The organism is Magnetovibrio sp. PR-2 (genome assembly GCF_036689815.1).
In the GTDB taxonomy this organism is placed as follows: domain Bacteria; phylum Pseudomonadota; class Alphaproteobacteria; order Rhodospirillales; family Magnetovibrionaceae; genus Magnetovibrio.
On record NZ_JBAHUR010000017.1, the window covers coordinates 1 to 57671 of the forward strand.

At 53.7% G+C, this 57671-nt stretch carries 49 protein-coding genes, 1 other RNA gene and 1 pseudogene (1 of these 51 running past the window's edge); 23 read left to right on the forward strand and 28 right to left on the reverse strand.

Features of this window, described 5'->3' with window-relative positions; translation table 11 throughout:
• Positions 1–66 precede the first annotated feature (66 nt).
• The 4 genes from ilvC to miaA all read right to left on the reverse strand — a co-directional run bounded on the left by ilvC (position 67) and on the right by miaA (position 4647).
• Positions 67–1086 (reverse strand): ketol-acid reductoisomerase, encoded by a 1020-nt coding sequence (ilvC, locus tag V5T82_RS16060; RefSeq protein ID WP_332896686.1) that lies wholly within the window; start codon positions 1084–1086, stop codon positions 67–69.
• Positions 1087–1137: 51 nt separating this feature from the next.
• Positions 1138–1689, reverse strand: coding sequence for an acetolactate synthase small subunit (ilvN, locus tag V5T82_RS16065; protein ID WP_332896687.1), 552 nt, complete (start codon positions 1687–1689; stop codon positions 1138–1140).
• Positions 1690–1713: 24 nt separating this feature from the next.
• Positions 1714–3477 (reverse strand): acetolactate synthase 3 large subunit, encoded by a 1764-nt coding sequence (locus V5T82_RS16070; protein ID WP_332896688.1) that lies wholly within the window; start codon positions 3475–3477, stop codon positions 1714–1716.
• A gap of 183 nt (positions 3478–3660) precedes the next feature.
• Positions 3661–4647: a tRNA (adenosine(37)-N6)-dimethylallyltransferase MiaA gene (gene miaA, locus V5T82_RS16075; protein ID WP_332896689.1), complete on the reverse strand. Its 987-nt coding sequence runs from the start codon at positions 4645–4647 to the stop codon at positions 3661–3663.
• Between miaA and serB the strand changes: the two genes are divergently transcribed.
• Complete coding sequence (serB, locus tag V5T82_RS16080; protein WP_332896690.1) at positions 4646–5542, forward strand: phosphoserine phosphatase SerB; 897 nt, start codon at positions 4646–4648, stop codon at positions 5540–5542. The two genes, miaA and serB, sit on opposite strands and share 2 nt — an antisense overlap.
• On the opposite strand, the gene acuI is transcribed toward serB, so the two are convergent.
• From acuI to acuR, 3 genes are read right to left on the reverse strand one after another with little or no spacing between them, the layout of a single operon-like run.
• Complete coding sequence (gene acuI / locus V5T82_RS16085; protein ID WP_332896691.1) at positions 5539–6522, reverse strand: acrylyl-CoA reductase (NADPH); 984 nt, start codon at positions 6520–6522, stop codon at positions 5539–5541. The two genes, serB and acuI, sit on opposite strands and share 4 nt — an antisense overlap.
• A 28-nt stretch (positions 6523–6550) precedes the next feature.
• Positions 6551–7120, reverse strand: a complete 570-nt coding sequence (locus V5T82_RS16090; RefSeq protein WP_332896692.1) for a peroxidase-related enzyme — start codon at positions 7118–7120, stop codon at positions 6551–6553.
• Positions 7117–7773 carry an acrylate utilization transcriptional regulator AcuR gene (gene acuR, locus V5T82_RS16095; protein WP_332896693.1) on the reverse strand — a complete coding sequence of 219 codons (657 nt, stop codon included), beginning with the start codon at positions 7771–7773 and terminating at the stop codon, positions 7117–7119. Before acuR ends, V5T82_RS16090 begins: the two co-directional genes overlap by 4 nt.
• Before the next feature lie 106 nt (positions 7774–7879).
• On the opposite strand from acuR, the gene V5T82_RS16100 reads away from it, so the two are divergent.
• Entirely contained in the window at positions 7880–8932 is a 1053-nt protein-coding gene (locus tag V5T82_RS16100; RefSeq protein ID WP_332896694.1) for a hypothetical protein, read from the forward strand.
• Between the two features lie 48 nt (positions 8933–8980).
• On the opposite strand, the gene V5T82_RS16105 is transcribed toward V5T82_RS16100, so the two are convergent.
• Positions 8981–10345 (reverse strand): TrpB-like pyridoxal phosphate-dependent enzyme, encoded by a 1365-nt coding sequence (locus tag V5T82_RS16105; protein WP_332896695.1) that lies wholly within the window; start codon positions 10343–10345, stop codon positions 8981–8983.
• 231 nt (positions 10346–10576) lie between these two features.
• Between V5T82_RS16105 and V5T82_RS16110 the strand changes: the two genes are divergently transcribed.
• Complete coding sequence (locus V5T82_RS16110; protein ID WP_332896696.1) at positions 10577–11992, forward strand: diguanylate cyclase domain-containing protein; 1416 nt, start codon at positions 10577–10579, stop codon at positions 11990–11992.
• A 73-nt stretch (positions 11993–12065) separates the two neighbouring features.
• Here V5T82_RS16110 and V5T82_RS16115 read toward each other — a convergent pair whose 3' ends face one another.
• The 4 genes from V5T82_RS16115 to hflK form a co-directional block, all read right to left on the reverse strand.
• A complete protein-coding gene (locus tag V5T82_RS16115; RefSeq protein ID WP_332896697.1) occupies positions 12066–13550 on the reverse strand; it encodes a Do family serine endopeptidase in 1485 nt (494 codons plus the stop codon).
• A 141-nt stretch (positions 13551–13691) separates the two neighbouring features.
• Positions 13692–13877: a DUF2065 domain-containing protein gene (locus V5T82_RS16120; RefSeq protein ID WP_332896698.1), complete on the reverse strand. Its 186-nt coding sequence runs from the start codon at positions 13875–13877 to the stop codon at positions 13692–13694.
• A 75-nt stretch (positions 13878–13952) separates the two neighbouring features.
• The gene (hflC, locus tag V5T82_RS16125; RefSeq protein WP_332896699.1) at positions 13953–14825 is read right to left on the reverse strand and encodes a protease modulator HflC; all 873 of its coding nucleotides are present in this window, start codon (positions 14823–14825) and stop codon (positions 13953–13955) included.
• Entirely contained in the window at positions 14825–15967 is a 1143-nt protein-coding gene (gene hflK, locus V5T82_RS16130) for an FtsH protease activity modulator HflK (RefSeq protein WP_332896700.1), read from the reverse strand. Before hflK ends, hflC begins: the two co-directional genes overlap by 1 nt.
• Positions 15968–16198: 231 nt before the next feature.
• Here hflK and apbC point away from each other — a divergent pair, with 231 nt between their 5' ends.
• On the forward strand, positions 16199–17320 hold the full coding sequence (gene apbC, locus V5T82_RS16135) for an iron-sulfur cluster carrier protein ApbC (protein WP_332896701.1): 1122 nt from the start codon (positions 16199–16201) through the stop codon (positions 17318–17320).
• A 102-nt stretch (positions 17321–17422) separates the two neighbouring features.
• Positions 17423–18559, forward strand: a complete 1137-nt coding sequence (locus V5T82_RS16140; protein WP_332896702.1) for an OmpA family protein — start codon at positions 17423–17425, stop codon at positions 18557–18559.
• Between the two features lie 72 nt (positions 18560–18631).
• On the opposite strand, the gene V5T82_RS16145 is transcribed toward V5T82_RS16140, so the two are convergent.
• Entirely contained in the window at positions 18632–19360 is a 729-nt protein-coding gene (locus V5T82_RS16145; protein WP_332896703.1) for a protein phosphatase CheZ, read from the reverse strand.
• Positions 19361–19504: 144 nt separating this feature from the next.
• Positions 19505–20824, reverse strand: a complete 1320-nt coding sequence (locus V5T82_RS16150; protein ID WP_332896704.1) for an FAD-dependent thymidylate synthase — start codon at positions 20822–20824, stop codon at positions 19505–19507.
• Between the two features lie 289 nt (positions 20825–21113).
• On the opposite strand from V5T82_RS16150, the gene V5T82_RS16155 reads away from it, so the two are divergent.
• Genes V5T82_RS16155 through V5T82_RS16165 form a run of 3 tightly spaced genes read left to right on the forward strand, consistent with a single transcriptional unit; the run spans position 21114 to position 22879 of the window.
• Positions 21114–21809, forward strand: coding sequence for a dual OB domain-containing protein (locus V5T82_RS16155; protein ID WP_332896705.1), 696 nt, complete (start codon positions 21114–21116; stop codon positions 21807–21809).
• An 18-nt stretch (positions 21810–21827) separates the two neighbouring features.
• The gene (locus V5T82_RS16160) at positions 21828–22451 is read left to right on the forward strand and encodes a DUF488 domain-containing protein (RefSeq protein WP_332896706.1); all 624 of its coding nucleotides are present in this window, start codon (positions 21828–21830) and stop codon (positions 22449–22451) included.
• A complete protein-coding gene (locus V5T82_RS16165; protein WP_332896707.1) occupies positions 22448–22879 on the forward strand; it encodes a DUF488 domain-containing protein in 432 nt (143 codons plus the stop codon). The genes V5T82_RS16160 and V5T82_RS16165 overlap by 4 nt, the downstream gene beginning before the upstream one ends.
• A 513-nt stretch (positions 22880–23392) precedes the next feature.
• Here V5T82_RS16165 and V5T82_RS16170 read toward each other — a convergent pair.
• Positions 23393–24136, reverse strand: a complete 744-nt coding sequence (locus V5T82_RS16170) for a DUF4197 domain-containing protein (protein WP_332896708.1) — start codon at positions 24134–24136, stop codon at positions 23393–23395.
• 410 nt (positions 24137–24546) lie between these two features.
• Entirely contained in the window at positions 24547–24921 is a 375-nt protein-coding gene (locus V5T82_RS16175) for a hypothetical protein (RefSeq protein ID WP_332896709.1), read from the reverse strand.
• Between the two features lie 142 nt (positions 24922–25063).
• Here V5T82_RS16175 and ssrA point away from each other — a divergent pair.
• The 6 genes from ssrA to V5T82_RS16205 all read left to right on the forward strand — a co-directional run bounded on the left by ssrA (position 25064) and on the right by V5T82_RS16205 (position 29629).
• Positions 25064–25406: a transfer-messenger RNA gene (gene ssrA, locus V5T82_RS16180) on the forward strand.
• A 305-nt stretch (positions 25407–25711) separates the two neighbouring features.
• Positions 25712–26266 (forward strand): SspB family protein, encoded by a 555-nt coding sequence (locus tag V5T82_RS16185; protein ID WP_332896710.1) that lies wholly within the window; start codon positions 25712–25714, stop codon positions 26264–26266.
• A 146-nt stretch (positions 26267–26412) separates the two neighbouring features.
• Positions 26413–28044: a fumarate hydratase gene (locus V5T82_RS16190; protein ID WP_332896711.1), complete on the forward strand. Its 1632-nt coding sequence runs from the start codon at positions 26413–26415 to the stop codon at positions 28042–28044.
• A 23-nt stretch (positions 28045–28067) separates the two neighbouring features.
• Positions 28068–28721 carry an alpha/beta hydrolase family protein gene (locus V5T82_RS16195; RefSeq protein WP_332896712.1) on the forward strand — a complete coding sequence of 218 codons (654 nt, stop codon included), beginning with the start codon at positions 28068–28070 and terminating at the stop codon, positions 28719–28721.
• Between the two features lie 36 nt (positions 28722–28757).
• The gene (locus V5T82_RS16200; protein ID WP_332896713.1) at positions 28758–29399 is read left to right on the forward strand and encodes a LysE family translocator; all 642 of its coding nucleotides are present in this window, start codon (positions 28758–28760) and stop codon (positions 29397–29399) included.
• Positions 29396–29629: a ribbon-helix-helix domain-containing protein gene (locus tag V5T82_RS16205; RefSeq protein ID WP_332896714.1), complete on the forward strand. Its 234-nt coding sequence runs from the start codon at positions 29396–29398 to the stop codon at positions 29627–29629. Before V5T82_RS16200 ends, V5T82_RS16205 begins: the two co-directional genes overlap by 4 nt.
• Positions 29630–29694: 65 nt before the next feature.
• Here the strand turns inward: V5T82_RS16205 and V5T82_RS16210 are convergent, their stop codons facing one another.
• The 5 genes from V5T82_RS16210 to V5T82_RS16230 form a co-directional block, all read right to left on the reverse strand.
• Complete coding sequence (locus V5T82_RS16210; RefSeq protein WP_442917872.1) at positions 29695–33306, reverse strand: AsmA family protein; 3612 nt, start codon at positions 33304–33306, stop codon at positions 29695–29697.
• A gap of 230 nt (positions 33307–33536) precedes the next feature.
• Positions 33537–33662, reverse strand: a complete 126-nt coding sequence (gene ykgO, locus V5T82_RS16215; protein ID WP_332896716.1) for a type B 50S ribosomal protein L36 — start codon at positions 33660–33662, stop codon at positions 33537–33539.
• A gap of 181 nt (positions 33663–33843) precedes the next feature.
• A complete protein-coding gene (locus V5T82_RS16220; protein ID WP_332896717.1) occupies positions 33844–34353 on the reverse strand; it encodes a winged helix DNA-binding protein in 510 nt (169 codons plus the stop codon).
• Positions 34354–34356: 3 nt separating this feature from the next.
• Entirely contained in the window at positions 34357–37971 is a 3615-nt protein-coding gene (locus V5T82_RS16225; protein WP_332896718.1) for a hydantoinase B/oxoprolinase family protein, read from the reverse strand.
• Positions 37972–38130: 159 nt separating this feature from the next.
• On the reverse strand, positions 38131–39156 hold the full coding sequence (locus tag V5T82_RS16230) for a transporter substrate-binding domain-containing protein (RefSeq protein WP_332896719.1): 1026 nt from the start codon (positions 39154–39156) through the stop codon (positions 38131–38133).
• Positions 39157–39309: 153 nt separating this feature from the next.
• Between V5T82_RS16230 and V5T82_RS16235 the strand changes: the two genes are divergently transcribed.
• The gene (locus tag V5T82_RS16235) at positions 39310–41658 is read left to right on the forward strand and encodes an ATP-binding protein (RefSeq protein ID WP_332896720.1); all 2349 of its coding nucleotides are present in this window, start codon (positions 39310–39312) and stop codon (positions 41656–41658) included.
• 1 nt (position 41659) lies between these two features.
• Here V5T82_RS16235 and V5T82_RS16240 read toward each other — a convergent pair whose 3' ends face one another.
• Entirely contained in the window at positions 41660–42304 is a 645-nt protein-coding gene (locus V5T82_RS16240; protein ID WP_332896721.1) for a response regulator transcription factor, read from the reverse strand.
• Between the two features lie 424 nt (positions 42305–42728).
• Between V5T82_RS16240 and V5T82_RS16245 the strand changes: the two genes are divergently transcribed.
• Positions 42729–45260 carry a PAS domain S-box protein gene (locus V5T82_RS16245; RefSeq protein WP_332896722.1) on the forward strand — a complete coding sequence of 844 codons (2532 nt, stop codon included), beginning with the start codon at positions 42729–42731 and terminating at the stop codon, positions 45258–45260.
• A 69-nt stretch (positions 45261–45329) separates the two neighbouring features.
• Here the strand turns inward: V5T82_RS16245 and V5T82_RS16250 are convergent, their stop codons facing one another.
• Positions 45330–45698 carry an HU family DNA-binding protein gene (locus V5T82_RS16250; protein WP_332896723.1) on the reverse strand — a complete coding sequence of 123 codons (369 nt, stop codon included), beginning with the start codon at positions 45696–45698 and terminating at the stop codon, positions 45330–45332.
• Positions 45699–46225: 527 nt separating this feature from the next.
• Between V5T82_RS16250 and V5T82_RS16255 the strand changes: the two genes are divergently transcribed.
• The 4 genes and pseudogenes from V5T82_RS16255 to V5T82_RS16270 all read left to right on the forward strand — a co-directional run.
• Entirely contained in the window at positions 46226–46954 is a 729-nt protein-coding gene (locus V5T82_RS16255) for an enoyl-CoA hydratase-related protein (protein ID WP_332896724.1), read from the forward strand.
• Positions 46955–46956: 2 nt separating this feature from the next.
• Positions 46957–49104 carry an acetate--CoA ligase family protein gene (locus V5T82_RS16260; protein ID WP_332896725.1) on the forward strand — a complete coding sequence of 716 codons (2148 nt, stop codon included), beginning with the start codon at positions 46957–46959 and terminating at the stop codon, positions 49102–49104.
• A complete protein-coding gene (locus tag V5T82_RS16265; RefSeq protein ID WP_332896726.1) occupies positions 49101–49916 on the forward strand; it encodes an enoyl-CoA hydratase-related protein in 816 nt (271 codons plus the stop codon). The genes V5T82_RS16260 and V5T82_RS16265 overlap by 4 nt, the downstream gene beginning before the upstream one ends.
• Before the next feature lie 227 nt (positions 49917–50143).
• Positions 50144–50392 (forward strand): annotated as a pseudogene (locus V5T82_RS16270) (transposase); the annotation flags it as partial.
• A gap of 327 nt (positions 50393–50719) precedes the next feature.
• Here V5T82_RS16270 and V5T82_RS16275 read toward each other — a convergent pair.
• A complete protein-coding gene (locus V5T82_RS16275) occupies positions 50720–51397 on the reverse strand; it encodes a bacteriohemerythrin (RefSeq protein WP_332896750.1) in 678 nt (225 codons plus the stop codon).
• 427 nt (positions 51398–51824) lie between these two features.
• A complete protein-coding gene (ftsY, locus tag V5T82_RS18300; RefSeq protein WP_442917878.1) occupies positions 51825–53759 on the reverse strand; it encodes a signal recognition particle-docking protein FtsY in 1935 nt (644 codons plus the stop codon).
• 362 nt (positions 53760–54121) lie between these two features.
• Between ftsY and V5T82_RS16290 the strand changes: the two genes are divergently transcribed.
• Positions 54122–54334, forward strand: a complete 213-nt coding sequence (locus V5T82_RS16290; protein ID WP_332896727.1) for a hypothetical protein — start codon at positions 54122–54124, stop codon at positions 54332–54334.
• Positions 54335–54384: 50 nt separating this feature from the next.
• Here V5T82_RS16290 and V5T82_RS16295 read toward each other — a convergent pair whose 3' ends face one another.
• The gene (locus V5T82_RS16295; RefSeq protein ID WP_332896728.1) at positions 54385–54927 is read right to left on the reverse strand and encodes a hypothetical protein; all 543 of its coding nucleotides are present in this window, start codon (positions 54925–54927) and stop codon (positions 54385–54387) included.
• A gap of 182 nt (positions 54928–55109) precedes the next feature.
• Here V5T82_RS16295 and V5T82_RS16300 point away from each other — a divergent pair, with 182 nt between their 5' ends.
• On the forward strand, positions 55110–55238 hold the full coding sequence (locus V5T82_RS16300) for a hypothetical protein (protein WP_332896729.1): 129 nt from the start codon (positions 55110–55112) through the stop codon (positions 55236–55238).
• A gap of 12 nt (positions 55239–55250) precedes the next feature.
• Here V5T82_RS16300 and V5T82_RS16305 read toward each other — a convergent pair whose 3' ends face one another.
• Positions 55251–56384, reverse strand: a complete 1134-nt coding sequence (locus V5T82_RS16305; RefSeq protein ID WP_332896730.1) for an SO_0444 family Cu/Zn efflux transporter — start codon at positions 56382–56384, stop codon at positions 55251–55253.
• Positions 56385–56532: 148 nt separating this feature from the next.
• Between V5T82_RS16305 and V5T82_RS16310 the strand changes: the two genes are divergently transcribed.
• A complete protein-coding gene (locus V5T82_RS16310) occupies positions 56533–56979 on the forward strand; it encodes a MerR family transcriptional regulator (protein WP_332896731.1) in 447 nt (148 codons plus the stop codon).
• Here V5T82_RS16310 and mamZ read toward each other — a convergent pair.
• On the reverse strand, positions 56976–57671 hold the 3' end of the coding sequence (gene mamZ / locus V5T82_RS16315; protein WP_332896732.1) for a magnetosome biogenesis transporter MamZ. 1200 nt of this gene lie beyond the right edge of the window; only the last 696 of its 1896 coding nucleotides appear in the window; its start codon lies beyond the right edge, outside the window; its stop codon occupies positions 56976–56978. The two genes, V5T82_RS16310 and mamZ, sit on opposite strands and share 4 nt — an antisense overlap.

The window sequence follows — 57671 nt, forward strand, 5'->3', positions numbered from 1 at the left end:
AAAGTGCACAAAAAAGGCGGAGCCCAAAAGCTCCGCCTTTTAATCTTCGGATCGAAGAGAAAGAACTTAGTTCTTTTCTTTGTCGACCAATTTGTTCGCACCGATCCACGGCATCATGCCGCGCAGGCGTTCGCCCACTTCTTCGATGGCATGTTCAGCGTTGCGACGGCGGGTTGCCTTAAAGGACGGTTGGCCGGCTTTGCATTCCAGCATCCAATCGCGGGTGAAACGACCGGATTGAATGTCGTCAAGCACACGCTTCATTTCGGCTTTGGTTTCGGACGTCACGATGCGCGGACCCGTAACGTAGTCGCCGTATTCCGCCGTGTTGGAGATGGAGTAGCGCATGTTTGCCATGCCACCTTCGTACATCAAGTCGACGATCAGTTTCACTTCGTGCAAGCATTCGAAGTATGCCATTTCCGGAGCGTAACCGGCTTCGGTCAAGGTTTCGAAACCGTTTTTGATCAGCTCGGTCAAGCCGCCGCACAGAACCACTTGCTCGCCGAACAGATCGGTTTCGCATTCTTCTTTAAAGGTGGTTTCAATGATGCCAGAACGACCGCCACCGATGGCAGAAGCGTAGGACAATGCAACGTCCAAAGCGTTACCCGTTGCGTCTTGTTCAACAGCAACCAAGCACGGCACGCCGCCGCCTTTGAGATATTCGCCGCGCACCGTGTGGCCGGGGCCTTTCGGTGCGACCATGAACACGTCGAGATCAGCACGCGGTTCGATCAGGTTGAAGTGAACGTTCAAACCGTGAGCGAAGACCAGTGCGGAGCCTTCTTTCATGTTTTCGGCCATGTCGGCGTAGTAGATTTCGGCTTGCAGTTCGTCCGGGGTCAACATCATCATGACGTCGGCCCAAGCGGCGGCTTCGGCGACGGTCATGCATTTGACGCCTTCAGCTTCAGCTTTCGCACGGGTTGAGGAGCCTTCACGCAGAGCCACAACAACGTCGGTGACGCCGCTGTCACGCATGTTCAAAACGTGGGCGTGGCCTTGGGAGCCATAACCAACAACGGCAACTTTTTTGCCTTTGATCAAGTTGACGTCAGCGTCACGATCATAATAAACGCGCATTTTCTTTTTTCCTTCAGTTCCAAATCTGGAATTTCTTAAAACTCAAAATGGTTAGTCTTGCCCAGCCATGCTTTCCGGCCCGCGGGCAATAGCCACCACACCTGTGCGGGAAAGATCCACAAGGCCCAGCGGCTTCATCAGTTCAATAAATGCGTTGAGCTTTTCGGTGTCCCCGACAATCTCAAACACAAAACTTTCCGTGGTGGCGTCCACCGGACGGGCACGGAAGATGTCGGCGATGCGCAGCGCTTCAACGCGCTTATCGCCGACACCGTCAACTTTAACCAGCGCCAATTCACGCTCCACCGACGGACCTTCTATGGTCAAGTCCGACACGCTGTGAATGGGAACCAAACGGCCCAACTGCGCCTTGATCTGTTCGATGATCATGGCCGTGCCGGACGTCACGATGGTGATGCGCGACAAACCTTGGCGGTGACGGGTTTCAGCCACCGTCAAGCTTTCGATGTTGTAGCCGCGCCCCGAAAACAAACCGATGACGCGCGCAAGCACGCCCGGTTCGTTGTCCACCAAGACGGAAATGGTGTGGGTGCGAACTTCTTCGTTTAGAGTATTTTCGCCGTAGATGCTGGTCGTCGCCATGTTATTCACTCCTCAATTCCGTCTTTACACCAGCACCATACCTTCTTCGCCGATGGCGTTTTCGGTATCGACATCTGCGCCGAAGATCATTTCGTTGTGCGCTGCGCCCGACGGAATCATCGGGAAGCAGTTTTCTTCCGGCGCAACGGCGATTTCGCAAATCACCGTATCGTCGGTTTCGATCATTTTGGTCAGCACGTCGTCCAGCTCTTCGGGCTTGGTGGCACGAAGACCCGTAGCGCCGAAGCTTTCGGCCAGTTTGACGAAGTCCGGCAACGCTTCCATATAGCTTTCGGAATAACGCGAGCCATGCAGCAGTTCTTGCCACTGACGCACCATGCCCATGTACTGGTTGTTGAGGATCAAGATTTTAACCGGCAGCTTGTACTGCACCATGGTCGAAATTTCTTGAATGTTCATCATGGTCGAAGCTTCGCCCGCAATGTCCACCACCAGCGCATCCGGATGTGCCACCTGCACACCCATGGCGGCCGGCAGGCCGTAGCCCATGGTGCCCAGTCCACCGGACGTCATCCAGTGCTTTGGCTTTTCGAACGTAAAGTGCTGCGCCGCCCACATTTGGTGTTGGCCCACCTCGGTGGTGATGTACACGTCTTTGCGGGTTTTGGTCAGCTCATACAAACGCTGAATAGCTTCTTGCGGCTTGATGACTTTTTTGTCTTTTTGGTACGCCAAGCAATCCTTCGCGCGCCAATCTTCGATTTGCTTCCACCAAGACTTTAGTGCCTTTTGATCGACCTTGGCTTGGCTCGCGCGCCAGACCTTGATCATGTCTTCCAGCACATGGGCCACATCGCCGATGATGGGCAAATCGACCGCAACACTTTTGTTGATGGAGCTGGGGTCGATGTCGATGTGGATTTTTTTGGAGTTTGGACTAAACGCATCCAGGCGCCCCGTAATCCGGTCGTCGAAACGCGCACCGATACAAATCATCACGTCGCAATCGTGCATCGACATATTGGCTTCGTACGTGCCATGCATGCCCAGCATGCCCAGGAACTGTTTGTCGGAACCGGGATAAGCCCCCAGCCCCATCAACGTCAAGGTGATGGGAAAGCCTGTCAGTTGCGTGAACTGGGTCAGCAATTGCGTTGCACCCGTGCCAGAGTTCACCACACCTCCACCGGCGTAGATGATCGGCTTTTTGGCTTTGGCCATCATCTTGACGGCTTCTTTGATGGCCGCCGTGTCGCCTTTGATTTGCGGGTTGTAGCTCTTGTGTTTGACCTTGGTGGGCGGCGTGTACGCACCCAAATCCATCAGCACGTCCTTGGGCAGGTCAATAACGACCGGACCCGGACGACCGGTCTGGGCCACATAAAACGCTTCATGCATGATGCGCGGCAAGTCGGCAATGTCTTTGACCAAGTAATTGTGCTTGGTGCACGGACGCGTGATGCCCGTGGTGTCGGCTTCTTGGAAAGCATCGTTGCCGATCAGGTGCGTCGGCACTTGGCCGCACAAGCACACCAATGGCACGGAATCCAACATAGCATCCAACAAGCCGGTCACCGCATTGGTCGCACCGGGGCCGGACGTCACCAAGACGCAGCCCACTTTACCGGTGGAGCGCGCATAGCCTTCGGCTGCGTGCACGGCACCGCCTTCTTGACGCACCAAAATGTGGCGTAGCTTGTTCTGTTTGAAAATCTCGTCATAGATGGGTAGGACAGCGCCACCGGGATATCCAAATACGAATTCAACGCCTTGGTCTTGCAAGGCTTTGATTACGATCTCCGATCCGGTCATTTCGTCTTTTGACATAGCGTCCTCTTTGATTTCACCCGTGGCTTTTGTGAGAGGCCACTTGGGGTCTGTTCTACTCATCTTCAATGTTGTTGGGGCGGCCCACACAAACGTGAAGAATGCTTGTGTGGGCCCAGCCCGAACGCAGATGGGCCGCCCCAAAAGGGCGGGCCCACGTGCAAGAGAAGGGAAACTAGACGTTCACGTCTGTTCGGTCAACAAAAACTGATGAACAAATGAAAAGATTTCTTCGCGAAAGCTTTCCGAATATTGCGCAGAGATCACATGGGCTTCGGGGATTTGCGAACGCAGCCATGTGAGCTGGCGTTTGGCGTAGTTTCTGGACACCTGTTTGGCCTTGGAAACTGCGGCTTCCAGCTCCATTTCGCTGCGGAGATAAGCGGCCAATTCAGGCACGCCTAAGGCCTTCATCAAGGGCTTGTCCGGATCAATATTCAGGGGCAAAAGGGCGCGCACCTCATCCAGGCCGCCATGGTCCACCATCCAATCGAAGCGTTTTTCGATTCCGTCATAGAGTTTTTGACGATCCGGGATCAGCGCAATGTGCGCAAATCGCACGTTTTGTAAGAGCGCAATGCGCGGCTCATCTTGCCAGTCCGAAAACGCGCGCTCGGTGGCAGTGCTGACTTCCCACGCGCGGATTAAACGCTGGGTGTCGCCTGCGGGTAGTTTTTCTGCACTTGCGGGGTCAAGCTTGGCGACTTCATGGCGAAACGCCTCCCCGCCCAAGTGTTCATGCAAAGCGCGGGCGTGTTCGCGGATTTCATCGGGCACTTCGGGGATGGGCGACAGACCCTCCACCAAGCTTTTGAGGTACATCCCCGTTCCGCCTGCGAGAATCGGCAAGCGGTTTTGGGCAAAACAGGCTTCAATTTGGGCCACGGCCATGTCGCACCACCGCCCGGCGGAGCACACTTCATGGCCCGACAACACCCCAAAAAGCCTGTGCGGGACGCGGTTTTCGTCCTCAATCGAAGGGCGCGCGGAGATTATCCGCAATTCCTTGTAGACCTGTTGGGAATCAGCGTTTATCACGGTCCCCGTAAAACGTTCGGCGACATCCATCGCCAGCGCCGATTTGCCACTGGCGGTCGGCCCGGCGACAATCAAGACCGGACGCCTCCCCTGCCCACTGTTGGGCGCTGAATTGGTGTCGTGTGCCGACATGGACAACGTACTCACCCTGATCACGCATCCTGACGACAGGACACTCAGCTCTGCAGACGTTGACCTGGCCCGCAAAGCGTTAAACGAATTGGGCACGGAAACTTCCGGCCCGGATTGGCTGGCAGACCATGAAGCCTGCGACATCGCGTTTGAAAACGTATCACACGCCGAAGCCGAAGCCACCGTGCGCCAAGCCTTGGACAACCTGCCCATTGATGTGATCGCGCAAACGACGCTCCGGCGCAAGAAAAAGCTGATCATTGCCGATATGGACAGTACCATCGTCAATGGCGAGACTTTGGACGATTTGGCTGAATTTGCCGGCGTCAAAGACAAAATCTCTGCCATCACAGCCCGCGCCATGGAAGGTGAGCTGGACTTTTTTGAAGCGCTGAAAGCCCGCGTCGCCATGCTGGAAGGTTTGTCCGAACAGTTCCTGATTGAGACCATGGACGCGGTTCAGCTCAACCCCGGCGCCAAAGAATTGATCCGCACCATGAAAGCGGGCGGTGCATTCACGGCGCTGATTTCAGGTGGCTTTTCGTTCTTCACCGACCGCGTGCGCCAAGACATCGGCTTTGATATGTCCTTGGGCAACCGATTGAACATCCAAAAAGGTGTGCTCACGGGCAAGGTCGTGCCGCCCGTGGTGACCAAGGACACCAAGCTCGAAATGCTTATAGACATGGCCGCTCAGCAAGAGCTGGGCATGAAAGACACGCTGGCCATCGGCGACGGGGCCAACGATGTGCCCATGTTGAGAGACGCAGGCATGGGCATTGCTTACCACGGCCACAAGGTCGCACGCGAAAACGCAAACGCCCGCCTGGACCACGGTGTCCTGACGGGCGCGCTGTTTATTCAAGGCTATCGCCGCGACGAATTTGTCGCTTAGTCGTTCACATCCACAACCACACGACCGCGAATGTTTCCGGCCATTTGGTCTTTGGCGTAATCGATAGCGTCGGCCAAGGCGATTTCGCTCATGATCTCTTCTAAGTGCACCGGGTCCAAATCGCGGGCCAAGTTGCTCCAGGCCTGTAGGCGTTTTTCTTTGGGTGCATAGACGCTGTCCACACCCGCCAAAGTCACGCCGCGCAAAATGAACGGCATCACGGTTGCGGGCAGATCGAAGCCCTGTGCCAGACCGCACGCAGCGACCGTGCCGCCGTACTGGGTCGTTGCGCATGCGTTCGCCAAGGTGTGAGAGCCCACGGCGTCCACCACACCGGACCAACGTTCTTTGCCCAAAGGCTTGCCTTTTTCCGACAGCTCTTTGCGATCCATCACGTCCGCAGCGCCCAAGCCTTTCAAATAGTCAGCCTGTTCGTCCGGGCGGCCCGTGGAGGCCACGACCTTAAAGCCGCGTTCCGCCAGCAACGTGATGGCGACGGAGCCCACACCGCCTGCAGCACCTGTGACCAAGATTTCACCTTGGTCCGGGGCAACGCCGTGCGCTTCCAAGGCCATGACACACAGTTCTGCGGTGTAGCCTGCCGTGCCGATGGCCATGGCTTGCTTGGCGTTAAACGCATCCGGCAACGGCACCAACCAGTCGCCTTTGACGGATGCTTTTTCCGCCAAGCCACCCCAATGCCCTTCACCAACACCCCAGCCGTTCAAGACGACCTTGTCGCCCGGTTTGTAATCGGGGTGAGAGCTTTCTTCGACCGAGCCCGCAAAGTCGATGCCCGGCACCATGGGGAATTTGCGAACCACTGGAGATGCCCCTGTGATCGCCAGGCTGTCTTTGTAGTTCATGGTGGAATAGTCCACTTTGACCAAGACATCACCTTCGGGGAGGTCTGCTTCTTTTACGTCAGCCACATTGGCGGCGTAGGTGTCGTTTTCGTTGGTGATTAAAATTGCTTTCATGGTGGAGGTCCTTGTTCAACGTGGCGCGTTAGCTGCGCCCCAATGTGTAAAATTCATCGTTCGGGCGCATGGAGGTAAAGTTCGCCATGCGGTTCGAAAGTCCAAAGAATGCGGTGATGCCCGCGATGTCCCAAATGTCTTCGTCGCTGAAACCGTGATTGCGAAGACCCTCAAAATCTTCGTCGCCAATAGACGGAGCATCCAGTGAAACTTTCAGGGCAAAATCCAACATGGCGCGTTGGCGCGCCGTGATATCGGCCTTGCGATAGTTCACCGCGACTTGGTCAGCGATCAAGGGATCCTTTGCGCGCACCCGCAAGATCGCACCGTGCGCTACGACACAATACTGGCAGTTGTTTGCACCAGATGTCGCCGTGACAATCATTTCCATCTCCGCCTTCGTCAGACCACTGTCCTTTTCCATCAAAGCATCGTGGTAAGCGAAGAACGCCCGGAATTCATCGGGACGGTGGGCCAGCACCAAAAAGACATTGGGGATAAATCCAGCCTTGTCCTGAACGGCCAAAATACGTTCTTTGATGTCGTCCGCCAGTGCGTTGATGTCAGGCACCGGGTAACGGCTGATGGGTTTGTTCATGTCATACGCCCCTTTGACAATTGTGCAAAAAATGCATTTGCGAAAACATCCAGTGGGGCGTTGGAGCGCACCAACTTGGCGCGCAAAATCGCACCCTCCCAACCGATCCAGAAAAATGCGGCGAGCTCAGTGCAGTTCGCGTCCCGGGACAATTCACCCGCGTCGCGCGCCAGGACCAAGCACGCTTTGATGCGCGCCTGCCAATCCTTGAACACCGCTTCCAATTGCGCGCGAAACACGTCGTGCGTGCCGCCCAGCTCTTGGCCCAAATTGCCGATCAAGCACCCCCGGCGAAAATCGTGGCGCGACATGCCGTCTTTGGCATCGTCGATAAAATTCTGCAACCGCTGCAAGGGCGTGAATTGATCATTCAGCAATGACTTATCCAGCTTGTCAGAGAAGTAATTGGCGTAACCCTCAATCACGGCTAGGCCAAAATCGTCTTTGCTCTTGAAATAGTGATAGAACGACCCCTTGGGCACGCCGACAGCCTTCAAGGTTTTGTCCAACCCCGTACTGGCATAGCCGTGCTCGGTCAAAAGCTCGATCCCTTTTCGCACCAAACGTTCACGCGTCACGGCTTGCCCACCAGCCTTTGGCGGGCGTCCGCGTTTGCGTTTTTTGGGGGCCGATTGGAGCGTTTCTAAGGTCATGTTGGTATTATTAGACCAATCGTCTATTAAATGTCAATATTGATCTTTACCCCAGGAGTTCGTTAGTCTTATTGGACACACACGCCAGACGACCAAATGGATAATCATGACCGACGCGCCCACGCCCCCCGATGATGCTCCCGACGCGGGAGAAGCCCCTTCATCGCCTCAGGACGACAACAAGATTCCTGAGGTGATTGAGTTTAATCACCCCTTCTTTAGGTCCATTGAAAAGACCGGCTTCAAGGTTTTGGAAGACACAAACGAAACCGTCATGACCATGATTTTGGATGACGGGGAAGTGACCCTGAAATTGGGCGGCATTAAGACCGAGCTTAAACTGAGTGACGACGACCCGGATGCCAAAATGCTCGACTACATCGCCAAAGGCTTGGAATTCGTTCGCGAACTGCACATTGGCGACAAGATGCCAACAGAGCTCACCACGGGGCGCGCCTCGTGGGAGATCACCGAACTTCACAAAGCCGTTGCCCACAACCGGGTTACCATGCAGCTGGTGTCTTGGGTGTCTGGTGATGAGCATCTCATCACGGACCCGACCGAATTGGAGCAAGTCGTCAACGACCCGACGACCAAAACCAAAATCAACGAAGCCTTTTCCAAAGCCGCCAAGGCGCTCAAAATTGGCGAAGACCGCCGCGAAGACGTGATCGCATTGATTTCCAACTTGGCTGAAGAATTGGCTTACATCGAAGCCTTGCGCGATGCCTACCACGATGTCGAACACATCATCACGAGCGTTCTCAGACTGGAACAAAAGTACAAATCCGAACAAAGCGTGATGGATACGATCCAGCCGATCAAACGCTTGCTCAAAATTGCCAACGACAGTTTCCAAATGAACTTCTTGGAACTGGATGCACAAACGGGTGAAATCTTATCCGCACTCAGCAACATCGCCCAGGTCACCCGCTTTATCCGCGAACACCGTGACGATTTGCATCGCCGCCTGTGGGCTTGGGAAGAGATCGCGGGCGATTGGCGTGACCACGATGTGAAGCGTTCGCGCAAATCGGAACAGTTGTTGGAAGAGCTCTATCACTTCCTCGCCCAACGCTTCTTACCCCGCAAAGAATGGGAGCTCTATTCCAAGGCGTTGGAAAACACCAAGAAGCGCGCGACGGAAGTCATTTGGTAACAAAAAAGGCCGATCCAAAGACCGGCCTTTTGTTTTTCCGGACGGAGCTTACTCTGCCACGTCCGGCAACATGCTCAGGGATTTTTCCAAGCTGGCTTCGTCGTAGGGCTCATCCGTCAACTTGCCGTCGAAATAATCTGTGTAGGCCTGCATGTCGAAATAGCCATGGCCGGACAGGTTGAACAGGATGGTTTTGCTCTCACCCGACGCTTTGCACTTCAAAGCTTCGTCAATGGCACCTTGCACAGCGTGGGTGCTTTCGGGTGCGGGCACGATGCCTTCGGCTTTGGCGAAGGTGACGCCAGCCTTGAAACAATCCAACTGACCGTACGCACGGGCTTCCATCAGCCCTTGGTCATAGACGTGGCTCACCAACGGCCCCATACCGTGGTAGCGCAAGCCACCCGCATGGATGGGCGACGGCACAAACTGAGAGCCCAGCGTATGCATCTTCACCAAAGGCGTCAGGCTGGCCGTATCGCCAAAGTCATACGCAAACTTGCCTTTCGTCAATGTTGGACACGATGCCGGTTCAACGGCAACGATCTTGGTGTTTTTCCCTTCACGCAAGTTGCGTCCAATGTAAGGGAACGACAAACCAGCAAGGTTCGAGCCCCCGCCCGCACAGCCGATCACGATGTCGGGATCATCGCCCGCCATGTCCATCTGTTCCATAGCCTCCAGACCAATAACCGATTGGTGCAACAACACATGGTTCAGCACACTGCCCAGGGCATACTTGGTATCGTCGCGCCCTGCGGCCAGCTCGACCGCTTCGGAAATGGCAATGCCCAGAGATCCGGTACTGTCCGGATGTTCGGCTAGAATGGCCCGCCCTGAGTTGGTTTCTTCGGACGGGCTGGGCACACAGCGTGCGCCGAAGGTTTGCATCAAGGCCCGGCGGTAAGGCTTTTGCTGATAGCTCACCTTCACCATGTAAACGTCAACTTCCAAGCCGAAGTACTGACCTGCGTATGCAATGGAAGAGCCCCACTGCCCGGCCCCCGTTTCCGTAGTCAGGCGCTTGGTGCCTTCTTCTTTGTTGTAGAACGCTTGTGGAACCGCCGTGTTCGGCTTGTGCGACCCGGTGGGGCTGACACCTTCGTACTTGTAATAAATCTTTGCCGGGGTATCCAAAGCCTTTTCCAGCTTGCGCGCGCGGAACAACGGCGACGGACGCCATTGCGCCAAGACATCGCGCACCGGCTCGGGAATTTCAACGTCACGCTCTTGGGTAACTTCTTGACCGATCAGCGCCATGGGAAATAGCGGTGCCAGGTCGTCTGGTCCAACGGGATTTCCCGTGCCCGGATGAAGAACGGCGGGCGGCGGCTCAGGCAAATCCGCCATCAAATTGTACCAAGCTTTCGGAAGCCGATCTTCAGTGAGTAAGTATTTAATACGATCAGGCATTAACCTTGTCCCCTCTCCCATTCATAAGATCAATTGTCTTCTGCACATCTGAAGCAAGCATTATCCCTCTGTGATTGAAAAAATGCCACCTTCGAATGACAGCAGAACGCTTGTTTCAGCTTTGTTATGGGAGTACAAATATATGAATGCACTTTCGTTCAGCTGCGGGCAGACAGACACCGATCACGGGCCAAGAGCTGCGGTTTTGTGCGACTTGGGGAATGGGCGATTATGGATACCTTGCAAACCACATCACCGTCTTCCACTGACGGCGAACATTCAGAACGATCGGTGGACACACCTGTCCTCGACCGTCTATCTGCAGAAACGCTCGGGACCCTTTTTGACGAACTCTCCGACCTGGTGGTGGTGTGTATTGATGGCGAAATTCGCCACGTCAACAAAATGGGCGCTGCCCTGTTGGATGCCGGCAGCGCCGACGCACTTCTGGGCAAGCGTTTCCAAGATTTCATTTGCGACGATTTTGCCGACAGTATCCAAGACATCATTTCTGTAATGGCTGGCGAAACCGACGCGACGCCATTGCGTGTGCAAACCTTGAAGGGCAAGATGATCAGCCTCAACATCAAGGTTCAGTTCTTGTCGGACCTTGGCACATGCGCGCACGTGGTTTTGGGCGAAAATCTGACTGCGCAAACCATGATGGCTGAAGCCATGCACAAAAGCGAACAGAGATTTCGCAAGCTGGTGAACAATGCTTTGGATTTGATCTGCGTGGTCGACGGTGGCAAGGTCAACTACATCAACAAGGCCGGCTTGAGCTTGCTTAAACTGAACAACAAAAACGATATCATTGGAAAATCGCTGGATGATTTCCTGCATGAAAACTACCAAGGCCTTTTAGACGGTGATGTCACAGAGTTTGCCGATGAAGAAATGCTGATGCCCATGCGCTTTATGGATCAGCAAGGCAACATCTTGGACGCCGAAGTCAGTCTAACGATGTTGGACCGGGCCACCGGCTCCAACTACATGATCGAAGCCCGTGACATCACCGCACACAACCGCGCGGTGACGGCACTGCGGGCCTCCATTGAAAATTTGGAACAGCGCGTGCGCGAACGCACCCAAGAACTTCAAGACGAGGTCATGGAGCGCCGTCGCGCCGAAGAAAAACTGCGTCACGTCGCCACCCACGACGGGCTCACAGACTTGCCCAACCGCTCACTTTTGATGGACCGTTTGAAAACCTCCATCGCGCGCGCCAACCGCAGCAAAGAAAAATGCGCCGTCGTGTTCATTGATTTGGACGGGTTCAAACCCATCAACGACACCTTGGGCCACGACAAGGGCGATTTGGTGTTGCAAGAAACGGCCAAGCGCCTCAATGCCTGCGTTCGCCAAACCGACACGGCGGCCCGGTTCGGTGGTGATGAGTTCGTGCTTGTGTTGAGCGACATCAGCCACGCTGACGATGCCATTCCCGTGGCAGAGAAAATTTTGGAAATCTTAGCCGAACCGATTGTGTGCGGTGATGCTGAAGCCCGCATTGGCGCCAGCATCGGCATTGCCATGTACCCCGACCACGGCGAAGATGCCGAAGCCGTCATCAAATGTGCGGACAACGCCATGTACGACATCAAGGCCAGCGGCAAAAACAATTTCGGTTTTGCGCCTCTGCCCTAATCGCTCACGTGTTCCTGACAAACAAAAAGCCCCGCCGCAATGGACGGGGCTTTCGTGTTGGGCAGGAGCCCGCTTATTGCAGCTTCACAGCGACAAAGCGGAAACCGGTTTGGCCTTGGACCAGCAACAGGACGGAACGTTTGCCCGCCTTCTTCGCAGCCTTGACCAAGCGCTTCGCGTCTGCGGGTGACTTGACCTTTTCTTGGCTGATTTCACCGATCACGTCACCTGGGCGCACGCCTTCTTCATAAGCCGTGCTTTCCACATCAACGTCGGTGACAATCAAACCTTTGACGTCTTCGGGCAGATCAAATTCTTCGATCAAGCGATCGGTGGGGCTCGCCACTTTGATGCCAAGCTCAACCAAAGAGACCTGAGAAGATTTTTTCGGTCCGCGTTCCGGGGCTTGAGCAACTTGCTCGGTGTCGTCCAAGCGGCCAATTTGTACGGACAAGGATTTCATCTTGCCGTCACGCCAGACTTTGACTTTGACTTTCTTTTCAACGTCCGTGTTTGCCACGATGCGCGGCAGTTTGCGCATTTCATCGACACGTTGGCCGTCGAATTCCAAAATCACGTCACGGGCTTTGATGCCGGCTTGGGCTGCTGGGCCGTCTTCAATCACACTTGCCACCAACGCACCTTCGGCTTTGTCCAGCCCCAGCGTTTCGGCAATGGATTCGGTGACCACTTGGATGTGAACACCCAACCAACCGCGAGAGACCTTGCCGTCTTTGATCAACTGTTTGATCACAGGTTTGGCGGCGCTGGACGGAATGGAGAAACCGATGCCGACGGAACCGCCGGACGGGGAATAGATTGCCGTATTCACGCCAATGACTTCGCCGTCCATGTTGAACATAGGTCCACCCGAGTTGCCGCGGTTGATGGACGCATCCGTTTGAATGAAGTCGTCATAGGGCCCGGCGTTGATGTCGCGTCCGCGTGCGGAAATGATGCCAGCCGTCACGCTGCCACCCAGACCGAAGGGATTGCCAATAGCCACAACCCAATCGCCCACGCGCGATTTGTCGGAATTGCCGAACGGCACGGTGGGAAGCTTGGCTTTCGATTTAACCTTCAACACAGCCAAATCGGATTTTGCGTCGCGCCCAACCATCTCAGCGCTGAGACGCGTATCGTCTTGCAAGATGACCGAGATTTCGTCGGCACCTTCGATGACGTGGTTGTTGGTCACCACATAGGCTTCACCGTTGGATTTGTGTTCAATGATAAAACCGGACCCCAACGAGGTCGCTTTGCGTTTGCGCGGGCGATCTCCGTTGCCGTTGCCATTGCCATTGGGCTGACCGCGATCAAAAAAATCTTTGAAAAAATCTTCAAACGGCGAGCCCGGAGGGAACTGCGGCATTTCTTGAGAGCCCGAGCGCCCTTCCACCACTTGGCTGGTGGAAATATTCACCACCGCCGGCAAAAGCTGATCGGCCAGGTCGGCGAAACTTTCCGGAGCACTTTTGGCGTGGGCTGTGTGAGCACTGGCAATAACGAGCACAAAGGCCACGGCCAGCATACGAAATACGTTCAAAGAAATAGGCATATGATTGTGTCTCATGGTTATGGATTGACCATTCTGGAATACAAGGTGTTGCGGATCCCTTCCGCGCAGACCTATAGATAGTTTTGAATTTAGGAAGAAGTATGGCGAAAGCCAGCCGCAATTGCGACACTTTTGAACAGATTATGGCATCGCCAGCCAAACAATCAGCAGCCCAAACCCAGCCGTAGCAACGGCTGCGACACGAATTTGCACCTCTTCCATACTCAACATTGCCTCCATGGCTTGGCGCATGAAGTTTGGAAACAGAGCATATAAAACGCCCTCCAAAACCAGCATCAAGCCAAAAGCAGCCACAAAGTTGATCATGTGTTTGAACTCCTAAAAGCGAACGGCCCGCCCTTTGAAAAGGAACGGGCCGTTGCGATTTATGTCAAACGGAACTTAACGCTTGCCCGTCTGATCACCGAAGTAGCGGAAGAAATCGCTGTCTGGCGACAACACCAAGTTGGTGTCACCTTGCGCCAACGCTTCACGATACGCCGTCATAGACCGGTAGAACGCGAAGAATTCCGGGTCTTGGCCGTAAGCTTCACCCAAAATGCGGTTGCGTTCCGCATCGCCGGTACCACGCAGGATTTGTGATTTGCGTTGAGCTTCAGCCAGCAACACCGTCTTGTCACGGTCTGCTCGGGATTCGATTTCCAACTTGGCTTTTTCACCATCAGCACGAAGCTGGTTGGCTTCCTTCACACGATCAGAGCGCATGCGGTTGTACACCGTTTGCGAAATTTCCGGGGGAAGGTCGGTGCGGCCAATCCGTACGTCAACGATTTCGATGCCGTAGTTTTGGGTTTCTTTCGCCAAACGCTGTTCGATCTCGACCATGATGGCGTCCCGTTTTTCCGACAACAGATCGGTCAAATTGTTCCGCGCCATGGAATCGCGAACCGCAGAGTTCAAGATCGAGCCCACTTGGTCACGAAACGCAGCTTCGGTGCGCAACGCTTGGAAAAAGCGTAGCGGATCGACAATGCGATAGCGCGCAAATGCATCAACGTTGATACGCTTTTGGTCAGCCAACGTCACTTGTTCCGGACGGGGGTCCAGGTCCAAAACACGATTATCGTAGTAAACCACGTTTTGGATGAACGGCAGTTTTACCGCCAACCCCGGTTCGCGGATCACGCGTTTGGGGTTACCAAACTGCATCACCATCGCTTGTTCGGTTTGCGAAACCGTGAACAGAGCCGATGCACCGACAATGCCGCCGCCCAGGACCAAGATGCCGAGAACGGCCATGAATACCTTATTCATTATTGACCTCCCGATTGTTTCTTGAGTTCAGGTAAGGGCAGGTAAGGCACAACGCCGCTGCCGCCGTTTTTGTCCAAGATCACTTTGTTGGAATTTTTCATGATCTCTTCCATAGCTTCCAAATACAGACGCTGTGTGGTCACGTCTTTTGCCGCCTTATAGGTTTCATAAACGGCCAAGAACCGTTTGGCTTCACCTTCGGCCTGTTTGCTGACTTGTTCTTTATAAGCTTCGGCCTGTTGCAACATTTTCGCGGCCTGACCTTCTGCGGTAGGAACGATTTTGTTGGCGTAGGCTTCAGCTTCGTTTTTCAAACGGTCCAAATCTTGACGGGCCGACTGAACGTCGTTGAACGCATCGATGACCTGTGCGGGCGGATCGCCTTTCAGAAACTGAACTTCCAAAACCGAAATACCGGATTTGTAGCTGTCCAAAATGGTTTGCAGCAAATCGCGCGCCCGGTTCGCCACTTGTTGACGTTCCGTCGTCATGGCGTTTTGCAATGTGGTTTGACCGATGATTTCGCGCATGGCGCTTTCCGCAGCCAGCTTCACGGTCGATTCTGGATCGCGAATGTTGAACAGGAAGTTCCCGGCATCTTTGACTTTCCATTGAACCCGGAAGTCCACGTCAAAGATGTTTTGATCCTTCGTCAGCATCAGGCTTTCTTCCAACACGTCGCGACCCGACGTGGTTTGGCGGCCAAATGCTGTCGCTTGTTCGCTTGCATCACGGAAACCGACGTCAATGCGTCGCACGGCTTCGACGTTTGGCGTCAAAACCGTTCCAATCGGTGAAGGATAGTACCAATGCAGCCCAGGCCCCACATCCTTGAGAGGATCGTGTTCACCAAACGTCAGCAGCACACCTTGGTGACCGGCATCAACACGGTAGACCCCGCTGCCCAGCCACAACACCAATGCACCCAACAGAGCCAATACGATGACTTTGCCGGAGCCGAACCCGCCGGGCATGATGTTTTTGAAGTTGTCTTGCGATCGACGCAGCATTTCTTCGATGTCGGGGGGCTGTTGACCACCGCCGCCTCCACCTTGAGAGCCGCCTCCGCCGCCCCAGGGACCGCCGCCGTTACCGCCGCCGCCCCATGGACCGCCGCCTCCACCTTGAGGTTTCCAAGCCATGAGCTTAAGTTTCCTTCAAATCCGTTGTCCAAAGGCCTCCAAAGGAGTAAAAAACATCTCCACGGAGCCTTTAATATTTTGCTTTTCTAATACGCGCCCCTATATCAAGGACCGTAACGCTTATAGGCTAGCCTGCCGGACTGCGCAACGCCTCCTCGCTGAAGAGTGGGAGAAACGCACCAAAAAGCTAGTCTGACCAAGGATATCTGCTCGTTTTCGGAGATTTCAAGCATGTCGCAGATTAATGAAGAAAAAATTCTAGAAACTTTGTCCACTGTCATGGACGGCGACCAAAATATCGTCGAAAAAGGCATGGTCCAAGGCCTGCAAGTTCAAGACGGTCACGTCATTTTCGCCGTCGTCGTCCCGCCGTCTGTCGGTGCCGCCGCTGAACCTGTCCGCAAAGAGGCGGAAGAAAAAATCCACGCTCTGGACGGTGTTTTGTCCGCCACCGTGGTTTTGACCGCAGAAAATGAAGGCGGCCAAGCTGAAGCTGCCCCGCAACAAGGTGGCCCGCAAGCCGCGCCGCAACCCCAAGAAGGCCCGTTGATGCCGGGCGTGAAGTCCATTATCGCGGTGGCTTCGGGCAAAGGTGGCGTGGGCAAATCCACCACCACCGTCAACTTGGCCCTCGCGCTCAAAGCTCAAGGCCTCAAGGTTGGTCTGTTGGACGCGGACATCTACGGCCCGTCCATGCCGCGCATGTTGGGCATCAACGGCGGTGAGCCGACCTCGTCCGACGGGCAACACTTGGACCCCATGGAAGGCCACGGCATCAAATGTATGTCCATGGGCTTCTTGGTCGAAGAAGAAACCCCGGTCATCTGGCGCGGCCCCATGGCCCAAACCGCACTGGTGCAAATGATGCGCGACGTGCAGTGGGGCGAATTGGACGTGTTGCTGATCGACATGCCGCCGGGCACCGGTGACGTGCAACTGACCATGGCCCAGCAAGTTCCGCTGACCGGGGCAGTTATCGTTTCCACCCCGCAAGACATCGCCCTGTTGGATGCCCGCAAAGGCCTCAACATGTTCCGTCAAGTCGACGTGCCGGTTTTGGGCATCGTCGAGAACATGAGCTACTTCGAATGCCCCAAATGCGGCGAACGCACCGATGTGTTCAGCCACGGCGGAGCAAAAGACGAAGCCGAGCTGTTGCAAGTGGACTTCCTGGGCGAAATTCCGCTGGATATCAAAATCCGCGAAACGTCCGACGGTGGTCACCCGATTGTGGACAGCGAGCCCGACAGCCCGCACGCGAAGGCTTACATGTCCATCGCTGAGCACACCTGGAACAAAGCGTGTGAAAAACTGGAAGCCAAAGCGGCGGCAATGCCGAAAATCGTCCAGTAATTCCCACACGTTCATCACACAAAAGCGCCCCATTTTGGGGTGCTTTTTTTGTGCGCGTTTACCACTTCTTCAATTTTCAAAGGCATTGTTGGATCAACAACAATGAACAACAATATCTGGTATCTGATGTTTTCAACGCGTCGCACATTTGCCACCCTCACTTCCCTCAGCCTTTTTTGCGCGCTCACTCCCGCCGTTGGCGCCGATCCGGCCCAAGAACCATCTTGGACGGACGGTCTTTACGCCGGTGCAGCCCTGGGCGCGGTCCAGGCCAAAGACACCACAGCCAGCGGCACATCCGGCGGCAGCGTCGATTTCGAACCCGGTGTGGCCGGAGCGGTTTTTGCCGGCTCAAAGCTCAACGACACCTTCCGCTTAGAACTGGAGCTCAGCCAACGCAGCATGGGTTTGGACAGCGTCGCCAGTGCGTCCGCCAGCGGGGATGCCAAAGCCCAAGCCTTAATAGGCAACGCCATCGTTGACTTGGATCTGGACTTGCCGATCACGCCATATGTCGGCGGTGGTGTGGGCCTGGCGCGCGTCAGCCTCAACAACGCGTCGCCCTTTGGCGGCTCCACCATTGACGACACGGACACGGCGCTCGCCCTGCAAGGCATTGCCGGGGCCAGCTATCAGCTGAACGATGCTGTGGACGTGTTTGCAGACTATCGCTACTTCACCACAGGCGATGCAAATTTCTCCACGGCGGCCGGCACCAGCACCTCTGCGGACTTAACGACCCATAGCGTCATGGCGGGCCTGCGCTTGAATTTCAACTTAGGTCCAACCAGCTCCACGCTGAACGGCAGCGACAGCGACGCCAACGCAGGCGACACCATCGCCCAGGCCGAACCCGTTGCGGGACCCGCCCCTGAAATGGCTGAACAGCCCAAGCCCGTTCACACCATTGCCGAGACCTTCTTGGTGAACTTTGAATTCAACAAAGCCGACATCACCGATGACGGGGTCGCCATCATCGAAGGTGTGGTGCACACGGTCAAAGCCGCCAAGGTCACACGCTTGGTCCTCACAGGACACGCGGACACCATGGGCCCGGCGGACTACAACATGAAACTGTCCGTGCAACGCGCCGAAGCGGTCAAAACCGCCCTTCTGGCGCTGGGCTTTGAAGCCGACAACATCCGTGTGATCGGCAAAGGCGAAACGGATCTTCTGATCCCCACCCCCGACAACACATTTGAGCCCAAAAACCGCCGGGTCGAGATCGTTTTGCCCTAAACAAAACGGCCCGCAGCTTATCTGCGGGCCGTTTGACATTTCGGTATTTTGATCAGGCTTAGTCGAACACCTTCAATCAAACAGGGCGTCGATATCGTTTTGGGAAATGCCGGAGCCTTCCAGCTGCGGGCCTTCCAGAAGTTTTTCGTCTTCGGAACGCACATCGTCCGACAGCTCAATGCCTTCGAAATCTTCTTCACCCCAGATGTTGATCATGGTGAGGATGCGTTCTTCCAGATAGTTGATGGTTTTCACCACCTTGCCGGTGCGCTGACCGGTGATGTCTTGGAAGTTGCAGTTTTCGTAGATGTGGATGACCAGGTTAGAAATGGCCTGCAAGTGATCGTGGGACTTCACATCGTCAATACGTTCTCTAATGCCTTGGACGTGGTCTTCAATGTCTTCGGCGGCGCCAAGAATATTGTTGGTGGCTTCCTCGGTCGCTTGAACGATGGCGCTCAATTCCATGGCGGCGGTGACGAATTTGTCTTCCTCAACACCCGGTTTGTGAATGGCAGCGATCTCTGCCTTGGTTTTGTCGATGGAGCCTTTAAGATCGTGCAGTTGGCCGCGCAAGACAGACAGTTCCGGCGGCGCTTCGCCCGCACCCGGCGCAGCACCCGCCACGTTCAAGGTTTCTTGTTTGGAGATGTCTTCCAACATGCCCTTGAGCTCATCAATGGCTTTGAGAACTTCTTCGTTATGAACGACAGGCTGCGGCACATGATGCACGGGCGCAGAAATCCCGCGCTTTTTCATCAAATTGCGCTCTGCTGAAAACAGTTTCGTCGGTGTATTCACAGGTCTCTCACCCCTTCTGCACGGCTTTTTTTAGCGTTTTATCACGCCTACTTTGGCCCCTTTATACCAAAGTTGAACCGTTTAGCAAAAAAAGGCAATCCCCCATTCCGATCTGGGGGAATTTCCACCTTATTTCATAATACCTTACGCGGTTGTCTCTTCACGCTTAAAAATGGTCTGCGTGCCGCGCTTAACGTCAAACTTGCAGAGCTCCAAGTCCGTGTGCAGGGCCAGCTCGGGATGGCGATCCATCATCTCGTTATGCATCCAGTGCATCACTTCGCGCAAAGTCGAGTGCACGGTATTTTGGGATCTAAGCTCGATGACATAGATCATTTGCGCCAGGGTATAGACCGTCTGGCAGCGCACTTTTGCGCCCAGCGGGTAGAGATACTGTTTGTCCTCGTCCGACGCCTCCAGCGCATCAATGGCGGCGTATTGCTCTTCCACCAAAACCTCGGCCTTGGCGCGCAGCTCGTCCGTCAGCTCTTGCAAATACCACGCGTGGAACCCGCGCTCGCCCGTCAGCAGCGGGATACGGCAGGTGCCGTTCCTGTGGCGTTGAAGATCGCGATACGAGCCATAATCCAGATCGAACGTACAGGTGTACTGGCCATAGCTGTCCAGATAACGCGGCAAGTTGGTCTTGGGCGGGCGGGAATTGATCACGTCCAACTCACCCGCTTCCAGCGCCGCGTTGTCCACTGTGGAGCTAAAACTCAAGTCCGGCTGGTCGTCGGCGAAGAACGAACTGTCGAGATAGTTGGTCTTCCACGCGGTCTTGGCGAGGTACGCTTCCGTCGCTTCGTAGTCTTTATGCCCAAAGCTGGACGGATAGTTTTCGCGCAGCTCTGCGATGCAGCCGTCGGCAATGTCGCGGACTTCTTTGAGCGGATGATGACGCATCAGGTGCAGCTTGTCCGCTGCTTGTCGCAAATTGGTGGACCACGCCAGTTGCGAGGTGATGCCTGCAGGCAGGAAGCCCCGCAGAATGTCGAAACCGCGTGCCTTGATGGCGTTGTCCCAAACCTTCTCTTTTTCGCCTTCCGCCAGCGGGAATTGTTCTTTAAGTGCGGCTTCCAAAGGTGCTAGCGCGCCCAAATAGAAGTCCATCCACTTGTCCAAAATGGCTTGGCTCGCGGACGTTTTGATGGGGTCGATGATGGCTTGCTTGGAAAAATCGATATAGCGGGTCGAACTTTCTTGACCCGAATACAGCGGATTGTCCTGCACCGCTTTGCACGCCAGGATCGACAGGCCCTCGACAAACAAGGTGGTCGTACCGCAATCGCCGATGGAGGCATGGCCGTAGCCCACGTAATAGCTCTCCATAAACTTGGCCGAGCCGCGTTTTTTCACCATCTCCAAATGCGTGCGCGCACTGTCCGCCGAGCGCGAATACAGCGCCTGAAGCATTGCGGTGGCCTCAGGCCCCTGGTCATCAACGATGAAAATGTCCGCCATGGAACGTCTTCCCCAATTCTCTCAGGCCCTGATTTCCGGCCCCTTCCCCATATGCGAGCTCAATCGCACGATTCGTGGCCGCATTTTAGCAGAGGGGCTAGATGTTGTGGGAAAGAAGTGCGGCTGAGTGGGCCATTCAGAAAACAACAACTTGATGTACTGCCTTTATTGCGAAAACCAATGGGTGTATTATCTGCTCAATAATCTCACAATGTGAGACACTTTGTTTGAGCCCAAAACAAAATACCTTCAAGAGACGCTCAAAACAGGAACTATATGAAGGAAGCGAATGACATATACGAAAAGATTTGTTTGCTTAGCCAAGTCCTGGCGGCCAGGAGGAAGCTGTGTTGCTGGAAAAGAAGTACTGGCTGATGGTTCTTTCGGAAACTGGATTCGGCCAATTAGCAACCATGGTGAAGAAGGCATTAGCCAAGAAGAACTAACAAAAAGAAGCGGCTATGAACTTAAGCTTGGTGATATGGTCGATATCACTTTTGCAGAACACTCGCCTCACCTTCATCAGGTTGAAAACCATAAGATTGCCCCCAATATTCCCTGGGGAGATCAATATAAAAAAACGGCAGATGAGTTGCGAGCGGCAGTTGATCACTTTGAAGGTATTTTGTGGCATAATGGCACAAGCAGCCAACACGGGATGAACGACGAAGTTCCTGAAATCTATCTTCAGGGTTTTCAGCATTCTCTTTTATTGATTCAAGTACCGGAACTGAACATTCAAATCACCCATACACCGAAGGCTGATGGCAGCACTAAAAGAACATACAGAGGTGACTTCACGTTAAATGGTGTACCGTACAGTTTCAGGATCACTGACCCGACGATGCACTGGCGGATCAATGATAGAACCGCACAAAGGTACCAATATATAGGACCTCTATTATGTATAAGTTTGAGTGGGGTCTTTCCTGAAACCAGATGTGCTCATAAGCTAATTGCATCAGTAATTGCTGATGACATGTAAGGAACACCAGCTGTACCAATGACAATAAGTGTTTTCACCGTCGGCCACTCAACGCATTCCATTGAAAAATTCATAGGAATGTTGGATATGCATGGCATCACAGCGCTAGCTGATGTTCGCTCTTCTCCTTACAGCCAATACAATCCGCAATTTAATCGAGAAAGCTTAAAGGCCGCTTTGCGCTGCCAAGGCATACAGTATGTATTTTTAGGTGAAGAGCTAGGCGCCAGAAGCGAGGATCCAAAGTGCTACAAAGATGGCAAAGTTCAATTTGATAGACTAGCACAAACGGAATTGTTTAGAGAGGGACTTGAGCGGGTTGCTACAGGTTCTGAACAATACAAAATTTCTCTCATGTGTGCTGAAAAAGACCCTATTGAATGTCATCGCACGATATTGGTCTCCAGAAGTTTGAAAGAATCTGGTTTTTCAGTGATCCACATTTTAGCGGATGGAAAAACAGAGGCTCATGAAGACTTAGAAAGTCGTTTAATAGCTATGTTTAAGATGAATAATCATGATCTGTTTTTATCAGCAGATGAGATACTCAAAAAAGCATATACCAAACAAGGTGAAGCGATTGCCTACACAATGAAAACAGAAGAAGAGGATGCTGATTCTCGAAAGAGGGCCCAGGGATGAAACTCTTTACTATCGGCTTTACAAAAACCACTGCCCAAAACTTTTTTGAACGCCTGAAAAATTCAGGAGCCAAAAAGATTATTGACGTTCGCCTGAATAATGTCTCTCAGCTGGCAGGTTTTGCAAAACGCGATGACTTAAAATATTTCTCTCAAACCATTTGCAGTATGGACTACCTGCACGCTCCCAAGCTTGCTCCGACAAAAGATATTCTTGATGACTATAAAAAGAAAAAAGGCGCATGGGAGGATTATGAAAAACGTTTTCATGATTTGATGGTGAAAAGAAAGATTGAAGACATCGACAAAAATGTTGTGGATGGAGGATGCTTGCTGTGCAGTGAAGACAAACCTCACCACTGCCACAGACGTCTGGTCGCCGAGTACCTTAAAGATAAATGGGATGGAGTAGACATCATTCATCTATAATTGCATTTCCGTCCCCCCAATTGAAAACCTCCCCAAACAAGCCAACGATCAATGGGGTCAGTGTAATTTAATTTAATTTAATTCACCTCACTCCTCGTCACCCCGGACTTGATCTGGGGTCCATGGGCGGGGGCTTGGGCGTGGTCGTCAGAAACTTTATGCCGCGATGCCCATAGGCTCCTGCCTGCGCAGGAGCGACGGGGGCGTTTGGGGTTAATAGGCTGGAAACAAAAACAAAAATCGTCATTGCGAGAAGCGAAGCGACGAAGCAATCCAGCATCTCTCGTGATGGACGACCCTGGATGGATTCGCTGCGCTCGCAATTGACGCCCTTCTCCCTTTCCCTCTGCGCACTCTGTGTCCTCTGTGGTGCAGACCCCAATTGCCCCCGCTCACGCGTACCCCCCCCCGTCAGCTTACTGACGATGGTGATAAACGTTTTTCGCAATAAGCCTATGGGACCCAGGGCGGGGGGCGTCCAGACCATTACCGTCAGGCCATTTGGGGGCTTCGTTATTTCGCGCCGAAGACCTTCATGAGAATTTCTGACGTGCGTTTCGCGGGGTTTTGGCGGATGGCCGCTTCTTCTGCCGCCAGATAATGAAACAACCCCTCCAACGCCAAGTCCGTCGCGTGGTCCGTTAAATTGGCTTTCAAGTCCGGCACGAAGGGGATGGATTTGTATTCTCCAACCAACTGATCGTAAGCCGTCACGGCACCAACGTCTTGGAGCGTTTTATCGATAACGGGGGCCATGGTCGATTTCAAATCTTGTGATGAGACGCGCCGGAAATACTGTGTCGCGGCGTCATTTGGACCTTCGTAAATGGCCTTTGCGTCTTGCAGTGTCATGGACGTGATCGCGTCCAAAACCAACTGCTTTGCTTTCGGCATTGCGGCTTCGGCCCCCCGGTTGAGTTTTAATTCAACGTCGTCAGCCAATCCGCCAAGACCAAACTTACGCAATGTCGATTGGACCGTTTGCAATTCTTTCGGCAAAGGGATGTGCACGGCGGGATCGGTGTTAAAACCATCGGCTGCCCCCAATTGTCCAGTTACAGTTTTGGTCCCGACAACCAGGGCTTCTTTTAATCCGGACACAAGGTCGTGCGTTGACAGCCCCATCATCGAAGCCGCCCCGCTGTCACGGCTTGGCTGATCCGTTACCGCCTCGACCGTACCTTGTAAGATTTTCATCCATTCCTGCGCGTAGGTCGGCACAGCCGCCACAACCACAGCACAAACGAATACCGACATGAAAAACATCCGGATTGCTACATTTGGGAATTTCATCGCTGTGCCTCACAAACTGTGTCTCAAAAACGTTCCAACAAAACTATGTCAGTTGATTGTAAACCGTTTACCCATCGTGAGAAAGGGCTCCCCCAATTGCAAATAGGCCTCGCTATGCTTAAGAAATCAATGAGATCAGAATAAATTGGTTTCCCTCACCCCCCGTCACCCCGGACTTGATCCGGAGTCCATGGGCGGGGGCTGGGCGTGGTCGTGAGAAACTTTATGCCGCGATGCCCATAGGCTCCTGCCTGCGCAGGAGCGACGAGGTGCGTTTTGTCTTAATCAACTGAAAACAATAACAAAAACCACCCCGAAACAAGGTTGCGACCTGTCTCGTGGTGGCTGTGTTTTGAGCTATCCCGACAAGGACGTTATACTGACGCCGGATAATAAATGGCGATCGTTGCGTCGTTGTGGGATGCGTTGGTGAACGTCACCCGAGCATTTTGTGCTTGTTTCGGCGACAATGAGTTCAAGAATTTGGCCGCATCGCTATACAGCCGATCGTAATCCGTGGACGTACTCACAATTTCCATCTGAAACGTTGTTGTCATGACGCCTTCGAAGCTATCCCCGTCTGAATCATAAAAACACACAGCCCGTGCGTCTTTACCACGCATATCGCTCGCAGAAATTTTGCAAGTCTCGCGTTGCGCTGTGTCCAAACCATTTGCTGCATTCAACATGTTCCGTTCTGCATCATCGGCTTGCGATCCTTCTACTGCTACATATGACCAAGTGCTCATGTCACGTCTCCCTTTGTTTCTCTATCAACGATTTAAAAAAGATTAGTTCACGCTATACGAGTAAGCATCTGCATGCAATTTTTAATTGTTTTCATATTTGTGAATAAACCTTGAATTGCTCTAAAAATGATCACCCCCGGCCCCAATTGAAATCCTCCTTCAGCAGGCGTATATATACCCCGTCAGCTTGCTGACTATGGTGATAAACGTTTTTCGGAATAAGCATTTCGGACCCGGGGGCGGTACCCGGCGCCTCCACCAAAAATTCTCGCGGTTTGTGTAGGTTATCCAATGACATACAGCGGAAGGTTTGGGGGCGAAATAGGATCGACGAGTGTGGTAAAGGACTGACTTTCACCCGGCATTGTACCACCGTATCGGGCTACTTTTATAAATGCTAACGATAACGAAGCATTTGCAGTTGCCGCTTAATCGCTAAGCAACTACGGGGTTCGGAGGGCACCTTGCAACAGAAGCCCTCCACTTTATTAAAATAAAGCCCTTCAAGCGCCAGGCGAGGTTCTGCGAACCTCTTGGCTCGCCGCATAAGCGGCGGCGCGCGGTCGCGCTTGCCTCATGGCCCTTTGGGCCAATCGGTTGAGTGCCCTACGCCACGTGATTTGTTTTTGCCTGACTTCGCCATCCCCCCTAATCTCTTCCTCTTATAAAACTAGCGATTACATCTATCTTTGCGCGCCGTTCTTCGGCTAAAATGACTAAAGCCTTGAAACGAATCAGTTTGGCCGCACCTCAAATGCGCAGCCAAAACCGCTTGAAACCTGGAGTTTTCATGACCGACGACACTCTCCGCTACGACATTTGGGTCGAAGAAGCGCTGCGCAGTGTGATCAAGAAAACACTCTCCCACGTGGCCGAACACGGTCTGCCGGGGGACCACCACTTCTATATTTCGTTTCAAACCCAGGCCGAAGGGGTCGAAATCCCCGCACGCCTGCGTGCCCAGCACCCCAACGACATGACCATCGTGTTGCAATATCAGTTCGAAGACCTGCAGGCGACAGAGGACACCCTGTCCGTCACGCTCAGCTTCGGCGGACAGAAAGAAAATTTGCTCATTCCGTATGAATCCGTGATTTCCTTCGCCGACCCGTCCGTAAACTTCGCCCTGCAGCTGAAAATGTTGCCGTTGGACGAAGATGACGAGCTCGAAGACGTCGAATTCGATGGTTTGGCCCTGGATGACGACGACTACGACGCGCGCCACCTGGAATACTTTGAAGAAAGCCGCCGCCGCACCGGGCAAGACGAACTTGGCGGCGCAGGTGATGAAGGCGAGCAGAAAACCGGCGAAGTCATTGCGCTCGACGCGTTTCGCAAAAAGTAAGCTTTAAACTCTGCTTCCTGGGCTTCCCCCACCGAACACAACATTTCTTTGTGGCACCCAACGCCGCAAATCTATAAATATTGTCTCAGAACTTGACCTCCCCCAGGTTTCCCCACGTGACCGAAATAGGTGAAAAGACAGCAATCATGAGCGACGTATCCAAAAACGAACTGTTCGATTTCGGCGAAGACACCACCGAATACCGCAAACTCACATCCGACTTCGTCAAAACCCACGACGTCGCCGGGCGCACCATTTTGGAAATCGAACCTGAAGGGCTGGAGCTTTTGGCCGCAACCGCGCTGCGCGACACGTCGCACCTGTTGCGCTCCGCCCACTTGCAACAGCTCGCCAACATTTTGGAAGACGACGAAGCGTCCGGTAACGACCAGTTCGTCGCTATGGAGCTTTTGAAAAACGCCAACATCGCCGCCGGCGGCGTGCTGCCCATGTGCCAAGACACGGGCACCGCCATCATCATGGGCAAAAAGGGCGAAAACGTCTGGACCAACGGCGCGGACACGGACGCGCTTTCCAAAGGCGTGCAAAAAGCTTACGACGACAACAACCTGCGCTACAGCCAAATGGCGCCGCTGTCCATGTTCGAAGAAAAAGGCACCGGCACCAACCTGCCCGCGCAAATCGACATTGGGGCAGTGGACGGCAGCGCTTATAAATTCATGTTCATGGCCAAGGGTGGCGGCTCGGCCAACAAGACCTTCTTGCACCAACAAACCGCGGCCTTGTTGAACGAAGCCTCAATGGAAAAATTCCTGCGCGAAGAGATCGCGAAGCTCGGCACCGCTGCGTGCCCGCCCTATCACTTGGCGGTGGTCATCGGCGGTTTGTCGGCAGAGCTGAACTTAAAAACCGTGAAGCTCGCGTCCACCAAGTATCTCGACGGCCTGCCCACCGAAGGCAATGAATTCGGCCAAGCCTATCGCGATCTGGAGTGGGAAGACAAAATCCACAAAATGACGCAAAACCTCGGCATCGGCGCACAGTTCGGCGGCAAGTACTTCTGCCACGACGTGCGTGTGATCCGCTTGCCGCGCCACGGCGCTTCGTGTCCGGTGGGCATCGGCGTGTCGTGCTCAGCCGACCGTCAGATCAAAGGCAAAATCACCACCGACGGTATTTTCTTGGAACAGCTGGAAACCGATCCGGCCAAGTTCCTGCCCGAAGCCAGCACCGAACAACTGTCCGACGAAGTGGTCAGCATCGATTTGAACCAGCCCATGGACGCCATCCGTGCGGAACTGTCCAAGCACCCCATCAAAACCCGCGTGAACTTGACGGGGTCTCTGATCGTGGGCCGCGACTTAGCGCATGCGAAGTTGAAAGAACGCCTGGACGCCGGTGAGCCCCTGCCCGACTACATCAAAAATCACCCGGTCTATTACGCAGGTCCTGCAAAAACGCCGAAAGGCTACGCATCTGGATCCTTCGGGCCCACCACGGCGGGACGCATGGACAGCTACGTCGATCAGTTCCAAGCCGCAGGCGGTTCCATGGTCATGGTCGCCAAAGGCAACCGATCTCAACAAGTCACGGACGCGTGTAAGAAGCACGGCGGGTTCTATTTAGGCTCCATCGGCGGTGCAGCGGCCAACTTGGCGGAAAAAGCCATCAAGAAGGTTGAGTGCATCGAGTATGAAGAGCTCGGCATGGAAGCCATCTGGAAAATCGACGTGGTCGACTTCCCCGCCTTCATCATCGTCGATGACAAGGGCAACGACTTCTTCGAAGACATAAAAAAAAATACGGTCACGACGTAGATAGACAGGATTCTGGTTAAGCCATGTCCCTCCCCGAACTGCTCATTGACGGTCCCGACGACGCCCCTGTCACCATTGCCTTGGCGCATGGTGCGGGTGCTCCGATGGATTCTGTGTTTATGGTGGAATTCGCTGAAGGTTTGGCGGAGCGGGGCTTGCGCTGTGTGAGGTTTGAATTTCCTTACATGCACCAACGGCGCGAAGACGGCAAAAAGCGTCCGCCCAATCGCGCACCGGTCTTGTTGGAGACGTGGCGCGCGATTGTTGAACATCTGGGCCGTGACAACTTAGTCATCGGCGGCAAGTCCATGGGCGGGCGTATGGCGTCTATGTTGGCGAAAGAGCTGGAAGACGAAGGCACGCCTGTAAAGGGACTGATTTGTCTAGGCTACCCCTTCCACCCTCCGGGCAAGCCGGAAAAGGCTGCCGGGAATGATGGGGGACGCATGGCACATCTATTAGATATCAAAACGCCAACCCTGATTTTACAAGGCACGCGCGACACATTTGGCACCGCCGAACAAGTGCCAAGCTTTCCGCTCTCCAGCGCCATTGACGTTCAATGGCTGGAAGACGGCGATCACGGCTTTAAGCCGCGCAAAAAGTCCGGCCGGACCGAGCAACAAAACTGGGGCGAGGCCATGGATGCCATGGACGCCTTCGCCCGGAAACTCTAAGCTCATCGCCAAAATTCATTCATGAGGAGAACCCCCATGGCGTTCCCCGTAGACATGGCGACCTACGGCGCCTTTTTGCTGACGGCTTCGGTGATTGTTTTGACGCCAGGCCCCGACACCTTAATCATCTTGCGCTATTCGCTAAGCAGCGGACGCGACGTTGGACTTGCCACTGTTCTGGGCGTGCAGTTCGGCCTGATCGGTCACACGTTGCTGGCTATCTTTGGCATTTCGGTGATCATCGCGTCCACCCCTTGGGCGTTCAAAGCTGTGGCCTTAGGCGGTGCGGCCTACATTGGCTGGATTGGCATACAAGGCTTTCGCAAACAAGGCCTGTTGCACGTCGGTGCCACGGGCAAGCCACCCGTGAGTGCAAGAAAAGCGTTTGTAGACGCGATCTTTTGCAATCTGTTGAACCCCAAAGTCATCTTGCTGTTTTTGGCCCTGTTTCCCAACTTCGTCGACAACACCCGCGACGACGTGCCGGTGCAGTTGATTGCCCTGTCGCTAGGTCTCATCGTCATCAACACGCTGTGGCAAGCCCCCTTGGCGTTCGCAGCCGAAGCGGTTCGGCGCTGGCTGAAAAATCAAAAGACCTATAAGCTCATCACCCACTCCACAGGCGTGTTGTTGATCGCCGTGGCCGTGTTGATGGTTTATGAGAATTTATTTTTATGATCGACGACGACTTCACCGCTCAAGACTTCCACATGCACAAACATTCCGTCTTGTTGGACGGGCACCAGACCAGCGTGTCCTTGGAAGATGCGTTTTGGCAAGGATTGGTCGCCATCGCCAAAGAGCGCGGCCAGTCCATCAACACGCTGGTGACGGAAATCGATCACGCCCGCACGACAAACTTGTCCAGCGCCATTCGCGTGTTCGTGCTGCGTCACCAAGCCCAGTAAATAATCACGCCGAACAGCGCCCACGTGGCGAGGGTTAAAGCCACTCCGAACTTTTTCATCATGGCTTAAAGCCCCCGAAGCAAGCCTTTGAGCAAATCCTTGGCGTCGATCTTTTGGTTGTCGTTGGAAGACGAACCGCCCGACCCACTCGACCCGCTTTGCGGTGGTGGTGGGGCCAACGTACCGTCGGAATTGGGCGCCGGTGCGGGCTGGGTAGACGGCTGCTTTTGGGTGGGCAGCTTCACACCCGGCAAAGCTTTTTCAATCAAGCTTTTGAACGGATCGATTTTGCTGCCCGTTCCGCCACCCGTGGATACGGGAGCAACGGCCAGGTTCACGCCCGGCTTATCCAAATCGCCTTTGAGCGAAAACGGAACCTCTTGACGGCCAATGCGGCCTTTGGAAATCAGGCTGGTGAGCAGGTTCGGTTCAACCGTCATGTTGCCCGACACATCAATGCCCCAGCCCGCCAAGTCCACTGTGCCCGAACCTGTACCGTTGCCCATGGCAGATTTGAGGCTGAGCTCCTTCGCCGTCGCCACGCCGTCTTGCAGATCAAACGCCATGGTCACGTCGGCCAGACCTTTGCCGTCTTTTTTGGTGAGCGACAGTTTATTCATCGCCGCCACCAAACCGATAATCCCGGACAACGCCGAGCCCTTGCCTTGTTTTTTGGCGTCCAGTTCGCTGATGTTGAGACTGCCGTTACCGGACAGGGAACTCACCAAGTCCGCCGGGCTTAGCCCCGACGCGCTGAAGTTCAGCCCCATGGACATGGCGCCGTCGGCCAAGTTTTGCCCGGACACAGCTTTGACCGCTTGGCCCACTTGCAAGGCGTCTAGGCTGAAGTTGCTTTCCACCGTCGGCGTGCCCGAGGCCCGCACGGTGGCGGAACCGATCAACGGCCCGCCGAACAACACGCCACGCACGCGGTCGGCTTTTAAAACACCCTTGGCGACATTGGCGTGGATGTCGGCTTTGTCCAAGCGGTAATCACCGAACTGGATGAAGTCGGATTTCAGGGTGATGTCTGCATCTAGAGTATTCAAGACGCTGAGATCGAACTTTTCACGGGACCAGCGCTCACTCACTTGGGCCAACTGTTCATCACCGAAACTTGCAAACACGACGTTGCTGCGGGCTTGTGCGATTTTGCCGAACCGCGAACGCGGCTCACGCAGGCTTGCATTCTTTTGATCGCGGGGCATGAAACGATCCAACACCAAACCACCGGTTTGAAGATCAGCTGTGATGTTGGGCTTCAATCCGCCCGTAGCGGCAGACACATCGCCGTTGATGGCCGTTTTGCCCAGCGTGCTTTTGATGCCCTTCAAACTGTGGGTCTTGCCGTTCGTTTTCAGCTTGGCACTTAGGTCCAAAGCCCCCAGCGGGCCTTTGGGGTTGAAAGCAATGTCCAAAGCCTTCAACACGGCGGCCACATCTTTGAACTTGGTGTTCAGGGTGCCTTCGTAACCAAAGCCGATGGGCAGCACCGACGCCTGGCCTTTGGTAGCCACCGTGCCACCCAATGCGGACACACGGCTGTCAATTTTGGGTTTAAAGACCGATCCGTTCAGGGTCGTTTTAACGGCGACGGATCGCACACCTTTGGGCACGTCCGTTGCACCCAATTGCGTGGCGAACTGGGCCAAGTTTTTCACTTTGGCGTCAACGTTAAGGTTGTTGAGCTCCGGCACACCGCCGAAGCCTGCGATTTTGCCTGTGACCTTCCCAGAAGCGCCTTGGTAACTGCCGACCGATAAGGCGCGCAGGTCCAGCGCACCGGAATAAAGGGTGCCGTCAAATAAGAAGTTTTTGAGTTTTTGGCCTTGATGGGTCAACGCATGGATGCGGAACTTTATATTGGCGTCAAAGTCGTTCAGCGCAGAAAACACGGCAAGAGCTTGCGTGATGTCTGCTGCTGGCTCCGGTTTGGTTTGTGGTGCAGGCTGTGCTTGCCCGGGAGCGGCTTCAGCTTGGGTGGTCGGTGTTGGTGCGGGCTTGTGCGCACCGCCATTCAAATAAGTGTCCAGGTTGATGGCGTCCAAGGTCAGGTCCGCGCCAAACGACAACCGGTCGCGCACCGCCAAGGTCACGCCGCCCGACAAGGTGGACTTGTCCGCCTGAATTTTGAGATCGCTCACCACCACTTGTTTGGGATCAGCCTTGAGCTTGGAGTTGTAGCTCACCCGTTTGACCCTTCCGGCAATCTCCGGCGGCAACTTCACGCCCAACCAACTGGTGAGCGTTTGCGGATCCGACGACATCAGTTCAATATCGCCTTGGAACTGGGGCACCCCATCATTGGGGGCAACAAAGCCAAACACCGCGATCTCTGTAACGCCCGGGGCAATGGCTTGGAACAGGCTCAAGGTCAGCTCCCCATCGGCCAGCTCAGCCGACACTTGGAAATCGGAAATGATGTCACCCTTCAGCGTGATCGCGTCGATTTTCAACTGGACTTGGCCGACCATATCTTTGGGGAAGGCGAAGGCTTTGGCAGCGGCGGCAGAGGTTTCCACCATCTTCGGCGGTGCGGGGGCGACATTGGGGGCGGCGGCTTGATTGTTTTCCTGTACCTGTTCGGTCATGGACGGGCCGGATACGTTCGCACCCGAGATCGCGTCAAGATCCACATGAGCTGATTTCAAATCCACATTAAAGTTCACACCCTTGCCCAGGTCCGCGCGGATCGAACCGAGAATGCGCGAACTCCCCAATTGCATCTCCAGCTCAGCCAAATCTGCGCCTTCGCCGGAGGCATCCACTTGCGCTTCCAGCCCAAAGGTTTGTGACAACTGCATGGGCGCCGTACCCGGTCCCAAGATGCTGTTGAGCAACTGGGCGAGATTTTCACCGCCGCCTTGTATGGAGCCCTTAAAGTGGGGTGTGGACGCCAAGTCGAAGATTGCGCCAGAGAGCTGGATTTTGGTCCCGGCAGAGGCCTTGATTTCAGCATTGAGCGGCACGGTGCGCTCTTGAATGATTTGACCCACCGATGCCTCATACGCCAAAGGCACACCCCGCACCCGGGCAGAGCCCAGGGCTTCAAAAGGACCGCTCAACGATCCGGCGCGCAGGGTTGTATCGATGCCCTCAACAACTTCGCGTGTGCCAGCTTTCATGTCTGAATACACCACACGGCCACCGACGATTTCAAAGTTGTCCAGGCGGATGTCCATGTCAGAGCTTTGCGCGCTCGACGAAGGCGCTGAACCCGAAGCTTGGTTAGTGGAAGACGCGGGGGCCGAGACGCCCGGTTGCGTCGGCGGGCGCATATCCAAGTTGGATGACCCGTCTTCATATTGTTCGATAAAGACTTGTGGTGAAACCAAACGGATTTGTTCGACTTGCACTTGGCCCGACAACAAAGGGGCAAGGGCCACACGGACTTCAACCGCCTGCATATCGACCATGTGCTTAGCCTCACCCCTTGCGGCATTGGACAAGCGTACATTGTTGGCTGTCAGGGACGGTGAAGGAAAAATTCGGATTTCCAGATTGCCGTCGATGGTCAGGTCTCGCCCGGTCGCGGCACGCGCCTGGGTCGTGATTTCTTGTTTGATGGCTTGGGAATCCACAAAGCTGGGCGCAATGATGACGCCGCCGATCACCAAAGCCACCAGAACAACCACACCGATCAATACATTTTTTACCATATCGCGATTATCCCACACTCTTTGCGGCAAACAAAGAATTGTCCCCCAAAGCCGTCACATTGCCAATGTGGAGTGTAGACACCCAAAGCCTTGAAAGGCCATCATTTTTTAATAATGTAAAATTAGGTAAGAAATTTGACGTAAATGAGGCGTTCGGGCAAAGAAAAACCGCGCCCGACCCGAAGGTGGCGCGGTTTTCTACAAGCTCGCCAAGGGGCAGGCTATACAGCCGCCGCCTGGTTACAGGATCAGCCCTGGCGTGCTTTGAAACGCGGGTTGCGTTTGTTGATCACGTAGACGCGGCCTTTGCGGCGCACGACGACGCAGTTTTTATCGCGAGATTTCGCGGATTTAAGCGAGTTGCGAACCTTCATGGCGTCTATCCTCAAAAAACAAGCGGAGCCAAATAGCTCCGTGGTGGAGCCAAAGTGCCCCTGTGGAGGCGGAAAATAGGGGCAAGTGGCTCAACTGTCAACACGTTTTCCGCCAAAAAGGCGTGATTTTCGCCACGTCCGCATTTTTCTCAAAATCCACCGATTTCCGCCGCTTTCACCCTTAGAGGGAGGCCGCCGCCCGCGCGGCTTGGTCATAAAGTCCCGAAAGTGTGCGCAGGCGGCTACCGACGTCTTGAAATTCCGCCTCGCTCAGCCCCAAACGCTCCAGGGATTCGAGCAGGCAAGCCTCACGCACCTCGCGGTATGTCTCACAGGCCGCCCGCCCGGTCGTGGAGGCTGTGAAAAAGCTCTCCTTGCCGCGCTTATGGCGTTCCACCAGCTCCAATTTCACCAACTTTTTCAAAGCATACGTCACCGTGTGAGTGTCTTCGATGCCCAGCACAAAACAAATGTCCGTGGCCCGCTTATCACGGTCGCGGTGGTTAACCGAATGCAACACCAAAACATCCAGATGGCTCAGTTCCGACAAGCCCGCCGCCGCCATGCAGCGCACGGTCCAGCGTTCGAACGCGCCGCTCATCACGATCAGGCCATATTCAAACTCGCTCACACCTTCTGCGCCCGGCTGGGCCAAATGGGCGGAGGAGACAATCGGGGTGTGCTTGCTCATGGCTCAGTCCTTTTTCCCATAACCGCCGCCGCCTGGCGTTTCAATCACAAAGACGTCGCCCGCCGACAGATCCACCGCAGCCGTTGCGCCGAGGTCCTCACAGCTTCCATCGGCACGCTCAACGGTGTTTTTGCCAACCTGTCCATCCGCCCCACCCGCAAGGCCAAAGGGGGCAAGCGTGCGGTGGTTGGACAAAATACCCGCCTGCATGGCTTGCAAAAACTTGATGCGCCGGATGACACCGTCGCCGCCTCTATGCGCACCCGCCCCGCCAGATCCGCGGCGAATGGAAAAGCCGTCCACTAAAACGGGGAAACGCCATTCCAAGATTTCCGGGTCGGTGAGGCGCGAATTGGTCATATGGGTATGCACCGCACTTTGTCCATCAAACCCAGGCCCTGCCCCTGCGCCACCGCAGATGGTTTCATAGTATTGGTATGTATCGTTGCCAAAGGTGAAGTTGTTCATGGTGCCCTGCGCACCGGCCATGACACCCAGTGCCCCGTACAGGGCATCGGTCACGCATTGGCTGGTTTCCACATTCCCCGCGACCACCGCAGCCGGATAGACCGGATTGAGCATGGAGCCTTCGGGTGCAATGATATCTATAGGCTTCAAACAGCCTGCGTTGAGCGGGATGTCGTCGTCGACCAATGTGCGAAACACATATAACACCGCCGCCCGGCACACGGGGAACGGCGCATTGAAGTTGTTGTCGAGCTGCGCGGACGTGCCGGTAAAGTCCACTGTGGCGCGACGGTTTGCCTTGTCGATGCGGATGGCGACCGTGATCGCAGCACCATTGTCGAGTTCGTAATGGAATTCTCCGTCGTCCAAGACATCCAACACGCGGCGCACGCTTTCTTCGGCATTGTCTTGAACGTGGCCCATATAGGCCTGCACCACGTCGAGGCCGAAGTGATCGATCATCTTGAGCAGCTCGGCAATGCCTTTTTCGTTCGCCGCAATCTGGGCACCCAAATCCGAAATGTTTTGATCGATGTTGCGCGCGGGCCATGGGCCGGACGACAAGATTTTGCGCACATCTTGTTCCAAGAAGGTCCCCTGGGAGACGATTTTGACGTTATCAAGCAGCACGCCTTCATCTTCAACGGTGCGAGAATTTGGTGGCATGGAGCCCGGAGAAATCCCCCCGATGTCCGCATGGTGCCCGCGTGAAGCAACGTAGAACAAGACCTTGCCCCCTTCGAATACCGGTGTGACCACCGTAACGTCGGGCAAGTGCGTCCCGCCGTTATACGGCGCATTGATGGCATAAACGTCACCCGGTTGCAGCTGTTCACCTTTGGCCTGTATCACGCTGATAACACTTTCACCCATACTGCCCAGGTGCACCGGCATATGTGGGGCGTTGGCGACCAAGTTCCCCCCTTGATCAAAAATAGCGCAGGAGAAATCCAAGCGTTCTTTGATGTTCACCGAATGCGCTGTGTTCGCCAATGTCGCCCCCATCTGTTCAGCAATGGACATAAACAGATTGTTGAAAATTTCCAACATGATGGGATCGGCAGACGTGCCGATGCTTTGGCGTTGAGGCCGTGGCTCAAAGCGGCTGAGAACCAAATTGCCGATGGCGCTCACCGCCACTTGCCAGCCGGGCTCCACCACTGTTGTGGCGTTGGCGTCCGTCAAGATCGCCGGACCCTTCACCACATCACCGGGGGCAAAGTCTGCGACACGGATCAGCGGCGCGTTAAAATGCTGCCCGCCCGAGGTCATGGAGACCGTGTCTTGCACATGAGGGCCGCCTGAACGTTCTGCAGAGATCTGCGGCGGCAAGGCATCATGTGCGTCTTTGCCTATGGCCTCCACAGCGATGGCTTCGATGATCACGTCTTTGTTGGGTTGCGTAAAACCGAAGCGGCGTTGGTGGGCGCCTTCAAACTCAGTACGGACCTTCACAACTGTGTCCAACGCAACTTCCATTGCCGTATCCGTCCCGGCGTAGCGCAACAGCACTTTTTTGCGCACCTGCATGTTCTCAGGACCAATATCTTGATCGCGAAGCTCTTGGCGGGCGTCTGAGACCAGAGCGTCGAAGCTCTCAGCCAGATTTTCCAAACTTTCCGCCGTCATTGTTTGTTCGACGGCTTGCTCACGCATGGCGGTGAAGTCTGCTAGCCCCATACCGTAAGCCGACAGGATGCCTGCGTAAGGATGAATAAAGATCGCGTCCATGCCCAGCGCATCCGCGACCAAGCACGCATGCTGCCCCCCGGCCCCGCCGAAACAATTGAGCGCGTATTGCGTGATGTCGTAGCCGCGCTCTACGGAAATTTTTTTGATGGCGTTGGCCATGTTTTCCACCGCGATGGACAAAAAACCTTCGGCCAGTTGTTTTGGGCTCATGGGCTCACCCGTTGCCTGCGCAACGTCTGCGGCCAAAGCCTCGAATTTCGCCCGCACAACATCTGCGTCCAACGCTTGATCCGCGTTGGGGCCAAAGACGTTGGGGAAATGTTTGGGCTGTATTTTGCCCAGCATCACATTGCAATCCGTTACCGCCAATGGCCCGCCACGCCGATAGCACGCAGGCCCGGGGTTTGCCCCTGCACTGTCGGGGCCGACACGCAACCGCGCCCCATCGAAGTGCAAAATCGAGCCGCCGCCAGCGGCAACCGTATGGATGTGCATCATCGGTGCGCGCAGGCGCACACCGGCAACCTGGGTTTCAAAGACGCGTTCATAGGCACCATCAAAGTGGCTCACATCCGTGGACGTACCGCCCATGTCAAAGCCGATGACTTTGTCAAAGCCGGCCTCAGCGGCGGTTTGCGCCATACCCACGACCCCACCAGCGGGCCCGGACAAGATGCTATCTTTGCCCTGAAAATATGTGGCGTCCGTCAGACCGCCATTGGATTGCATGAACATCAAACGCGTGCCGGAAACCTGTGAGCGCACTTGCTCGACATAGCGGCGCAAAATGGGGGACAAGTAAGCGTCCACCACCGTTGTGTCTCCGCGCGAAACCAGCTTCATCAAAGGGCTGGCTTCGTGTGACAGGGAAATTTGTTCGAAGCCAATGGCCTTGGCGATGTCTCTTGCACGTTGTTCATGTTCGACGTAGCGATAGCCGTGCATAAACACGATAGCCGCCGAGCGAAAACCTGCATCAAAAGCGGATTGCAGTTCGGACCGTAAACTTTGTTCATCGAGGGGCGTCAGCACTTCACCATCGGCTTTGAGACGTTCGTCGGCTTCTATGACAAGGGTGTGCAGCAAGTCCGGCAACACAATGTTTTGCGCAAATAAGTCCGGACGGTTTTGATAGCCAATGCGCAAGGCATCGCCAAAACCTTTTGTGGTGACCAATACGGTCCGTTCACCCTTGCGCTCCAAAAGCGCATTGGTGGCGACCGTGGTGCCCATTTTCACGTGTTCAATCTGTGCCCCATCCAGCGCAGCCCCATCCCGCACAGACCCGTCCAGCGCCCCCATCAGACGCCGCATACCTTCAACAGCTGCGTCGGGGTATTGTTCAGGGTTTTCGCTGAGCAATTTAAGTGTTTCGATCTGCCCCTGGGGCGAGCGCGCGGCGATATCGGTGAAGGTGCCACCGCGATCAATCCAGAATTTCCACTGTGCTTTTTTCATATTACAGACACTTTATAGATAAATCGCCTGTATTTAAACTTTTTCAGGCCAAGCCTGACGAAACTCAGGCTTCTTGCAGCGGCGAAGGGCCGTTTTTAAGAGGAAAGGCGAGGAACCGTTGTTCAGAGAAACACGAACGGGTGTTTTAAGACAAAGGCTTTAGCGCACCGGCGGCGCGTACAGCAAGCCACCGTCACTCCATAGTTTGTTGAGGCCACGCTGCATTTTGAACCGGGTGTCTGGCCCAATGTTGGCGTTGAAGATATCGGCATAATTTCCAACCTGTTTGATCACGCGATAGGCCCAACGGTCGTCCAGTCCAAAGGGGGTGCCGAGCCCTGGTTCCAGACCCAACAGGCGCCGAATTTCTGGCGAGCTGGTGCTGGCGCGCACTTCGTCAACGTTTTTTCGGCTAACCCCATACTCTTCCGCGGCAATGGTGACCATCACCAGCCAGGCATTGAAATCGCGCCACTGGGCATCGTCGTCGCGAACGGCCAAGGCCAAAGGCTCTTTGGAAATCACTTCAGGAAACACGACATAATCTGCGCTGTCGTCCATGCGTCCTGCATGAACGGTCGACAATGCCGAGCGATCATGAATAGCCATCTGGCAACGCCCGCCAAAAAAGGCCCGCCACATACCTTCCATGGTTTGAATGGGTACGACATCCCACTGCACGCCATTTCGCTTGATGAAATCTTGCAAGTTCACCATCGCCGTGGACGTTGTGTTGATGGCACAAACGGGCACGTCTTTGAGCTTCATTGCTTCACTGAGATTTGAAACACCAAGACCCGTGTTGGCGATGAAGCCTTGTCCATCATAAAAATAGATCGCAGGGAATTCGACTGCATTCTTTGTGTCACGTGTATAGGTCCAAGTCGAGCCTGCGTGGAGCACGTCCACTTCGCGTCCTTCCAAAGCATCCAGCCAATAACTATCGACCGAGATTGCGTCCGCAGACCCCACGGCAGCAGCGGCGGCGGCGCGACAAAAATCAACAAAGAAGCCGCCCCATTTACCGTCAGGATTTTGCATGGAGAAACCGGGGATGCGGTCTGTGACACCGCATTTGACGAAGCCGTTGTTTTTCACCTGATCCATGGTCGAGGCTTGGGCATCGGGCCTTATGGTCAAAAGGCTCAATGCCGCCAAACAAATACCCGCAAATATTGAACGCATGCTTCATCCTTCATTTCTGGCCATCCCAAGACGAGGGTCCTGGCCCCAATTGTTATATAAGACAATCCGCCGACTGTCACATGCAAACATATCATGTATAATGTCGAATTCATGTTACGCTACAGTGTCTTGCAATGACAAAGTTGAACGGGAATGGACGAATACAACGCCCAAGACTGGCCTGATGATCAGCACACCCAGGCCCCGGGTGCGCCGACAAAATCAGCCATTTCAACCAAACTGTTTTTGGCATTAGGCCTCATCACGATCACCGCCATCGTGGCTGGCGCAGCGTCCATCGTTTCACTCAACAAATTCCAACACAACTATGACAACCTGATCAACGCAGAGCTGCCAACGTTGGAGGACACGGCCAACATCAGTCAGCTGTCCATGAGTGTGGTTGGCCGCGGCGCGAACTTGATTGTCGCGCCGACATCCTGGGCACGCGCCAACCTTATTGCGCAAGTTGAAGACGACGCCAAATGGTTGGAAGAAATCGTGACCGGGATTTCCGATGAAGCCTTGTCCAGCACCCGCAAGCAGGAGCTTCTGAACCTCAAAGATCAACTGTTCGCGACCTACAACACGCTCAACACGTTAACAGAAAACCGCATCGTTTACGCTGAGCGTTTGTCCGAAATCGATGAAGAAATTATGCGCCTTCAGCAAGACTTGATTTCTGTGCAGGCCGCCACCAACTTGCCGGACGGCGGCATTGCGCCCTCAGGCCCGTTGCGCCAATGGAATGAATCCATCCATTCCGCCCTATTCTTGCTGACACAGGCGTCTCGCATGAAGCATGCAGCGCCTTTGGGCAACATTGAAAAGAAAGCCAAGCGGCGCATTGGCGGCGTGTTCATTCATCGTAAATTCCTGCCTTCGGAACTCCACCTGGATGCGGAAGACACGCTCCAGCGCCTGGACGAAATTGCCCTGGGCCGTAATGGACTGTTCCAAGTGAAACGCTTGGACTTGGACGCCTTAAACCAAATTGAAGCAACTTTGCGCACAGGCCGCACCATTGCTGAACAGTTCATTTCGAGCGCAGATCTCGCGACCCAAGACATCCGGGTCGCCATCACCGATGCCAACCGCCAAACAAGCCAATCCATGAACATCACGTTGCAAGCGATGATCGGCTTTATTTTGGTTTCCGTTTTGGTGGCCATCGCCACGTTCTTGTATGTCAATCGCACCGTGTTGCGCCGCTTAGGCCATTTGCGGATGTCCATGGTCGCCCACGCGGAAGGTGAGTTCGCACAAATCGACACACGCGGCGACGATGAAATTACGGATATGGCGCGCTCCCTTCAATACTTAGTCGACACTTTGCATTCACGCGAAACCGGCTTAATGGATGCCCGCGACGAAGCTGAAAAAGCCTCCGTCGCCAAAACCCGCTTCTTGGCCGCAGCCAGCCATGACTTGCGCCAGCCCCTACAGGCGCTCAACCTGTTCGTTTATGCCTTGGAAAGCAAAGAAGAAGACGAAGAAAAACGCGAAATCATCAAATTGATCCGCAACACTTTGGAATCTTTGAAAGAGCTTTTGAACACGTTATTGGACATCTCTAAACTGGAAGCAGGCGTCGTTCAGCCCCAGCTCAAAGACTTTTCCACAGGCTTCATGTTTGAGCGCATCAAAAGCGAGCTGGGCCCTGTTGCCTGGGCAAGCGATTTGGAGCTCAAGGTCGTAGACAGTTCCGTGCAAATTCACTCCGACCCGTCGCTGCTGGAAACCGTCATCCGCAACTTGGTTGACAACGCCATCAAGTACACCGAACGCGGCACCGTATTGGTCGGGTGTCGTCACCGCAAAAACCGCCTGCGCATCGAAGTCTGGGATACCGGCCCAGGCATCCCTGAAGAACAACGTCATTTGATTTTTCAAGACTTCTACCAAGCCGACAACCCAGCCCGCCAACGCACACAAGGGCTTGGATTGGGGCTTTCGATTGTTCGGCGTATGTCCGATCTTTTGGGATGTTTAATGGGGTGTGAGTCGGTCGTTGGGCGGGGCTCTGTCTTTTGGGTCGAAGTCCCGGTTGCCCGCGAACGCATTCAGCCGCCGATCTCCTTCACGCCCATTCGCGTCAACCGGGGCAGCGCACATATTGTCGTTATCGAAGACGACGAACAGGTTCTGGCAGGACTGAAAGCCTTATTGGAAAATGCCGGACACACTGTCGATGCGTATCACACCGGAAACCCTCAAACGTTACGCAGCGCGTTCATCAATGCCAAACAGACGCCAGACATCATCATCGCTGATTACCGTCTGGATGCGGAATTTACCGGTCGGGGCGCCATTGATCTCATTCGCAAGACCTTAGCCACTAAAATTCCGGCGATCATCGTCACCGGCGACACAGCACCTGAACGCCTGCGCGAAGCCAAGGAAAGTGGCTACCCGATCCTACACAAACCCGTACGGCCTGAAGAATTGTTAAATATGGTGCATGAAACGCTGTCGCGCGCTGGAAGCGAGGACGACAGCTAAATCACCCCAGACTCATGCCCAGATTGGCCCGCGGGATCAGCCCCAATCGCATCGCGGAATAGGCTGCTTCTGTCCGGTTGGTAGCATCCAGGGCACTGATAATGGCCGAGATATGGACCCGAACGGTATTTTCGGAAATCCCCAGTTCACGCGCGATTTCCTTATTGGAGTTGCCCTGAGCCATAAAGCGCAAGACCTCCATTTGCCGCTGGGTCAAGTTGGGCATATCGTCGCCACCGTCCGTTTGCGCATTGTCGCCATAGCCGGGCGGCAAGCAGACCCCACCCGACAAAACCAAACGCAACGAATTCAGCATAACCTCACCCGTTGCCGACTTTGGAATGAAGCCACGCGCACCCAGTTCCATCGCACGTGACACCATGGCCTGATCTTCCATAGCTGACAAAATCACCACGGCCATATTGGGGTTGGCGGCATTAATTGCGCTGAGCGCGTCCAGACCGCTGCCTTCCGGCAAATCCAAATCCATCAAGATGAGATTGATATCAGGATGAGCGCCAGCCGTTTCGATGGCCTCACGCCCCGTACCGGCTTCGATTAATTCAATCCCTTCTTCCATTTGCTTGAGCACCAACACCAACCCGGCTCGGACCAGTTTGTGATCATCTACCAAAAGAATCTTCATGGGCTACCTTTAAGGGCTTCTGAAAAAAAAGAAACGATGTCATCAGTTTGCCTGCACAAAGTAATACAGGCAAATGAAAAGACATGTTTTTGATGCACCAATCATCAGACAATGAGAATAATCCAAAGTGCGTATGACCTTCGTCTTTCCGTGGAATATACGACAAACCACAATTCTGTATGATGTATTTGTGTGTGTTCATTGGTATGCGTCCCCATTCGCATATCGGTGACATCTCCATTATGGAGAGCAAGGGGTCAATATTCCTAAACGCCGGTGAGGCTTGTCCTCTCCGGCGTCCTTTTTTTTCCAACTCACCGTAACAACACAAAGAACAGCCTAATACGTTTGCGCTTTTCCGTCTGGCTGCGTTCAACGGCTATACTTGCTATTGTTGCAACTCAAATAGAGTATGGGGTACGGCATGATCGCGTGGGAACGTCTCCTGATCGATCTCGGCACCAATATCGTGTTGTTGATGGCATTGGCTTTTGCTTATAGCCATGCCCTGCGCCATCTCAACCGGGTGGCTCCCCATTACAAAAGCCTTATCGTCGGCCTTATTTTTAGTGTAATTGCCATTCTCTGCATGAACGCGTTGGTCGAAATCACACCCGGTGTAGTCCTGGATGGGCGCAACGTCATCGTCTTGATTGCCACCGTGTTCGGCGGCCCCGTCGTCGGGCTCATCACCACGGGGCTTGCATCGGCTTTTCGGCTGCACATGGGCGGCGTCGGGACTTTTACGGGCATTGCGGCCATGGCGTCAGCCCTGGGCGTGGGTGTTGCATTTCACGTCTTTTATCACCACCCGCCGCACAAGATTCGTCTCGGACACATTTTCTCCATGTCACTGGCCGTCAGCCTCTTGAGCTTGGGCTGGATGTTTAGCCTCCCCGAAGCCATAGAACCCGCTGCCATCGTCAACAGCGTCGCCATACCGGTCCTGGTGTCCTATCCCCTTGCAGCTGTCTTTTTAGGCTATTTGTTGCGTCGAGAACACTTGCACCTGCGTGTCTTTGAGCGGTTGCGCAAAAGTGAGGAAAGTTTCCGTGACTTTGCCCAAGCCTCATCTGACTGGTTCTGGGAGACCGATGAATATCGCCGCTTTACCAAAATAGCTTTGGGCAACCGCAAGCTTCCAGGTCTAGATCCAGAATCCTATATCGGCCGAACCCGTGAATCCATTGCCGTTGATTACACCGACAACCCCAAATGGCAAAAATTGCTTCAAGACATCGCCAACCACAAACCGTTCCAAGATTTTGTTTACGAAGTGGCCCGCGACAACGGCGAACGTGTCCATATCTCCATCAACGGCGTACCAATTTTTGATGAAGACGGTGTTTATCAAGGCTATCGCGGCACCGGGACCGACATTACGGAAAGTATCAAAGCGCAGGCGGATTTGGTTGAAGCCAAGGAACAAGCCGAACGTTTTTTGGATGTTGCCGAAGCCATTATCGTTGCCATCGACAAAAACGCCATCGTGACCTTGATCAACCGCCGGGGCTGCGATGTCTTGGGATACAGCGAAGATGAACTGTTGGGGCAAAACTGGTTCGACACGGTGATCCCCTTCGAAGAGCGCCGCGAAGTGTGGGCCATTTTCCAAGACCTGATCAAGGGCGGCGCACTCCCCAACCAATATTTTGAAAACCGCGTCCTCACCAAAGAAGGCGCACTCTTAACCGTCACGTGGCACAACACCGTTCAGCGCGACAAGTATGGGCACATCATCGGCACGCTCAGTTCCGGACAAGACATAACCGCACGCAAGGTCGCCGAAGAAGAAATGCAAGTCGCAAAAGATATAGCCGAAAGCGCTAGCCTCGCCAAAACAGAATTCCTCGCCAGCATGAGCCATGAACTTCGCACCCCCTTGAATGCCGTTCTTGGCTTTGCTCAAGTCTTGCAATACGACACCGAACACCCGCTGACCCCAAAACAACGGCGCAATGTCGAACATGTTCTGAGCGGCGGCGATCATCTGTTACAGCTGGTCAATGAGATCTTGGACCTCACAACGATTGAGGCGGACCAATACGCTCTTGATCTGAAAGATATAAATGCCAACTCATTGGTGCGCGAATGTGTGGCGTTGTCCAAACCCATTGGCAAAACGCGCGCCATTGAGCTGATCGACACCTTCAGCGATATGGACCCCATCACACTGACCACGGACGGCATGCGTCTGAAACAAATTCTCATCAATCTGCTGTCCAACGCCATTAAATACAACACCTCTGGCGGTACGGTGACCGTCGAAGGGGATTTGGATACACCGGGGTATCTACGCTTGATCATCACGGATACGGGCATCGGCATTTCCCCGCAAGACTTAAAAACCGTGTTCGGCATGTTCCAACGGGTTGGGGCTGACCCGATGATCACCCACGAAGGCACCGGGATCGGGCTCACCGTCAGCAAACTTTTGGTCGAACGCATGGCGGGACAAATCGGCTGTTCGAGCATGTTGCATCAAGGCAGCTCTTTTTGGATAAAAATCCCCCTCGCATCCAATGATGACATCGTGATTTGGAACGACCAAATGCGTGTTGGCGTGGACCCCATCGACAAAGACCATCAAATCCTGGTCACACTGTTAAACAAAGTCATCACCAACGCGCATGACATTCCGGCAATGGATGAGGCCATAGGGCGTCTGATCGCCTATTTGCTGCATCATTTCCGTGCCGAGGAGGAAATCATGCGGTTGTGCCGTTATCCCAAACGCGAAGAACACGCAGATGCGCATGCGGCCCTGATCGAACGCGTACGCGTTCTCAACAACCGATGGAAAGACGGCCGGGATGGCAACGATTTAAAAGCACTCAACGACATGCTGCATGACGAACTTCTCGTGCACTTGTTTTCGACAGATGACGATATCGCCCCCTACACCAAAGGGCGCGAGCGCGAAATCAAACAAGCACTTCAAAGCGTTCGCCTTTAATGACAGAACAAACAAAAACCCCGCCGAACCATGTCGGCGGGGTTTTGGTATTTGCAACCGCTTAAAAGCTTAGATGGAACCTTTCAAGGAGGCGCCAGCTTTAAAGCGTACGGACTTAGATGCTTTGATGCGGATGGTTTCACCGGTTTGCGGGTTGCGGCCTTTGCGGCCTGCACGCTTGGCAACATTGAACGTACCAAAGCCAACCAGCTGAACTTTTTGGTTCTTTTTCAAAGAAGCGGTAACGGTTCCGATAACGTCGCCCAAAGCTTCATTTGCAGCTTTGGCCGTGCAACCGGTTGCTTCTTGAATCACGCTGACCAGATGTAGGCGATCGCTGGTCCCTTCGGGGGTCGCTTTGTAACGTTTCGCCGGTTTCGCCGCTGCAGCTTTTTTCTTAGCCGGGGCTTTTTTCTTCGTGGTCGCTTTCTTAGCCATAGAAATGCACTCCTCCTGAGAATCGATCTGAGGCGGGAGTTTAACCCGATTCACACAAAAAGCACCATACGCAAACGTAGCTATCCAAAGAATTGTCACAATCTACAGTTTGTCTGCACCAGCCCCAAAAAACGTAATCTGTCCCTTTTAAATTATCCTCCCAGCAGCTCGAAAACAAAGCAGAGCCCGACGACGGCATCTGCGCACGGGAATTGCTATTGAAACTGAACACGCTGACACCATATATGATGACAGAAAATAATGCGGCTGCATTCATCGTGAAGCCCTCTTTCCCGTGTGGAGCTTATGAGGCCTTCCGCAACTGCGAAACACACCACACCCCTTGCACACACCCCAGGGCTAATCCAAATGGATGAGCTAACCCCCTATTAGTCTTACATTTTTCCATGTAATACATTTGTACCATTTATACTACTAAGAAAACATTTGTTGCAAAACGATTGGTTTTGACACAGGATGTGCCGTCAGATCGTCAGGGGTAAGGACGAGGCCTGGGGAGGCCAGAGATGGAATACCAAGAGCTGTCACAGCGCGTCGAAGACGCCTTTGAAGGCCTAAGTGCGCAACTCAAGCGCGCGGCTCGTTATGTGTTGGACCATCCCGATGACGTTGCGTTGTTGTCCATGCGCCAGTTTGCAGCCAAAGCCAACGTCCATCCTTCGACCATGATGCGTTTGATCAAAGAATTGGGTATGGACGGCTACGCAGCCTTCCAAGAGCCCCACCGCCATCGCCTGCGCACATTGCCCAAGCCCATTGTTGCAGCCGTGAACGGCTACGCGTTGGGCGCTGGGGCGGAGATGGCTATTTCTGCGGACTTTGTGTTGATGAAACACTCTGCACAAATCGGTTTTCCGGAAGTGTCCATCGGAACGTTCCTGGGCGGCGGGGTGACGCATGTTCTCCCCCAGCTGGTTGGCATGGCCCGTGCGCGTGAACTTGTCTATACGGGCGAGCGCATCAACGGGGAACAGGCTGCATCTATGGGCTTGGCGACACGGAGCTTTTCTGACGAAACCTATGACGAGGGTGTAAAGGCCTTTGCCAAACTCATCGCATCCAAAGCCCCCGTATCCATGGCCTTTGCCAAAGACCATTTCGCCGAACTGCGCACCTATGACGAAGCCTTTAACAGTGAGCTGGACGCCATATTGGCGTGTATGAAAACCGACGATTGGGCCGAAGGAGTCGCCGCTTTCGCTGAAAAACGCCCCCCTGTTTTTAAGGGGCAATAGTTATGCCCGACGACACTCTTTCTTTTTTGTCGCCAAAATCCATTGCGATCATTGGCGCGTCCAAGGACCCCACCAAACGCGGCTATCAAGCCATTCGTTATTTGATTGCCGATAAGTTCCCAGGCGGTATCTACCCAATCCATCCCCGTGAACCAGAGATCCTGGGCATCCCCGCCTATGCCTCAGTCACGGACGTTCAAGACACCATCGATATCGCCCTGGTCTGCACCCAGGCCAAGACCTTGCCCTCTATTGTCGAAGACCTCGGCAAAAAAGGTGTAAAGGGCGCGATTATCTTAGCCGGCGGCTTTGGTGAAATGGGGCCGGAGGGCGAAGCCCTGGAACGCGAAACTCTGGACAAAGCCAAGGCCTACTCCATCCGTCTCATCGGGCCGAATACGTCGGGCATCTTCAATTTGCACGCTGCCATGAACTTGGTCGGTATGCCTGACGTGCGGGCGGGTGGCATCGGCATCGTGTCGCAATCGGGCAATATGGCGTTGTCCATTGTGACCGAAGCCTCTTCGCGCGGGTATTTGGGCTTTAGCACCTATGTCGGTGTGGGCAATCAAGCCGACGTGCACTTTCACGAATACCTGTCCTATATGGGCCAAGACCCGGACACGTTTGTCCCGGTGCTCTATGTCGAAGGCTTTAAAGAAGGCCGGGCGTTTTTGGACGTGGCCCGCGACGTGACCCAACACAAACCGGTTGTGCTTTATAAGTCCGGGCGCACATCTGTCGGCCAAGAATCTGCCAAATCCCACACGGGTGCATTGGCCGGTAGTTATGAAATGACCGTCGATTTGATGCGCCAAGCAGGCGTCACCGTCGCGCGCCAATCCGACCATGTGGTCCCCGTAGCCGAAGCGCTACGCTTGTTGCCACCGGCGGCATCGAACCGGGTCGCTGTTTTGGCCGACGGCGGCGGACACGCGACCATCGCCGCCGACAGCTTGACCGAAAACGGAATTGAGCTGCCGCGTTTAAGCGCCGACACCACGCAAAAGCTATCAGAGCTTCTGCCGCCCGCAGCCAGCCTTGCCAACCCCGTCGACGTGGCCGGGGGAACCGACACCAACCCGGGCCTGTTTGCCGACTGCGCACAGCTGTCGTTGGAAGACCCCAATGTTGATGCCCTTCTGATCGTCGGCTTGTTCGGCGGCTACAAGTTGCGTTTCGCCGAAAGCTTAGGCCACATCGAAAACGAAACGGCGATCCGCCTCAGCGCCTTGGTACGACGCTATAACAAACCGATCTTGTTGCAAAGCCTGTACACCTTCGTGCAGCCCGACGCCTTAAAGACACTGCGCGGCGCTGGAGTCCCAGTCCAAGAATCCATCGAAATCGCCTCCAGTTGCATGACCGCGCTGGTGCACTACGGTCACGCCAAACGCCGCAACGCCGAACACCCGCCCATCATCGTGACTGAAAAGCCCGAAGGTGCCGATAACATCGTTAAAACGTGCAGGGATGAAGAGCGTTTGTCTTTGTTCGAATACGAAGCCATTGAACTTCTCAAAGCTTACGGCGTGCAGATGGAAAATTTCCAGTTCGTCAGCACCAAGGACGATTTGGACGCTGCATATGACGTCATCGGCGACATGCCGAAGGTCATGAAGGTGGTGTCGAAGGACATCTTGCACAAAACCGAAGCGGGCGGTGTTCGCCTGGCTTTGCGCGACAAAGTGTCCGTGCATAAAGCTTTCGATCAAATCATGGGCAGCGCTTTGGCCTATGATCCCGGCGCGGATATCAAAGGCGTACTGCTGGGCCCCATGGCCGAGCCCGGCGTCGAAGTCATCATCGGCATGATGTGCGATCCGGTTTATGGCCCGGTGATGATGTTCGGCATCGGCGGCACGCTGGTCGAGGTCTTGCGCGACGTTTCGTTCCGCGCCATCCCGCTCAGCCCCGCGGACGCAGAAGAAATGCTGGCCGAGATTAAATCGGGTGCCATTTTAGAAGGCGTGCGCGGTGCGCCGCCCATCGATAAAGAAGCCATCGTTGATGTGATGATGAAGGTTTCTGCCTTGGTCCAAGCCCACCCCGAAATCGTCGAATTGGACTTGAACCCCATATTTGCGCATCAAGTCGGCTGCACCGTTGTCGATGCCCGCGTCATATTGTCAGAGGAGCCGGTCGCATGAGCCATGTCTTCACACCGAAAGACTGCACCCTTACCCTGAATAACAGGGTTGCCACATTGACCTTCAACCGCGATGACGTGCGCAATGCGCTAACAGGGACCGCGCTCATTGACGACATCGTTGATACGGTTAACTGGGCAAACACGTCGCCGGAGGTCTCAGTTTTGGTTCTCACCGGCACAGGCAGTGCCTTTTCCGCAGGCGGCAACATCAAAGACATGCGTGAGCGCGCAGGCGACTTTGGTGGCAACGTGGCAGAGCTGGAAAACCGCTATCGTCGCGGCATCCAACGCATACCTTTGGCGCTTCACAACGCCGAGCTCCCCACCATCGCCGCCGTCAACGGCCCAGCCATCGGTGCGGGGTTGGATGTGGCCTGCATGTGCGACATACGTATTGGTTCGACGAAAGCAAAGTTCGGCGAAACGTTTGTGAATTTAGGCATCATTCCCGGTGATGGTGGAGCTTGGTTCTTACAACGCTTGATCGGTTATCAACGGGCCGCTGAATTAACCCTGAGCGGTCGAGTGATCGGCGCGGACGAAGCCAAAGACATCGGTTTGTTGCTCGAAGTGGCTGAACCCGACACCCTCATGGAACAAGCCCACGACTTAGCCGCCACCATGGCGGCCAAACCGCCACAGGCGCTGCGCTATGCCAAGCGTTTGATGAAAATGGCCCAACGCCAAGAGCTTCCAGACTTTCTGGATTTCTGCGCCACGGTGCAAGGCATCTGTCACAACACCGAAGATCACACAGAAGCCGTCAGTGCATTTTTGGAAAAACGCGACCCCAGTTATACCGGGCGATAAGGTCTTTCCGCATTCCTTGCCCAATAGCTCTGACCTTGTGCGGAGCTTCTAAATTCTTCTGCAGATGACCCTGAGGAGAAATTGCTTCAGTTTGTGTAAACTAAAACTGGAAATAAATGAACTGAGAAACAGGGTTTAAATAAACGAAGATAAAAGGAACGGTATTCCCCCCCGAGTACCCTAGACACTTTTTAGCGTACCAATTACGCAACAGAAAGGTGTTTAAAATGAGTGCTAAACGTTACACGGAAGAATTTAAGGTTGAAGCTGTCAAACAAGTCACAGATCGGGGCTATAAGCTTGGTGAAGTGTCCGAGCGCTTAGGCGTTACGCCCAAAAGTCTGCGTGACTGGATCAGTAAATACGGCGATACCGGTTCTCAGCATCAAGTTATTTCAGGTCAGCAAGACGAGCTTCGTCGATTAAAGTCGGAGCTCCGCCGTGTCACTGAGGAGCGCGACATCTTTTCTTTGGGTGAATTATGTCACCCAAATTCAGGCGCTATGGCGNTAGAGGTTTTAAAGGTGGCGTGGTCGCTTTCTTAGCCATAGAAATGCACGCCTCCTGAGAATCGATCTGAGGCGGAATTTAACCCGATTCATGGATAAAGCACCATACGCAAAACAAACCCGTGACGTGAAGCCCGTAAATTGGACCATGACTGGTTGGAATTTTCTAATTATGATTCCCGTATTGGGAGGAGGGAAGTTCCATGAAGGAATCTAAATTCACAGAAGCTCAGTTCGATGGACTTTGGGGGCAATCGGAACGGCGGAATTTCAGGGATTTGGTATAAATTGGTATTATCCAGCGCGAGCGGCTTCATCCGTGCTGTCCGGGCCGATAAACTGCACACCGTCAAGACTTATCTTAATATGGTTTTTAATGTTGGTATCGGGCACCATGACGTCGGAAATAAAAAGGTGTACCACGGTGTGAATGATCCATTGAGGGGGCAGCACACCGCTTCTAACAATGTCTAGGGCTGTATCTAAATCATGTAGGGATTGAGCATGGTGGGCTTTGTGTTTTTCTAAACCATCATAGCCCATATCTTTTAAAAGCTGTTCTTCGTTCTCAAAATGGGATCGAACATCGTGGATCAACGTTCGAAGTGCATCTTCAAATTTTTTGCTCTCAGCATCTTTCGTTTCAACGATTTCAAGACAGTGATTAATAACGTCTAAAATCTTTTTGTGTTCTTCATCGATAAACACGCTACCCGTCAACAACTCGCCAGGAAGTTCAAGCCTCATTTCACGGAAACTCCTTATGTGCGCAAAACCAATAAGCCAGAACATGTATATGGGCACATAAAAACGCCCTTCAACGTGTTTGTCGCGACAAACACTATGAACGCGGCGCCGGGGCGAAAGGCAATTCACGGGTACTTTTGTGCGAGGATTGGTGGCGTTTTGCAGACGAAGCAAGTGCCCAAAAAGCAACAGGTAAAACACCTGCAAGAGGTAACGCAACCGCACCAGCAAGCGCTGCTCCGCTGCCCATTGACAGGACACCGTGTGCTAAATCAACCAAATCGTTTTTTGTGTTTCTATGATGTCTGGAACGGCTGTCCATGATGAAAACCTTTCTTGTGACGATAAACTGAGTAACTCGGCTCTTTTGTTGCTAATGATATTCATTATCAACAGCAAAAACCTAGCACCGCCAGAATGCCGTGTAAAGTGCTAATGCGAATTACTCGCATTGAGCATCGAAAGGCTGTGAAAAGACCCGTGAAAACGAACTTAGAGATCTGTTTTTGTGAGTTTTTTGGAGTTTTGCTCTTGCACTTGAGCATACGAACAGAGAGGCTCAGCCGCTCCTGTAAGAAGCTTTTTTTATCAGCTTGGCCCGAAATACAAGTCTAGCGCCAGACTGTTCCATACACCCGTTTGGTGCTGGGCTTTAGTCCAGCCCCATCAGGCTCCGCGCAAAATCCTTCGGATCAAACGGGCGTAAGTCATCCGCCCCCTCGCCCACGCCTATAGCATGAAACGCCAGACCAAATTTATCTGCCAAGGACACAACGACACCGCCTTTGGCCGTGCCATCCAATTTGGTCATAACCATGCCCGTCACATTGACAGAGCTGTTAAAGGCCTCCACCTGAGCATGAGCATTTTGACCGACTGTCGCATCCAAGACCAACACCACATCGTGGGGGGCGCTGGGGTCGGCTTTTTTAAGGACACGCACGATCTTTTCAAGCTCTTCCATCAAGTGGGTTTTGTTTTGCAGGCGGCCTGCTGTGTCGACCAGCAAAACATCAACGCCTGCGCTCCGTGCCTGTTCTAAAGCATCATACGCCAGCCCCGCCGCATCAGCACCAATGTCACGTGAGACGACGGGTGCGCCAATTCGATCACCCCAAACCTGCAATTGTTCGATGGCCGCAGCACGGAATGTATCCCCTGCCGCCATCATGACCGATCGCCCTTCATCCGAAAACTGCTTGGCCAACTTGCCAATGGTCGTGGTTTTGCCAGACCCGTTCACACCACAGACCAAAACCACATGAGGCTTTTTGAGCGGGTCAATATCCAAAGGTTTTGCAACGGGAGCCAGAATTTCACAAACCGAGTCCGCAAAGGCTTCGCGAACTTCTACGTCATCGACATCTTTGTTAAAGCGCGTGGCAGCCAAACTTGCCGTCAATTTGGCCGCCGTGCTCACACCCATATCAGCGGTGATTAAGACCTCTTCCAATTCTTCCAAGGCATCATCATCTAGGCGGCGGCGAACGGTAAACGCACTGCCAATGCCATCGGTCATGCGCGTCGAAGACTTGCCGAGCCCGGAACGCAGTTTTTTTAACCAACCACCAGCTTGTTCACCGTCAATTGTCTGATAATCACCCGTGGCAGAGCCCAAAAGCACGCCGTCCTTTTCAAAGGTCACAGCAACATTTACGGTCTGCCCGGCCCCAACGGGTTTTGCCAAACGCACGGGCACAAAGCTTTCGGTGCGACCATTTTCTTGGTCATCCATCAAAATGCGGTGCACTTTGCCCGTCAGCGCCCTGAGATGCCCATCCATGAAGGACTGCCCAGTTTGGCGCATCTGTTCGCTGCGCCTTTGCACCACATCTGCTTCAATAGGTGTTAAGCTATGGGCAGGGACATCCATTCTGGACACGTATGCGAACACGGACCAACGGGCAATATTCCAGTTGTTTAAAGCCACCAGAGTGTCATTGAATTGTTGATCCGTTTCACCAGGGAAACCGGCAATGACATCAGCACCGAATACCACGTCAGGGCGGGCATTTCTGGCACTTTTGAACAAGGCATTAAGATCCACAAAGCGGTGAACCCGCCCCATGGCTTCCAAAACATCATCATTTGCCGACTGCAGACTAAGATGCAAATATCCCGCTAAGCGCTCTTCACTGGCCAGAACATCAAAAAAGTCTTCATCCAGGCGCGCGGGGTCCAACGCCCCTAAGCGCAATTTTTGCAATTGGGGGACCTCTTGAAGCAGCTTTGGAATAAGGATGCTCAAACCTGTCGAGCGATTTCCACAAATGCCCAAGTCTGCCCCATAAGACGCCACATTCTCACCAACCAGCACCACCTCTGTAATGCCGTCAGCAACCAACCTCTGCACAACCGACACGATGTTTTCCATAGGGGCGGAACGCAGCGCCATTGGGGTTTTTGCTAAGGGGCAAAAAGTACATGCACTGTTGCAACCCGATTGAACGGCGACAAATGCCCGCCCTGGTGCATCAAAACCAGCCTCATAAGCCCCGGCCAGCTCGTCCAGAGTTTTTTTACCACTCACCCGAAAAGGTGAAAATGTTGCCTCATCAGCATGAGAACCTGAGTGTGCGTTTTCCATGAAATCCCGACCAAAATTTGGAACATGTCAGCGTTTTGCCATTTCTGCCGCTTTTATATTGGCGAGGGGGGGAAATGTCCACTTATTGACCATGTCTGGCAAAAGATAACCCGCAAAAACACTTAAGCATAATTCATCCAGGGTTTTCCCTTGGGTCAAAACTCATTTAAATGAGTCTGGACCCTAGCCATCGGGGGGGGGGGGGTATATAGTTACATTGTGTTAGATTGAAAAAGCTCAAATACTAGAGTGAGTTTTCAATAACAGCCACTAAGTGACAATATTAAATTAAGGCTGAACAGCCAAGGTTATTTAAGCAACCCCGATTTTTTTTGCAACCCGTTTTGAAAAGGTAGGCTGAAATGCCCTTAGTCGAAATCTTGACCGCAAAAAGTAGCTTAGCCGTTGCGGCAGCAAAATCAACGATGGCAGGGGTGGCAAAGGTCGCAATTGCCACAAATCCAGTATTTCTACCCGTTGTGGTTGGTGGTTGTGTTGGATCTTTGTTGGTGATGGACTACACCACCGCAAGGGCCGCAAAAATCATTATCAAAAACAACCAATTAAATGCTTAAGGCCCCTATCGCACCATCCCTGTCCCCGACAGCAACAAATAGCGGACCAATTAGTCAACAGAGCTCTTATTCGAGGAGCCTTGAGACAACTTGGTGAAATGATCGCTGAATTGGCGCCAAATGGTTGACAGTTCAGCGAGCTGTTTTTCTGACACGTTTTTTTTAGCCAACAACGTCACCAGCCCAACAGAAAGCTTTTCGCCAAGCTCGCCTTTCGCGTCGATGCTAACGTCAGACAACAATGCCCCGTCCAGGGTGCGATGGCTTTTTTTGGCACTGGCCATAAAAAACTGCAGTATCTTTTGTATTTCATCCACAAACATAGGATGAGCTTTCGCATAACCAACACTGGCTTCACCTGTGTTGGTGTTGGTGTTGGTTTCGGTTCGATCAAAAGTGACCAAGCTATCCAGCTTTTGCAGAAGGGTGAGTTTTAAAACCAATACAAACGGCAGACTTTTAGGAGGGCTGTCTTTATCAACGGATTGGCAATACATACGAAACGCTTGGACAAAACCGCGAATGTCCGATTCTTTATCGGCATCCTGCAGTGTTCGAAGATGCAAAACATACTCGGGAACAATCTCTGTCATCCCCCCCCCCAATCGAGCTCTATTTGAAATCAACCATTATTTGCATATTAAAACAAACCCGGCAAATTGACCAGCCCGCAACTTGATCGAGTCGGTAATACCAACGAAAAAGGCTTGAATACAGGCCAAAGTCCGACTATTTGACTAGGGATTATAAATGTCTTTAATCTGGGGCTTGTGCTGTGTTTGACCCACTGTATTTGATCATTTTGGCGGTGTGCGTCGTTGTGGTGCTGAAACTGATGCAGATCAACCGCCGCTTTCCCGGTCTCATCATGGGCCAGGAAAAAGAAGACGAATGGAAGAGCTGAACAGAAAGACATTTAAGCAACAGGTGTTGTTACTGTTTTTTGCAAACGTGTGCGCAAAGCCCCCCATGTTATGCGGGCACTAATGGCCAACAAAATGGCCAATGCCCCATAACTGACCCAATACGGCACGATGTCTTCAACTTTGGACAGTTGCACGGCCATATCGACCCCCATAGCCTGAGCGACGGCATCGGTCACAAACCCGGCTCCGATGGCGGTACAAATGATGCCCGTTAAATACAAAGCGACAGCCTGATTGCCCATTTCCCGGCGCACGACGCCCAAGGTTGCGATATTTGTTGCGGGTCCGGCCAACATAAAGACCATGGCCGCGCCGGGCGAAACACCTGCCAAAATAAAGCTGGCCGCAACAGGGGTTGAAGCGGTGGCGCAGATGTACATAGGGATCCCCACCAGCACCATAACAACCATGGCAAACAAGCCCGAGCCATACTGCCCCAAAGTTTGCGGAGGAACCCACGTCACGGTGGCTGCTGCAAGCACAAGCCCGACGAGCAACCATAGGGCAATATCGTCAAATATATCAAACAAGGCATAGCTGAGGCCTTTCAACGTACGTGAAAGGGCCGATGGCTTGGTTGTTTGATCAATGGCGTCCAACTCAGATTGGCTCGTTTGCAGTTCGCTAAGGTTTGATGTGGCGCAACACCCACTGCTACAGCAACTTGATGTCGTCGCAACCGGGGCATCCTGAACCGCAAGCTTGGTGGGGTGTTCTTTCTCAGGGGGTAATAAGCGCATCAGCAGACCTGTCACGATGGCGCTAAAAACCGCCGCGATGGGCCGGGCAACCGCCAAAAATGGGCCTAACATGGCGTACGACAGCGCCACAGAATCGACCCCCGTTTCCGGCGTTGAAACCAAAAAAGAAGTGGTTGCTTCGCGTGATGCCCCGCCACGACGCAACCCAATCGCTGCAGGTAAAACACCGCATGAACAAATCGGCAATGGTGCCCCCACCAACGCCCCGTTCAAAACACTGCGAAAACCGCGTCCGCCGAGAATCTTAGCCAGACCATCCTGAGGCACCCAGGCATGGATCAATCCTGCCACCAAAAGCCCAAACAACAGCCACGGTGCAGCTTCTAAGCTCAGGTGCAAAAGGTTTTCAAAAAATAGTGGCATTTTGGATCCTATTGTTTCGCTGGAATTTTGGGGTGCCCGAACGCACGCTTAATACCAACCCCCAAGCCATTCAGTGATCTAACGCAGGTTTGGTGATTCTGTACAGACATGGTAATACCTATAGTTACTATAGCTACAAGGATTAATTATGCCGCGTGATGAATTCACCATTGGACACATGGCCAAAGCCAGTGGCTGCAACGTACAAACGGTTCGGTATTACGAAAGCATTGGCATTTTACCCCAACCGCCACGCAGTCACGGCAACCAACGCCTATACAATCAAAGCCACGTCAACCGGGCGCAGTTTGTTCGACGATCGCGCGATTTGGGGTTTTCACTGGATCAAATTCGCGCCCTTTTGACCCTCAGCGACGACCCCGAACGCCCGTGTGACGAAGTCGACGCTTTGGTGCTGGATCAACTCAAAGCCGTGGATGAAAAAATAACCCAGCTGCAGCGGTTTCGTGATGAACTTCAGCGTATGTCCAATGTCTGCAAAGGTGGCACCGTGGCCAATTGCCAAATCATCAACACCCTGGCCCAAACAGGCGAGCATGTACGGCCATATTGCGGGAAAAAGAACCCCGCCTAGGGCGTTTTCTGGACGGCTGTTCGAGATCTTTTTTGGAAAAACTGACGCAAACGGTAGCCCAGCAAAAATGCCACCAAAGCCGTATAAATCAACGATCGCGTAATGCTCACGTCCGCTTCGTTCGCCGACAAGAGAAAGTGCACGATCACCAGTACATTTACGGCATAAATCGAACGGTGCAATTGCTTCCACACCTTGCCACCCAGGCGCTTGGTGTAGTCCTTCGATGAGGTGACCGCTAAAACCGTCAACACCACAAATGCAACCAGGCCAAACAGAATAAAGTAGCGTCTAAAGAAGTCCGTCCACATGTGGCTCCAGGACAAATCCCATTCCAGCCAGACATACGTAACGACGTGAAGAGCAGCATAGAAAAATGCGTACAGACCAATCATACGGTTGTAGCGCGCCAAATAGCCCGCTTTGCTCATTTCACGCAAAGGCCGCAAGGCCAATGAAATGATTAAGAAGTTTAAGGCCCAATCGCCCAAATAGCGGTTCCAGTAACCCAAAGGCAAACCACCAATGGCGCTTCCTGAAATCACACCACCATTGTCAACAAACCAAATCAAAGGCACCAAAACGGGCATCAAACAGATGACAAATACCACAGGTTTGAACCCGATTTTTTTACGCTTTGGTGAAATGTCCTGCCCTGTGTCGGTGATGCGCAAGCTCAAAGCCAGCGTCAT

Bases quoted from the DNA above. Each gene is read 5' to 3' on its own strand.
- ilvC (WP_332896686.1), bottom strand. From the start codon at position 1,086: ATGCGCGTTTATTATGATCGTGACGCTGACGTCAACTTGATCAAAGGC.
- ilvN (WP_332896687.1), bottom strand. From the start codon at position 1,689: ATGGCGACGACCAGCATCTACGGCGAAAATACTCTAAACGAAGAAGTT.
- V5T82_RS16070 (WP_332896688.1), bottom strand. From the start codon at position 3,477: ATGTCAAAAGACGAAATGACCGGATCGGAGATCGTAATCAAAGCCTTG.
- serB (WP_332896690.1), top strand. From the start codon at position 4,646: ATGGACAACGTACTCACCCTGATCACGCATCCTGACGACAGGACACTC.
- miaA (WP_332896689.1), bottom strand. From the start codon at position 4,647: ATGTCGGCACACGACACCAATTCAGCGCCCAACAGTGGGCAGGGGAGG.
- acuI (WP_332896691.1), bottom strand. From the start codon at position 6,522: ATGAAAGCAATTTTAATCACCAACGAAAACGACACCTACGCCGCCAAT.
- V5T82_RS16090 (WP_332896692.1), bottom strand. From the start codon at position 7,120: ATGAACAAACCCATCAGCCGTTACCCGGTGCCTGACATCAACGCACTG.
- acuR (WP_332896693.1), bottom strand. From the start codon at position 7,773: ATGACCTTAGAAACGCTCCAATCGGCCCCCAAAAAACGCAAACGCGGA.
- V5T82_RS16100 (WP_332896694.1), top strand. From the start codon at position 7,880: ATGACCGACGCGCCCACGCCCCCCGATGATGCTCCCGACGCGGGAGAA.
- V5T82_RS16105 (WP_332896695.1), bottom strand. From the start codon at position 10,345: ATGCCTGATCGTATTAAATACTTACTCACTGAAGATCGGCTTCCGAAA.
- V5T82_RS16110 (WP_332896696.1), top strand. From the start codon at position 10,577: ATGGATACCTTGCAAACCACATCACCGTCTTCCACTGACGGCGAACAT.
- V5T82_RS16115 (WP_332896697.1), bottom strand. From the start codon at position 13,550: ATGCCTATTTCTTTGAACGTATTTCGTATGCTGGCCGTGGCCTTTGTG.
- V5T82_RS16120 (WP_332896698.1), bottom strand. From the start codon at position 13,877: ATGATCAACTTTGTGGCTGCTTTTGGCTTGATGCTGGTTTTGGAGGGC.
- hflC (WP_332896699.1), bottom strand. From the start codon at position 14,825: ATGAATAAGGTATTCATGGCCGTTCTCGGCATCTTGGTCCTGGGCGGC.
- hflK (WP_332896700.1), bottom strand. From the start codon at position 15,967: ATGGCTTGGAAACCTCAAGGTGGAGGCGGCGGTCCATGGGGCGGCGGC.
- apbC (WP_332896701.1), top strand. From the start codon at position 16,199: ATGTCGCAGATTAATGAAGAAAAAATTCTAGAAACTTTGTCCACTGTC.
- V5T82_RS16140 (WP_332896702.1), top strand. From the start codon at position 17,423: ATGAACAACAATATCTGGTATCTGATGTTTTCAACGCGTCGCACATTT.
- V5T82_RS16150 (WP_332896704.1), bottom strand. From the start codon at position 20,824: ATGGCGGACATTTTCATCGTTGATGACCAGGGGCCTGAGGCCACCGCA.
- V5T82_RS16155 (WP_332896705.1), top strand. From the start codon at position 21,114: ATGACATATACGAAAAGATTTGTTTGCTTAGCCAAGTCCTGGCGGCCA.
- V5T82_RS16160 (WP_332896706.1), top strand. From the start codon at position 21,828: ATGACAATAAGTGTTTTCACCGTCGGCCACTCAACGCATTCCATTGAA.
- V5T82_RS16165 (WP_332896707.1), top strand. From the start codon at position 22,448: ATGAAACTCTTTACTATCGGCTTTACAAAAACCACTGCCCAAAACTTT.
- V5T82_RS16170 (WP_332896708.1), bottom strand. From the start codon at position 24,136: ATGTCGGTATTCGTTTGTGCTGTGGTTGTGGCGGCTGTGCCGACCTAC.
- V5T82_RS16175 (WP_332896709.1), bottom strand. From the start codon at position 24,921: ATGAGCACTTGGTCATATGTAGCAGTAGAAGGATCGCAAGCCGATGAT.
- V5T82_RS16185 (WP_332896710.1), top strand. From the start codon at position 25,712: ATGACCGACGACACTCTCCGCTACGACATTTGGGTCGAAGAAGCGCTG.
- V5T82_RS16190 (WP_332896711.1), top strand. From the start codon at position 26,413: ATGAGCGACGTATCCAAAAACGAACTGTTCGATTTCGGCGAAGACACC.
- V5T82_RS16195 (WP_332896712.1), top strand. From the start codon at position 28,068: ATGTCCCTCCCCGAACTGCTCATTGACGGTCCCGACGACGCCCCTGTC.
- V5T82_RS16200 (WP_332896713.1), top strand. From the start codon at position 28,758: ATGGCGTTCCCCGTAGACATGGCGACCTACGGCGCCTTTTTGCTGACG.
- V5T82_RS16205 (WP_332896714.1), top strand. From the start codon at position 29,396: ATGATCGACGACGACTTCACCGCTCAAGACTTCCACATGCACAAACAT.
- ykgO (WP_332896716.1), bottom strand. From the start codon at position 33,662: ATGAAGGTTCGCAACTCGCTTAAATCCGCGAAATCTCGCGATAAAAAC.
- V5T82_RS16220 (WP_332896717.1), bottom strand. From the start codon at position 34,353: ATGAGCAAGCACACCCCGATTGTCTCCTCCGCCCATTTGGCCCAGCCG.
- V5T82_RS16225 (WP_332896718.1), bottom strand. From the start codon at position 37,971: ATGAAAAAAGCACAGTGGAAATTCTGGATTGATCGCGGTGGCACCTTC.
- V5T82_RS16230 (WP_332896719.1), bottom strand. From the start codon at position 39,156: ATGCGTTCAATATTTGCGGGTATTTGTTTGGCGGCATTGAGCCTTTTG.
- V5T82_RS16235 (WP_332896720.1), top strand. From the start codon at position 39,310: ATGGACGAATACAACGCCCAAGACTGGCCTGATGATCAGCACACCCAG.
- V5T82_RS16240 (WP_332896721.1), bottom strand. From the start codon at position 42,304: ATGAAGATTCTTTTGGTAGATGATCACAAACTGGTCCGAGCCGGGTTG.
- V5T82_RS16245 (WP_332896722.1), top strand. From the start codon at position 42,729: ATGATCGCGTGGGAACGTCTCCTGATCGATCTCGGCACCAATATCGTG.
- V5T82_RS16250 (WP_332896723.1), bottom strand. From the start codon at position 45,698: ATGGCTAAGAAAGCGACCACGAAGAAAAAAGCCCCGGCTAAGAAAAAA.
- V5T82_RS16255 (WP_332896724.1), top strand. From the start codon at position 46,226: ATGGAATACCAAGAGCTGTCACAGCGCGTCGAAGACGCCTTTGAAGGC.
- V5T82_RS16260 (WP_332896725.1), top strand. From the start codon at position 46,957: ATGCCCGACGACACTCTTTCTTTTTTGTCGCCAAAATCCATTGCGATC.
- V5T82_RS16265 (WP_332896726.1), top strand. From the start codon at position 49,101: ATGAGCCATGTCTTCACACCGAAAGACTGCACCCTTACCCTGAATAAC.
- ftsY (WP_442917878.1), bottom strand. From the start codon at position 53,759: ATGGAAAACGCACACTCAGGTTCTCATGCTGATGAGGCAACATTTTCA.
- V5T82_RS16290 (WP_332896727.1), top strand. From the start codon at position 54,122: ATGCCCTTAGTCGAAATCTTGACCGCAAAAAGTAGCTTAGCCGTTGCG.
- V5T82_RS16295 (WP_332896728.1), bottom strand. From the start codon at position 54,927: ATGACAGAGATTGTTCCCGAGTATGTTTTGCATCTTCGAACACTGCAG.
- V5T82_RS16305 (WP_332896730.1), bottom strand. From the start codon at position 56,384: ATGCCACTATTTTTTGAAAACCTTTTGCACCTGAGCTTAGAAGCTGCA.
- V5T82_RS16310 (WP_332896731.1), top strand. From the start codon at position 56,533: ATGCCGCGTGATGAATTCACCATTGGACACATGGCCAAAGCCAGTGGC.